Here is a 53,540-nt window from a genome sequence, read left to right as displayed (position 1 = left end):
CTAGATGCACATAGAGTGAGCGGCCTTCATTGTTGGCGACGTCGCCAACGACCCAGTAATTGCCGGCTCTGCGGCCGGCGGAAAGATAATGCCGACAGACAGCCTCGGCATCGCGCGCAAGACGGTCCGCCAGATCCGTGGCGGTAAGCATGAAACATCTCCTTCGCGATCAGCTAAAGATGTCGAGCAGGCGATGACGCTGAATCAGGCTGCAAAGGATCGCCGGCCACTCCTTCCTCGACACAAGGAAGCGCCACGCCAGGGCAATCATCCTGGATGAACAGGCCGATTACCCACGACGGGCTGCCGAAAGCCGCATCTCCAGCTTCCATCCCACCTCTTCCCGTCCCCCGCTCTCTCACATTCACGTCCGTGTCAGACCGTACCACCCGTCCTTACGTCCATCATCATTTATACTAGTAAATTTCTGATAGTCTAATCGATACCGTCCGTGTTACATCTATCCCAGCATGATCGATGCTGCCTCTTGCCCGACGTGAGGAGGAAAGAGATGCGAAAGTTCACGATCGGCGACAGGACGCTGGATGAAAACTCCCGGGAGCTTGAGGAGCTTCTTCCCTATGCCTATGAGCAGCGGCTACGGCCGCTGTGTATGTGCATGGAGCCGCCCGTTCCGATGTATATCGCGCGGCTGGACGGGCAGCATCTCGTCAAGCGCATGCCTTTAACCGGGCGCGACCATGATCCTTCATGCCCATCCTGTGATCCGCCGTACGAGCTATCCGGCCTGGGACCGCTGATTGGCAATGCGATCCAGGTCGATGCAAGCGGGAAGGCCGACCTGAAGCTGGACTTTTCCCTGACGAAGAGAGGGCCTCGGTCGTCACCGGTTGCCTCTTCGGAACCATCGGAAACGGGCATCCGCGGTGAAGCGAAGAAGCTCTCGTTGCGGGCGATGCTGCACTATCTGTGGGAAGCTGGAGAACTGACTGAATGGCGCTCCACCTGGGCCGGCAAACGCGGTTGGGGCCGGGTACGCAACAGCCTTCTTCACGCGGCCTCGCTGATGACAGCGAGAGGCGAGCCCCTGAACAACATGCTCTTCGTTCCTGAGCCTTTTCATTCCGAAGACAGGGACGCTATCAGCGCCCGCCGGGCGGCTGCGCTCAAGGACATACAGACAACTGGCCCGGGCCCGCGTAAGCTGATGCTGATCGTGGCTGAGGTGAAGGAGTTCGCCGCCGCGCGGGAGGGACACAGGATCGTTGTTCGGCATCTGCCATTCGCCCTGATGATCGACGATGGCGCATGGGGACGATTGACCGCACGTTACGAGGCCGAACTGGAGCTCTGGCGCTCGAATGAAGGTTTTCATCTGATCATTATCGCGACGTTCGGGATTTCGGCCTCCGGCATCGCTTCGGTCGAGGAGATCGCGCTGATGGTGGTCAACGAGCATTGGCTGCCTTTCGAGAATATCAACGAGCTGCGACTGCTTGAGAAGCTGAGCTTTCTCAAGCGCAAGAGCATCAAGGGGTTGCGCTTCAACCTGTCGCGCGATCAGCCGATCGTGTCGGTGACGCTGCCGGAGCACAAGCCTGCTCCGGTCGCGATGTTCATCGTGCCTGCGGCAGCCGGAGACGATTACGAGCATGCGCTTGCGGATATGATTGAAGCGAGACCGGAGATTACGCCCTGGGTCTGGAAGGTGGCGGACGGGGAGATGCCACGGCTTCCTTGATACAGAAGTCAGTTGAATGCCTGATTTGGCGTCGTAGGAGCTTGGTGGGGGTAAACCAACGACAATGTCAGGTTTCCAGCGCCCCGTTCAGATCACGCAGCCCGACCATCAGCATCATGGGGTCCGATGGCGAAGGCAGGAACCCGACCGCTTCATGGAAGGCTCGCGCATCCTGGGAAATCGCGTGCACCAGCAGACCGCGGATGCCGAGAATTTCAGCGGCATTCATTAGTCGCAGGCCCGCATCACGCACCAGGGCTCGCAGCCTTCCTTGCCAGACAGAGCACTCAGGCCGCACTCTCGAGCAGCTTTTTAGCCTTGCCTTCGAGTTCCAGCCGCGTGTCCTGATGAACCTTGCCACGTGCCAGCGCGGTGATGCCCTGCACGAAGTCGAACACGCTCTCCGGCGGCCTTCCTTCTTCGGAAAGCACTGTCTCGATGATTTTGCCGGTTTCGTCCCTGGAGAAACCACGATGGCGCAGGAAAGTCTGGCGGTCCTCGTCGTTGCGCGCAACGATGCGTTGGCGCGCGGCATGGATGCCGGCGATAAAGGATGACGGCGAGGAACTGGCAAAGTTCGCAAGCGCTGGGGCCGCTTCGTGGGCGAAGCGTTGCGCGGCAAATTTCGAGTGCCGGATGGTGATTTTCTCGAAATTTTCAGTGCCCCACAGATTCCTGTTGGCACAAACGGCGCGCAGGTAAAAGCTTGCAATTCCGAGCGTTTTCGAGCCGACTTCGCTGTTCCAGGCATAGAAGCCGCGAAAGTACAGATCCGGTTCGCCATTCGGAAGACGACCAGCCTCGATCGGGTGCGTGTCGTCAACCAGAAATACGAACACATCCCTGTCCGAGGCGTAAAGCGTCGTCGTGTCCTTCGTGATGTCCACAAAGGGGTTGTGGGTCATTGTCGACCAGTCGAGCACGCCCGGCACTTTCCAGATCGTGTCGCCGGTGCCGTTGCCCGCGATGTTCATCACGGCCGAGATCAGTTCGTGGTCCCATATGCGCCCGTACCCGGAACCCGTCACCGCCCTCAGCTCGACACGCCCGTCGTCCATCTCCAGCGTCTTCACCAGTTCGGAGCGGTTATTGAGGAGACCGTGCTGGAGATTGATCGCGGCGAGCGGCGCGGGCAATTGGCGCATATAGGTCGACGGAGCACCGACCAGGCTGCAAAGCTGCCCGTAGCTCCAATGCGTCGGCGTGAGTGGCTGGTGTTCGCCGGGGACGACGAAGGAGATGCGCTCGGCATTGTCGCGGGTTGCTTCCACGCGGATCGCCGCGCTTTCCACGGTCCGGGCGTGGGCGCGGTCGGCACGGAACTTGACGGCATGATGAAGCTCGGGGAGCGACAGATACCCGCACGTCGTTTTATCGCAAAACACCACGATTTGCCGATTACATGCTCGTGAGCGCCAATATCGACGTGCAGCATTTCGACGTCGTCCACGAGCCGGAAGTCTCGGATCATCGGGCGCTTGTCCTCGACTTCGCATGATGGTGCTTCAAAGAAATTGCCTCACCGCAGATTGAACAGTTCCTGATGGAAACGCTCCGTCACCGGTAGCCCCTTTGCCGCGAAATCTTGTCGCAGAGCCCCGCCAAAGCCGGCGGGCCCGCAGAACCAGATGCTCGCATCGCGCCATTCCGGCACCTCCTTGCGAATCCGTTCACCGGACAAGAAGCCGTCGCGGGCGTCGACAAGCACATGCAGGCGGATGTCCGCTGCCTTGGCGTCAGCCCTCAGTTTCGCAATGGCCGTCCCGTCATATTCGGCAGTCGTATGGAAGAGATCAATCACCGGATGCGCCCGGTCAGGATGTAGTCCTTGCTGCGCGATATGCTTCATGGCCGCGATGAAAGGCGTGATGCCGATGCCGCCGCCGATCCAGATCTGCCGAGGCTGGCCGTTGTCGAACGTGAAGCAGCCATAGGGCCCTTCAATCTTGACGTCCTGTCCAACGCGCAGCTTTTCGCGCAGTCGGCTGGTATGGTCGCCAAGCTCCTTGGTGACAAAGGTGATAAGCGGCTTTTCGTCATTCCATCCTGACGCGATGGTGTAGGGATGCGCGCCTTCCGATCTGTCGGAAGTGGCGAAGGCGAACTGGCCAGGCTTGTGACCGGGCCAGCCATGCGGCACCTCGATCTCCGTTTCGAACGCCCAGATAATACTGCATGGACGTGATCCTGCCCTGGACCTGCCGGGAAACGCCGACACGACGCAGGAGTACAATGAATGCCGCATAGGTGCCGGCCGCCAGGAGCGGTGCCATGACGATGCCGACCGGCGCCGTCCAATAGCTGAATTTCACCAGCACGATGGCGTGGAACACAAGCACCAGATAGGCGAGCGCCAGCAGGCGGTGGGTCTTGTAGAACAGCCGGTACGGAAAGCGCTTGATCAGCGCCAGCGCGATCAGCAGCACGGCGGCATAAAAGGCCCATTCGCCGATCCCCTCGGCAGAACCGCGCAACGTCATGAAGAATTGCTCGATCGGATTTTCCAGGACCGGTGCCGTCCCGCGTGCCCGCCGTTCGATCAGGCCCCAGCCCACCGCCCATTTCGGTCCCTTGGCCCATAGCCAATGAAGGACGGCGACGACGAGCACCCCAATGCCCAGCCATTTGTGCAGGCGATACATCTTGTCCAGCCCGCCGAGCCAGCCCTCTGGCCAACGAGGCCGAAGCGCCAGAACCATCGCCATGCTCATCCCAGCCATGGCGATGATGCCGCTGTATTGAACCACGATCTCGCGAAAGGCGAGGAACCCGGCGGATTGGAACAGTTGGGGTTCGGAGAAAATCCACAGAACGCTCAACAAACCCAATATGCCCCAGAAGGTTCGTTTGATATTCGCCATGGATCGCATTCCGTCGTGAACAATCAAGAACCCGCCTAGCAGGCAGCCGGAAACGCGTCGTTGATATTTATCAAGCGGTACCGCACCGTCGTGATTTCAAAGTTTGCAGAGCCACCACTTCAAACGCTTGTCACGAACCTGCTCTAAGCATGCAGAAGTTGCAGGAAAGGGCGAGAACCGAACCTTACCGCGCTCCCGAACCAGTCGAAATATTTGTCCCCAATGACTTAAGGAGAGTTCTGCGATGTCCAAGATCAGCGCGACACAACCCAACTCGACAGGCGGTCCGGTAGACATCAGCGCATCCCAGGCGAACTGGGAATTTATCGTCGCAAAAGCGAAGCAGCAGGACGGCAACAATGTCAATCCAGACGCTGAACGGCTGGGAATCGTCTGGGAACTGCCGAAAGGCGACAACCGCTCCGCGCAGGACATCATCGATGATACACCACTTCTTCGCGATCTCGGCAACCAGAGCGGCGTCAAGGACATGCTGAGGAACAGGGTCGGCGATTTCGAGCATGATGCCGACGCCGCATTCAAGGCCAAGCAGGTGCTTGAACATATCGAGACCTTCGACGAGGAAGGAAACAGGATAGCCGGAAAGGATGTCGGCAATGGCCGCATAGACGGCTTCACCAGCAGTGGCGAAGCCAGGCATGGCACGGAGGCCGGCCGCTTGCAGGATTTCGGCAAGTACGGCCTTTCCAATCTTAAGGGTGAACTCCAGAATCCAGCATCGGTCGGCGATGATCAGGAAGCCCGCGAACAAGCCGAAGCGTTGGGAATCGAGTGGACCCGCCCGGAAGGCGATGACCGCTCCGCGCGGGACATCATCGATGATACACCGCTTCTGCGCGATCTCGGCAACCAGAGCGGCGTCAAGGACATGCTGAAGGACAGGGTCGGCGATTTCGAGCACGACGCCGACGCCGCCTACAGGGCCAAGCAGGTCCTCGAACATATCGAAACCTTCGATGAGGAAGGAAACAAGATAGCCGGGAAGGACGTCGACAATGGTCGGATCGACGGCTTCACCAACAGCGGCGAAGCCCGGCACGGCACGGAGGCGGGCCGGCTGCAGGATTTCGGCAAGTATGGGTTCTCCAACCTCAAGGGTAAACGCACCGATTGGGGATCGGTCGGCAAGGATCAGGAAGCCCGCGAACAAGCCGAGGCCCTTGGAATTGAGTGGACGCGCCCGAAGGGTGATGACCGCTCCGCGCAGGATATCATCGATGATACGCCGCTTCTGCGTGATCTCGGCAATCAGAGCGGTGTCAGGGACATGCTGAAGGACAGGGTGGGCGATTTCGAACACGATGCCGACGCCGCCTACAGGGCCAAGCAGGTGCTTGAACGCATCGAGGGATATAATGAGGAAGGAAAGATACTGACCGGCGACGATGTCGGCAATGGGCGCATCGACGGTTTCACCAAGAGCGGCGAAGCCAAGCATGGCACGGAGGCAGGCCGGCTGCAGGATTTCGGCAAGTATGGCTTTTCCAGCCTCGATGGAGAGAGCGGCAAATACAGGGACTTCGTGAAAAACAATCCCGATGCGGATGAAACCTCGAAGAAGATTTTCAAATACGCTTCCATCCTCGAACAGAATTATGACGCCATCAAAGATGCGACCGATTCAGGAGACCATCTGACGGCCGATGCCCTGAAAAAATACAGGGAAGACAATCCTGATATCAGCGACGAATTCAAGGAAGCGCTGGATTTCTGGTCCAATCCGGGAGCATTCAGCATCCTCGAGACGGCTCAGGACAATCTGAAATTCGCTCCCGACGGCAAGTTGAGCGACAAGGACATATCGGGCTGGCTGACGAACCAGGCGCCGAAGGATGCGGGATCGGCGGTCGCTCTCCTGTCGAGCATTGCTGACAGGAGCATCGTGTCTGGCGTTGATACGAAGAACCTCGACAAGGATGTCTTCGAACATCCGGAAAATTATTCGCCCGAGCAGAAAGCAGCCGTATTGCAGGAATTGCTGCAGGCCCGGCAATTGGTCATCCAGGGTGCTGGTGCGGGCATGTGGAAGGACGATTACGGCAAGGTCGCCATCGCCAACGATGCAGGCGTCTATTGGGAGCCCGAAAAGCTTCTCGAGGATATCAACAACCACATCGAAATCCTGCAAAACGATCCCGAAACCGTCAAATACATGAGTGAAAACGGGGCCGGTGCGCTGGAGAAGCTGGTCGGAGATAATGAAGGTCTCAAGGAAGCGCTGACCAAAACCTATGAAGACGAAATCAAGTCGGGCAAGGCGCTTGACGATCTCTGGAAGACACGGTCGGAAGGCGAGAACGGGGCGGATCAGCAGGCAATCCTTGCCGAATTCTTTGGAAATGCGCAGGTATTCCAGTCCGCCCTGGGTATCGAAGACATTTCAGAACTCCAGAGGGCCGTCCAGAATTCCTCCCACAATGGCGAATTCGAGGAATTCTACGAAAATTCCCTCGTTTCGGGCGATCGCCTGAAGGAACTCCTGAAAGACCATTCCTTCGAGGAGGCAACCAGCGCGTTCAGCATGGAGGTCGCGCTCTATAATGCCGCGCTCAATCCCGAATTCACCGGTCAGTTCGATACGCAACTGAACGACAATTTCACCGACATCGTTCAGGAGAATGCTTTCAAGGACGCCTCTTTCGAGGACCTCAAGGAAGTTTTCGGCGTCAATGGCGGCGATGAGCTCGATGAGGAAAAGGTGAAGAAACTCATCGAGCAGATCAGCAAGGACAGCCCCGAGCTCCTGCTGAACCAGGATGGAACACTGGCGACGCCGGATTCGATCCTGGCGACCTTCAGGGGCGACTGGGATCTGCTGCGCCAGGGAACAAAGACCTTCGACCAGTTGGGGCTTCTGGACAAGGATTCATCAGCTAGGGGAGCCGCGAACGCGGGTGTCCTGCACGGCGTCAGCGGTCTCTTCCTGGTCGGTGTCACGATCGCCAAGGGCGCCGGCGGCGCGGGCAATTTGACCGACAGGCAGATCGTCGACATCACCACCGGCTCGGTCATGACGGCCACGATCCTGACCGAGGGCGGGATAAAGGGGTACCGGGATTATCTCAATGGCCTGAAAGACAAGGTCAGCGACGATCTTCTCAACAACATAGGCTCGCTTCTCGATGACGTTTCGCCGGAAAGCCAAGTCGCGCAGGACAAGAACAAGTTCTACGAAAAACTGGGATCGAATCTGAGGAAATTCGAAGAAGCGGCCAAGGGTCTCGGCGGGATCGCCGGCATAGCCGCCGGCGCCTATGCCATCTTCGATGGCGTGAAGGCGATCCGAAACGGCGACAAGGTTGGCGGTGGGTTCAGCATCGCGGCCGGCGCGGCGGGTGCGATGGCCGGATTGGCATCCGCCGTCGAAGGCGGATTGGGCGTGTTGGGCGCCACCGTGCCGCGCCTGATTCCGATCCTGGCGGGCGGCCTCGGGATGCTTGCCGCAGGCGTCGGCGCAGTGGCGCTGCTCATCCCGGGACTTATCGCCGAGGGCAAGCACCAGAGCAAGGTCGACTCTTTCGGGCCGCTGCTCGGCAGCTATCTTGAAAAATACGAGATCGACGGCGTCGAGAACGGTGATCTCAGCGATATACCGGATGAGGACTGGCCGGGCGGAGACCAGACCGGCCTCTCTTGATCTCAAAACAGCCTTGGATCGAGGGCAAATTCCTCGTGGTCGACAATCTTCACTTCAGCCGAGTCAGGATGATTGTGGTTGATAAGGACGTTCAGGTCCGGAGAACCCGTGACGATACGATCACCGAAGGAACCCGCAGCAATGGCGTGGCCTGGCTTTTATGCCAGGCGTCCCCGCGCTGTTGGCTCCACGCTTCATTGCGCCGCCAATCGGGCGGCGCCCCGTCAAATGTTAAGCCAGAAGGGAAGCGACAATTTCGACCGGGTCGGCGGAATGATCATCCGATGATCCGTCGGCTATCTCATAAGGAAATCCTATCAATAATAACGGAAAACGTAATTGGCGATTATCGTCTGGTTTCCTTATTCTGGAATCATTCCAGGCAATGAGCGGCAAGACCGATTGGAGGAAATCATGGACGCAAAGACTGACGACAATGCGGGCAAATGCCCGTTCACAGGCGGCACCCGCGGACGCAGGAATCGTGACTGGTGGCCAGAGCTGCTGGATATCGATGTCCTCCATCGGAACTCTGATTTATCCGATCCGATGGGTGAAGCATTCGATTACGCCGAAGAATTCAAGAGCCTCGACCTCAATGCCGTGATCGAGGATCTGCGCGCCCTGATGACGGATTCACAGGACTGGTGGCCGGCCGATTTCGGTCACTATGGCGGATTGTTCATTCGCATGGCGTGGCACAGCGCGGGTACATACCGCATCACCGACGGTCGCGGCGGGGCAGGCGCCGGGCAGCAGCGCTTCGCGCCTCTCAGCTCCTGGCCTGACAACGCCAACCTCGACAAGGCGCGCCGGCTTCTGTGGCCGATCAAGCAGAAATATGGCCGCAAGATCTCCTGGGCCGACCTGATGATCCTTACCGGCAATGTCGCCCTGGAATCGATGGGTTTCAAGACCTTCGGTTTCGCGGGCGGCCGCAAGGATGTCTGGGAACCGGAAGAGCTTTACTGGGGTCCCGAAGGAACTTGGCTCGGCGACGAACGCTACAGCGGAGAGCGTGAGCTTCAGAACCCGCTCGCCGCGGTGCAGATGGGCCTGATCTACGTCAATCCGGAAGGGCCGAACGGCAATCCGGATCCGGTTGCGGCGGCAAAGGACATTCGCGAAACCTTCTTCCGAATGGCGATGAACGACGAGGAGACCGTAGCGCTGATCGCCGGCGGTCACACCTTCGGCAAGACCCATGGCGCCGGTGACCCGTCATTGGTCGGTTCGGATCCGGAAGGCGCCGCGATCGAGGACCAGGGACTCGGCTGGAAAAGCGGGCATGGCACCGGCTTCGGCGCCGACGCGATCACCGGTGGCCCGGAAGTCACCTGGTCGCAGACGCCGACCAGGTGGAGTAACTACTTCTTCGACAATCTGTTCAACTATGAATGGGAGCTGACGAAGAGTCCGGCCGGCGCCTGGCAGTGGAAGGCGAAGAACGCGGAAGCCACTGTTCCCGATGCGTACGACCCATCGAAGAAGCATGTGCCGACCATGCTGACCACGGATTTGTCGTTGCGGTTCGACCCAGCCTACGAAAAGATCTCGCGCCGCTTCCACGAAAATCCGGATCAGTTCGCCGACGCGTTCGCCCGCGCCTGGTACAAGCTTACGCATCGCGACATGGGTCCTAAAGTGCGCTATCTCGGCCCGCTGGTGCCGGAAGAAATGCTGATCTGGCAGGACCCGGTCCCGGCGGTCGACCATGAGCTGGTGAGCCATGGGGACGTCACCGATTTGAAGGCGAAGATCCTCGCCTCTGGACTGTCGGTGTCGGAATTGGTCGCGACGGCCTGGGCATCGGCCTCGACCTTCCGCGGCTCCGACAAGCGGGGCGGCGCCAATGGCGCGCGCATCCGCCTTGAGCCCCAGAAGAACTGGGAGGTAAACGAGCCGGCCAAGCTCGCGAAAGTGCTCGGAACGCTTGAGGCAATCCAGAAGGAGTTCAACACGGCGCAGACCGGGGACAAGAAGGTGTCTCTTGCCGACCTGATCGTTCTCGGCGGTACAGCGGCGGTCGAGAAGGCCGCCAAGGATGCTGGGGTCAACGTCAATGTGCCCTTCACGCCGGGGCGGATGGACGCCTCCCAGGAGCAAACGGACGTGGAGTCCTTCGCCCCGCTAGAACCGCGGGCCGACGGTTTCCGCAACTATCTCAGCGGCAGGCAATTCATGATGCCGGAGGAAGAGCTGGTTGACCGGGCGCAATTGCTGACCTTGACGGCGCCGGAAATGACGGTCCTGCTCGGCGGGCTGCGCGTGCTGGGTGCCAATACCGGCAGCGCCGAGCATGGCGTCTTCACCAAAGAGGTAGGCAAGCTGACGAACGACTTCTTCGTCAATCTTCTGACCATGAACACGCAGTGGCAGCCCGTCGCTGACGGCACCTATGAGGGCCGCGACCGCAAGACGAACGAACTGAAGTGGCGAGCGACGCGTGTCGACCTGATCTTCGGCTCGCACTCGCAGCTCAGGGCACTGGCGGAGGTCTATGCCTGCGCCGACGCACAAGAGAAGTTCGTAAAGGACTTCGTGGAAGCGTGGACCAAGGTAATGAACGCCGACCGCTTCGATCTCGCCTGATCCGGACGGATCGACACCAATGAAGACGGGCGCGGGGCAATCCGCGCCGGTCGCTTCCTGATCTTTGGCGCATCTCAACTTCCCTTGTCTTGTTCGGCACGGCCAATCAGCTTCTCGATTTGGAAAGGAAGTTTGATTGGCCGTGCCGGTACGACCGGCAATGGCGGCAGGTCAGCCCTTCCGCCGGCCCCTCCGCACCTGTCATACATCCCCCTAGAGCAGGTCTTCCCATTGTCGTGCATCGTGCACGACACGGACGATCTCTGTCCCCTCGTCGATTTGGCGGTGCAAAATCAGGTAGTTTCCAACAGCGAAGCTTCTCAGTTCGGGGCGCACCTCTGGCCTAGCTATTCCGATACCTGGCATCTCCTCAATCCGCTGACAACGATGATGAATATCGTCGTACCAGCGTTTCGCCGCCGAAGGATTATCCTCGGCGATATAAAGGGCAATGGCTTCGATGTCCGCCTCGGCCTGTGGTCGAAGCCGATAGCTCATTCAGCCCCACGCTCGGCAATCCTGGCATCAAGCTTCTGCCCAATCCGAGCGACGGCTTCCTCACCATTGATGGCCGGACCGCTGTTCATGCCGGCATCCCACAACCGTCCCAATTCTTCGATGGCCTTGGTGCGCTGTGTCCGTCGATGCTTCCAGTCACGCAGAGCCTCCCGCATGACTTCACTCGCCGACGCATACTCGCCAGCCTCGACCACCTCTCGCATCATTGCCGTCATTTCCGGAGTGAGGGCGACGGTCACCTTTTCAACATTGGCCATAGGATCGTTCTCCTTTTGTCCGACGGTAGGCAAGTTACCACCGAAAGCAAGCGAAGAGTTTTCCGCTGGACAGACGGGATGACTCCGCCTCCTAACACTGGCGGCATCATCACAATCTCTCGTACGGCTGGCAGCAAACCGCCGAATGCCACTCGAAAATCCGGCTTTAGCGATTTTATTGGGTTAGCGGCTCTCTATAGAATAGATTTCGTGCCCATCGGGTTGCGTGCCCTCCGATGTGGTGGTGCGCGGGCCGTATCGTCCTCCAGCCCGCCGACATGGCGGCTGGCGGTGGCAATCAGGAACGCGAGGCCGATTGCGTTGCCGCCGCTGAGTGGTGTGAAGACGATCATCGACCCAGCGCTAACTTCTGCTCCGCTTGAGCAATATGAGCGCCAGAATTACGCCTGCGACAGTCACGGCGGCCCCGACGAGAGGAAGGGCACCAAGCCCCAGGCTACCGTCGATGATTTCGCCGCCAGCCAATGCTGCGAGAGCGGCGGCGATCTGAAATCCGGAGGCATTCAACGCGATCCCAAGCGTCGGTGCCTCCTGAGCGGCAATCAGAACTTTGGTCTGCATTCCGGGGATAACAGAGAAGGCAAGCGCGCCGATTACGAATATCATCAATGGTGCGGCGGGCTGGATGGCACCGATCAGCCAGAACAACGCAAGCGCAATGGCGAGACTCAAAAGCAGACCTATCATGGACGGAATCAACGCCCGATCCGACAGCCATCCACCGACGAGGTTTCCCAGCGTAGCGCCCACGCCGTAAAGCAGAAGCAGCGCCGGCACACTATCGGGAACGAACCCGCTGACATTGGTTAGAAGCGGGACGAGGTAAATAAAGAACATCAAGACCCCCGCATTCCCTACGGCGGTCGTGGCAAGCGCAAGTTGGAGATCGCGATTCTTCAAAACGCGAAGCTCGCCGACAACTGACCCGGTGGTAGGAATACCGTGAACAGGGACCAGCCTGACCAGAAGCGCCGCAGCGATACTCGCAAGGACCGCGATAGTGATGAAGGTCGAGCGCCATCCGAACTGCTGACCGATGAGTGTTCCAAGCGGGGCGCCCAGGATCATCGCCAGATTGAAGCCGAACGCGACCTTCGCGATGGCCGATGCCTGTTTGCCGGGCGCGGCAAGCGACGCCGCCACGACAACCGCCAGCGCAAAGAAGGTGCCCACAACCGATCCGCTCAGGAGTCTTGCCGCAAGCAGGGCGACGTAGCTCGGGGCCATCGCCGCAAACACATTTCCAGCGACGAACACGAGAAGGAGTGTCACCATCAACGGCTTGCGATGGGCGGAGACCGTCAGCAGCGTTACCAAGGGGCCGCCAACGATCATTCCGATTGCATAAGCGGTTACAAGGTGGCCCGCCGCAGGAATGGAAACCGCCAGGCCGGCTGCAACCTGAGGCAGGATGCCGGCGATGACGAACTCCGCCGTAGTGACTGAAAAAGCGCAAAGCGTGAGTGTCAGGATCGACAACAGCCCAGATGACTGTCGCTGATCCCTGGCGGCGCTGACCGTATGTGTGTCCATCCTGGCGTCATCCTTGGGTTATTTCCAAGGAGGCTACCCAAACGGCGCATTGTCATATATGACATCAACCCCTCGTTTCCTGCCAAAAGGAGGTGCGTATGGGCCGCCGCCGCACAATCGGTTTTGTCCTGTTCGATCAGGCATTGGCGTTGAACCTTAACGGTCCAGCGGAAGCATTCAGCGTTGCCAATCATGTGCTTTCGCAGGTTGACGGGGGATACGATCTCGTTTTTCTCTCGGAAGCGGGAGGGCTGGTGCGGACGAGTTGCGGCTTGTCAGTCGATACGCAGAGCCTGGAATCGATCGACCCGAGCGCGCTCGATACCCTCATTGTTGTCGGCGGCTTGAACGCTTGGGCGTTCACCGCAGATGCGCCGCTTGTTCAATGGATCTGCAAGGTATCGAAGACCGCGCGGCGCACATGCAGCATCTGCAACGGTGCCTTTCTTCTCGCAGCGGCCGGGCTGCTCGACGGACATCGCGCCGTAACGCATTGGTGTGAAGTCGAGCGATTGAGGGCCAGGCACCCGAATGTGCTCGTTGAACTCGACCCCATCTATTTGCAGGACGGCGCGATCTGGACTTCGGCGGGAATGACGGCCGGAATCGACCTCGCGCTCGCACTTATCGAGGATGACCATGGCCGACGAGTGAGCCTGAGGGTAGCCAAGGAACTGGTGGTCTTTCTCCATAGGCCGGGCGGGCAGGCGCAGTTCAGCAGCGCGCTTGACGCGCAAACCCGCCTCGGCACGGCGCCTCCGGTTGCCAGGCTTGCTGACCTTCCGACATGGATCATGAACAACCTGAACTCCGATCTCAGTGTTGATGGGCTGGCGAAGGTGGTGGGAATGAGTCCGAGGACTTTTGCTCGCAACTTCGCCCGATGGCATGGGGGCACACCTGCGAGTCTCGTCCAGGAGCTTCGTGTCGAAGCTGCCTGCCGTCATCTCGAGAACGGCGACACCGACATCAAGCGCATAGCCGACATATGCGGATTTGGTGATGAAGAGCGTATGCGGCGTGCATTTATGCGCCGCCTATCCATTCCACCGAGCGCCTATAGGGAACGGTTCGGTCACCCCATACCCGCCGCGCAGCGGAAGGTCCCACGAGCGGCTATAGACGGCTTTCGCGAGGCGGCGGTCGGACCAGCCTGAATGCAAGGAGTATGCCCGCATGACATACAATTAGACTTATCCTCCTTTGCCTTCCCAACTGCCGTGACACCGATCCGCCCTGCGCGATACCCATAAACCTCGCGGCCGAGCTGACGATCGATGACCGGCCGCCACCGGACAAGGGTGAACTCATGGCTCTTTTCGACCACGGCGAACTTGCCGCTCGATAGCTCAACAGTGCCGGTGAATTTGCCGCTGACGTTCTCGCCATCCTTGGCGGCGCGGAACGGTAGCCCCTTGTTCTCGGCCATCTCCGCGCAAACACGGGCAACCTCCCGCCGGCGCAGGGTGGCCAACCGATACGTCGATGAGCCCTCTTGAAGCCGCCTTCGCCAACCCCGACCCATCGCTGTGTCTTACGCGGTCCTCCGAGCGGGATGGTCCCTTCGTTGCCGGACTCGAGATATTGCTGCGCCAATGTGAAGTTCCTTGGCAAGGGTCGCAAACGTGGGAAACTCATATGCGTGACAGCCCGCTCACCAATCCTGAAGGAAGTACAATATCTTGAAGCCCACACCCGCCCAAGCTCAGGAGGCTGCGGTCACCGCCGTTTTCATCGATCCACCGGACATGCTCAAACGGAGGGGCCGGCAAGGCTACAATTCCCGGTTCCATGAGTTTCTCCCGCGGCTCGCGGCGCTATGCCGCGAGCCGCTTGTTTCTAGGCGGCAGTGCCGGTCCTTCGCGGCAACAGCCAGTTGGGACGTGGAAAATGGCAGGTATATCCCTGCGGATACCGTTCGAGATAGTCCTGGTGCTCGGGCTCGGCCTCCCAGAAATCACCGATCGGCTCGACTTCGGTAACGACCTTGCCTGGCCATAATCCCGACGCATCAACGTCTGCGATCGTATCGAGCGCAACGGCCTTCTGCTGATCGCTGGTGAAATAAATCGCCGAGCGGTAGCTTGTGCCACGGTCATTCCCCTGACGGTTGAGCGTCGTCGGATCATGGATCTGGAAAAAGAACTCGAGCACTTGGCGATAGGTGGTCTGCGAGGGATCGAAAATGACCTCGATCGCCTCGGCATGGGTACCGTGATCGCGATATGTCGCATTCGGCACATCGCCACCTGTATACCCGACCCGGGTCGAGATCACACCGGGCAGCTTACGGATGAGGTCCTGCATGCCCCAGAAGCAGCCACCGGCGAGAACGGCGCGTTCGGTCGTCATCAGATGTCCTCCACCTGGTTGAGATATTCACTGTAACCCTGCTCGGCCATCTCGTCGCGCGGCACGAAGCGCAGCGAAGCCGAATTGATGCAGTAACGCAGGCCGCCACGATCGGTCGGTCCGTCCGGGAAAACGTGGCCGAGATGACTGTCGCCATGCGTCGAACGCACTTCCGTCCGGATCATGCCGTGGCTGGTGTCGCGCAGCTCGTTCACGTTCGCCGGTTCGATCGGCTTGGTGAAGCTCGGCCACCCGCAACCCGACTCGTATTTGTCCGACGACGCGAACAGCGGTTCACCCGAGACGATATCGACATAGATGCCGGGTTCCTTGTTATGGAGAAGCGCACCGGTTCCCGGACGCTCGGTCGCACTCTGCTGCGTCACCCGATATTCCTCGGGCGACAGCCTGGCGATCGCAGTTTCTGTTTTCTTGTAGGCAGCCATGAATTCCTCCTTCGAATTCCTGTCCCAAAGATGGATACTCGATCCGAAGGTGTCCAATACGCCGCAACTATAATTTCAATGTGCCACTGACATGCGATGGGAAGCCTGTGCGGCAATCGCATCCATCAGGTCGGCACTTTTCACAGAATTCACGACCATGCAAACCGCTCTATCAGGACGCGGAGCTGCCGTAGCGCCGCGGCCGTCCCCGATCCGGAAATAGATTGGAATGCGACCGTGCGCGACAGGTCCAGCGTATCGACCGGGAGCAACGTGAGGCCGCCGACGATTGCCGAGCGCTCGGGTAGCATGCAAACACCGGCGCCTTCCGCCACGGCTTGTTGAATCAAATCCTCCCGTTCGGATCTAAGCCGCGGGATCATGATGATTGCGCGCTCATGCAGATGGTTTTGCACGCGCGTGCGGAATTCGCACTGGAGCCGATCGAGGTAAGGTTGCTCCGACAGGTCTGAAAGCGAAACCGAGGCCTGACTTGCCAAAGTGTGGTCTTGCGCCATCGCCAGTAACAGTCGCTCATGGAACATCTGGACGGTGGCGATCTTGGTGTTTCTGGCTGTTGGATCCGTGCAAAAGCACCCATCGATCTGGCCGAGGAGGAGACGCTCCATTCCTTCGTCGCGCGCAACTGGTTGCAAAACCAGTTCCAGCATCGGCATCTGCCGAAGGGCGTGGGAAACGAACCCGGTAATCAGCGCCGGCGCGATGGTGTTCACGATGCCCAGCGTCAAAGTCTCACGGCGACCATGAACTCGATTGAGGGATATAGCCCGGACCCGCTGCTCGCGGTCCGCAATCGCGGCGAATTCAGATCGTATTTCGCGGCCGAGCGCCGTCAGTCGACTATCTTTCCCATCGCGATAGACCAACGTTCCACCCAACTCCTGCTCGAGCCGCTGTATCGCTCTGGTGAGCGTGGGCTGGGACACTCCGCTCCGGATAGCTGCTTCGGTGAAATTGAGGGTATCCGCCAGGTTCAGGAAATATCGAATCTGGTTGAGTTCCATTGTTCTTCCTTCACCGCTCGTCCAACGCCGTCCAGGCCGGGCACACGCTGTCGAGCGCCGCAATTACCGACCCGCATGGAAACTATACATGCCAGCTATTGGCAATTTTCATTCCGCGCTGCCAGACTTGCAATCGTCGATGAAAGCTACGGTTCGCTACCCATACCGGCCGGCAAGCAGCATTTCCATCAAAGAAACAAACGACCGAGGAGGCGTTCCGATGAAAGCAATCATTGTGACGGACAAGGCTGCAGGAACGGCCGGGATGAAGCTGGTGGAGCGGCCGGAGCCGCAGGCAGCGATAAACGACGTCGTCGTTCAGGTTCATGCGTCGGGATTCGTCCCGACTGAGTTGGAGTGGCCCTCGACCTGGAGCGATCGCCGTGACCATGACCGCACACCGTCGATCCCCGGGCACGAACTGGCCGGAGTGGTCACCGCCATCGGCTATGGCACAACGGGTCTGTCGGTGGGACAGCGGGTGTTCGGCCTCGCAGACTGGCATCGCGACGGCACGCTCGCGGAGTATGTAGCCATGGAGGCGCGCAACCTAGCGCCGCTACCGGGCGATGTCGATTTCACGGTGGGCGCGAGCCTGCCGATCTCGGGTCTGACCGCGTGGCAGGGACTGTTTCAGCACGGCCGCCTTCAGGCAGGGCAGAGTGTTCTTGCGCACGGCGCAGCCGGTGCCGTCGGTTCGATGGTGACGCAGCTCGCACGAGAGGCCGGTGCGTACGTCATCAGCACCGGGCGCGCCGCCGACCGTCAGACGGCGCTCGATTTCGGCGCAAATGAATTCGTCGATCTCGAGAACGATACCCTGGAGGACCTCGGAGGAGTCGATCTAGTATTCGATGTCATCGGTGGGGACATTCAGAAGCGATCCGCGGCCTTGATTCGGGCCGGCGGAACGCTGGTGACCGTCGTTGGGCCGGTCGAGGCTCGGCCCACCTATGGGCTGGCGGTCGACTTCGTTGTCGAGGCTGACCGTGCCCAACTGAGTGCGATCGTCCAGCGGGTGCGGGACGGCCGACTGCGGACGAACATCGGCACAGTTTCGGGCCTCGAGGATGCTATCACGGTTTTCAACGCTCCCAAGCGACGCGCGGGGAAGACGGTCATCCGCGTCCACCCGTGAGGACCCGACTAGAATGAGGGCATTCGCGGTCCTGGCATCCGCAACATATCTTCGTGGCAGATTGATCCCCGTGGACCATCCGGTTATGTCGAACGGTGCGCGGACCCCTCCAATCGGCGCAAGGTGCTAGTCCGCATCCGGCAGGATGCGGTCGAGCCGATCAAGTTGATTTATACGGGCATTGAGAAGAAGATGAACGAGCTGTGGTCGACATACGACGCGCACGAACTTGAAATCATTGCCGATTTTCTGTCGCGGAGCACTGAACTCGCCATCGCATCTTGCAAGGAAATCCAGCGGAACGCTCCCTCTCCACTTCCGCACCGGCGTCCACCGACCCGCAACACGCGAGCTTGGAAGTCATCATAACCATGGAATGCCCGCTCAGGGGTCGGCAGCCTAACGGCGGCTTATTTGGTTTTCCGCCAGAACCGCACAGACTGCTGTCGGGCCCCAATGCGAAAGTAATTGCTGTTCCCCCTCCAGGCCACTGCGGGCCCACACCGGATTCCATCTGACTATGCTCGTTCGCCGCAACTCCTTTTGGAAATCCGGGCCTTTACCTCATAGCATCGATATGCCCGTAGGGAAGCTTCCCGATCGGGGTGATTTTCTTTTGTTCGCGTCGACGCTTCCCGAGCGGTAAGTTATTTGTTGATTTTCGCGAAATCTTCCTGTACGGTAAGCCACAAATGGAGGTCCTCGATGTTCAGGTCCGCACGCGATTTTGGTGCCGTCGTCCGGGAAAAACGAAAAGGCCTGGGCTGGACCCAGACTGAGCTTGCCGCGCGCTCCGGCACGGGCGAGCGCTTCATCGTCGAACTCGAATCCGGCAAGCCGAGCTGTCAGCTCGAAAAAGCACTGATCGTCGCCCGCACCGTAGGCATGGAAATCGGGGACCTCAAGACCGCACCCGTCACTCCAACCGCGTTGGACGACGATCTCGGCTTCCTGCCGATCTTCGGTGACGGTCGATGACGACAGTCTTCTATGAAACCTTCCCCGTCGCGCATATGACATTCGAAGATGCGTGGTGGCTTACCTACGATCCATCCTGGGAAGCGCGGCGCTTGGCTTTCCCGGTCTCACTGACCATGCCGATGCGCTCAGGGGCGGTCGGCGCCGATGTACTGCTGCCATGGCTCGCCAACCTGCTTCCGGAAACGCATCTCGCCGAGATCGGCCAACGGCTGAAGGTTTCTCCCCAGGACATCGTGGGCTTGCTCGGCCACATCGGACGGGACACGGCCGGCGCGCTGTCGATCGGGAAGCCGCGGAAGGCGGGAGTCAACCTGCGGTTCATTCCGAATGAGAAAACATTGGAACGGATACTCAATGAGCTTCCGGCCAAACCTTTCCTGGTGGGCGAGCGGGGTGTCTCGATGTCACTTGCAGGCGTGCAGGAGAAGCTGCCTGTCTTTGTCGATGGGGGCGGGGCCATCTCGATCCCTGTCGATGGAACGCCATCGACCCACATTATCAAACCGGACACCAGGCGGCTTGCGGGAAGCGTTGAGAACGAGGCCTTCTGCCTAGCGCTGGCGCGGGAGTGTGGATTGGAAACCGCCGAGGCGACGATCGGCGTTGCAGGCCAACGGCGCTATCTGCTGGTGAAGCGCTATGACCGCTTCACCGACCCCCAAGGCGAGATCCGCCGCCTGCACCAGGAGGATCTCTGCCAGCTCACAGGTCATTTCCCGTTACAGAAATATGAGCGATCGAAGACAGGTGGCGGCGTGACGCTCAAGATGATGTTTCATGCCATCAGCGACCTCGTGTCGCCTGCCGAGCGCCTGAAGCTTCTCGACACGGTGATCTTCAACGTGTTGATCTGCAATTCGGATTCACACGCAAAGAACCACTCGATCCTGATCGGCGCTGGCGGCTCGGCCAAAATGGCGCCGCTATACGATTTGATGTGTGCCGCGGTATACCGTCGGGTTGACCAAAGCCTGCCTCAAGGCATTGCCGGACGGTTCACAGCGCCTACCTTGAGACGTGCTGATTGGTTGGCCCTGGCCGAGGAGGTCGGGCTTAGCGGCGCGTCGACCGTCAGACGTGTCGAGGAACTGGCAGGACTGGTCAGCGACGCCTCAGAGACCGTAGCGCGGCAGATTACTGCCATGGCGGGTGACCCGACAAGAGTTCTCGAACGCATAACTCACAGCGTTCAGAAGAGAAGCAGGCGGATTCAGGCGCAAGCGCGCGATTGATGAGGAGATGCGATGTCACCCCCACATTGAGACAGGAGACGCGGCGAAGGCGTGCGGGAAAGGCCGAGAACGGACTTGGGCATGCGCCGGCCGCACGCACTATCGTCCGCCTGATGACGCTTGAACACAACAACTTGACCAAGGCTCAAAAGATGACAGTCGCTGCCATTGAAGAGAGGCTACCGGATCTTGTCGAGGCCGGGGATGTCATCGAGAGCTTCCACAAAATGCTGCGCAGCAAGTCTAAAGATGATCTGGAAGCTCGCGCTGCAAGAAGCTTTGTCGCGTCATTCGCCAACGGCATCATCCGCGACTGGGGCAGCGGTCCAGAACGCGATAACTTCAATCTGGTCGAACGGCCAGACCGAGGGCCAGATCACCAAGCTTAAACTCATCAAGCGGCAAATGTACGGTCGCGGGAAGCTGGATCTGCTAGAGGCACGTATTGTCGGAGCGCCCTGATGTCTTCGAGATTGCGTCAGACCCAACATTCCGCGCCGATTGACAGGCAGTGCTGGAAGCGGATCTTCACTGTCCGAGACAACGAAGCAGACGCGCTGGTCTGCGTCGCGTTACGGTGTCACATCAGCCCATTGTCCTTCAGCAGTTGGATTTCATCGCCAGTGATCCAACCAAAAAGCCTTCAGTTTTCCGTCGTTCTGCTCAAGGAGATAGGTATTGGTGAACGGGACCTCGACATGCCTGCCATCCTTCTCGAATTTACTATTCCAGCCCACGTGAGCGAGACAACAGTGCGTTTCGTCGATTGGATGCACCTCGACGGCGGTGACGGTCATCCTGCAACCGCCCGCACATCCGGTCATCCGCGATCTGCAGGGCGGAAATCGAAGGCGGTACGTCCGTTAACGGCCCGGGAGCCGCAACCCTGCTCCGGCATGTTTGCTTCGCGGTTAACGCGGGCGGAAGCCCGTTTGCGAGCCTTGCCCCTTGCGATTCCGGGATGGCGCCGGTTATCTTGCTGCTTCCGAACGCAAAGGACCGCGCGATGCCCCGTGATCCAAACAGATTCGCGGCTCCGGCCACTGCCGCGGCTGCGCTGCTGGCTCTTGCCGGCTGCACCGCAGAACACACCGCCCAGCCGTCTGCCTCCGGAGTATGCAATCCGGCCGCGACGCAGCGCCTCATCGGCGGGATCAAGCCGAACGATCAAGACGCCATGCGTCTGACAGGGGCGACTCTGGTGCGCCAGATCGCCCCTGGCGATCCTGTCACACACGATCTGCGCGATAATCGTGTCACGATCGAAACGGACCCTGACTCAGGTCGCGTCGTTGCGGCGAGGTGTGGATAGAGGCAGTGCTCCGGAGGCAAGCAGTGGAGCGGGTTCCCGACCTTGTCACTACCGTTCCGCTCAAAACCGAGCAACTATGCGGACGGACTACCTCAGGCGTGTGCTGGACAGGAGGAAGTCACCACATTTTCCAAATCATTATGTAACCCGAGGCGGGCCCTTGCGGAAAGCCGGGAATCTTGCGTCAAGGAAACCGCCCTCGATGCACGTCAAAGGAGCGGCGAGCGAATGTCAGCGAATGCCACCAGGTTTTCACGATCGTTTTTCCACGGAACCAAGGCCGATCTGAAGCCCGGCGACCTGATAGCCGTTGGCCACCAGTCCAACTTCGCCGAGACCAAAGCGCTATCCTGGGTATATTTTGCGGGTACGCTGGATGCGGCGATCTGGGGTACCGAGTTGGCCTCAGGCAGCGGAAAGGAAAGGATTTATGTCGTTGAACCGACCGGGCCGTTCGAGGACGATCCAAACCTGACGGACAAGCGGTTCCCTGGCACCAGCGGACAGTCCCCATCCCACCCCGCTCGAGTCATGTAGGGAACCGGGCGCAACAAGATGACAGGAATAGACCCGTTCCGGTCGTTAAACATTACTCGAGGCACCCCCGGAAGTAGTCATCCGTTATGTCGCACGTTGTGTCCGTCCAATCGGCTGATGCCGGGCAAGATATCGTCGCTCACGCATGTTGACGGCTACGATACGCCGCAACATTGGCAAATGGAACCAGGTTGTTTCGTGGAACCGCAGCGCGGCTTCCGGCCGAATGATGGCAAGGTAGCCTGTAACCTGTCGGCCGTCAGTCGGACGACACAGACAGCCCAGCGAGAAGCGGAGCGTAGGCGGCTAGTCTGCGGGATACATACTCGGTGAAGAGCCGCACACGCTTCGTCTTGCGTGTCTCGCCTTGAGTGAGAAGCCATACCGGACCGTACAGGTGCAGGCCGGTGCTAGGCACCCTTTCTAGTCGGGGATCGGCGTCTCCTACGAAGCACGGTAGCGCTGTAATGCCGATACCTTGCCGAACCGCCGCGACCTGCGTTTCGAAATCCATGGTCCTAAAATGAGTCCCGGCTGTCCGAGCCTCTCCCTCGCGGGTCCAGTCAGGTACTCCATGACCACTTACGGCGATCCACTTGGGATCCGGCCCGCCCGCCCGCCACTCGGCTAGCCGATTGCCGGAGATGTAGAAGCCGCCAAACAGGTCCGGCCCTTTCAAGCCATAAAGATTGAGCGGCAGGGTCTCGCGATTGTAGACGACGCGGATGGCCACGTCGGCCTCTCGGTTGGTCAGGTTTGCCAGCTCGCCGGACGATAAGATTTCCAATTCGATGTCCGGATGCAGGCGCACGAAATCGGCCAAGTCCGGGATCAGTAGATGTGCTGCGAGGGGAGGCGGTAACGTCACACGCAGTAGCCCGCGCACGCTCTGATCGCGCCCGAAGACACGCGTTTCGAGCTGGTGCGACGACGCTTCCATCTGCTCCGCTAAATCGAGGACCTCCTCACCTGCAGGCGTCAGGCGGTAGCCCGCAGGGAGCTTTTCAAACATCTGGGCGCCAAGGCGCTCCTCGAGTTGCGCGATACGTCGCAGCACGGTTGCGTGGTTCACTCCGAGACGTTTGGCGGCGGCCCGCACTGAGCCTCCGCGCGCCGCGGCGAGAAAGTAGCGAACGTCATCCCAGTCAATCATGGTGCATTCCTGCGCCGTAATGCACGGCGCTTCCGAGTGTATTGTAACACGCTAGGCCGCACTGTGCGCGGATGTCACGATGTTCAATCACATGACCGGATCGTTTTTGCACCAGAGATGTGCGCAACTCCACACTCACCAGCCGACTTCGTCGAGCCCATCTTGGGAGCCACGGGGAGATTTCCTCGAATAGCAAAAGCCTGCGATGGCAAACGAAGGATACGCGACATGACCAGATTGAATGGAAAGACGGCTGTGATTACCGGCGGCGCGACCGGCATTGGCCTCGCCTCGGCAAAGCGCTTCATCAAAGAGGGCGCTTTCGTCTTCATCTTTGGCCGACGGCAGGAAGCGCTCGACGCCGCCGTGGCGGACCTCGGTTCCAATGCCCGCGCAATACAGGGCTCGGTTTCCAATGAGGCCGATCTCGACCGGCTCTACGCGGCCGTGAAGTCCGAGCGCGGAACCCTCGACATCGTCTTCGCCAATGCCGGGGCGGGAAGCCCGCTTCCGCTCGGCCAGATCACTCCCGAGCACATCGACGATACTTTCGACACCAACGTTAAGGGTACGATCTTCACGGTCCAGAAGGCGCTGCCGCTGATGGGCCCGGGCGGTTCGATCATCCTGACCGGATCGAGCGCCGGCACTACGGGCGCTCCAGGTTTCACCGCCTACAGCGCAAGCAAGGCGGCCGTGCGTAATCTCGCGCGGACCTGGGCGGAGGACCTGAAGGGCACCGGCATCCGGGTCAACGTGCTGTCGCCCGGGGCGACGGCCACTGAACTCGCTAAAGAGGCTCTGGGCGAGGAGGGCCAGAAGGCCTACGGCGCGATGACTCCGCTCCAGCGCATGGCCGATCCGGCGGAGATCGGAGCGGTGGCTGCTTTTCTCGCCTCGTCTGACAGCAGCTTCATGACCGCCAGCGAAGTCGCCGTCGATGGCGGCCTGGCCCAACTCTGATGCACGACGCCCACCGCTCGCTCCGTGCGATCGTTTGGAGCCGTCCGATAGGCGTGGTAGACACGAGGAGAATAAATATGAGCTGCGCAATCATTGGCTTCGGCAATATCGGCAAGGCCGTGGCGAAGGCGTTTGCCCGCGAGGGCATCGAAGTATCCGTGGCAACCACGCGTGACCCGGAGAGCTTTGCATCCGAAGCGGCCGCGATCGGGCCTACGATCATCCCCAGAAAGCTCGCGGAAGCGGTCGAGGCGGACATCATCTTCCTGGCCGTCCGTTTCGAGGCGCACCCGGATGTCGCGAAGACGCTCCCCTCCTGGCAGGGGAAGATCATCGTTGACGTGACCAATGCCTACGGCGTGCCAGATGAGGATCTGGGCGGACAGCCGTCCGCAAGGGTTGTCGCGCGGGCCTTCACCGGCGCAAGAGTGGTCAAGGGGTTCAACCATTTGGTCGCTGCCGTCCTTGACCAAGACCCGGCCGCACATGGGGGCCGGAGAGTGGTGTTCCTGGCGAGCGACGATGACGGCGCGGCAGCGGAGATTGGTAAGCTCACGGAAAATCTCGGTTTCGCGCCAATCAAACTTGGCGGGCTGTCGGAAGGTGGGCTGCTGGTCCAAGCGCGCGGCAATAGCTGGGGCCACCTGATCTTCAAGGACCTGGTCAAGTTCGACTGATGTGGCTCTAGCCATGACGGGCATAGGAACTCCCACAAGGTTCCGAACCAGAGCTGACCGCGTGTCAGAGCGTACGCGGTCAGCCTTGTGTTGTGGGCACCAAGAATCTTTCTGAATGTCGGCTTATCGCGGCTTCATGCCAAGAGCGGTCAGTCCGTTTCCCACCCCATGGCAGCCGATTAGGCGACTTCGGGGCCCAAGCTGAAGTTCCGCTGCCAGGGCACCACCACAAAAAGCGGACATCATCGTTCTTACCGCCAGGGTCTGGGTTCGGCCCGAAGCGGTCAACGGCCGCGGTGAAACTCCGACTTTTGCGAGGAGTTTTGCGGCGAAACCGTTCGAGGGTCAGGACGTCACAAGACTGATACCAGTTTTCAGACTGCCACGAAGCCGCCATCGACAAATAGCTCCTCGCCGCCAACGAAGCTGCTTTCGTCCGATGCGAGATACAGCACCGCCTTGGCGATCTCTTCGGTCTGACCGAGCCTCCCGAAAGGAATAGTTTGCTGCATCCATTCCTCGGCGCCGACATTGTTCTGCAGATAGGTCTGCATTGCCGGTGTCATGACCATGCCGGGTGAAACGACGTTCACACGAATGCCCCGGCTTTTCAGATCGGTCGTCCATGTTCGTGCGAACGAGCGGACCGCTGCCTTTGTAGCACTGTAGATGGACAGGTTGGCAAAGCCCTTGCTACCCGCCCCCGATCCAGTCAAAACAACAGCGCCGCCGGCAGACATCAGCGGTAGAGCCTTTTGCACGGTGAAGACCATGCCCTTCACGTTGATGCCAAAGACACGGTCAAAATGATCTTCTTCAATGGCGCCGATCGGGGCGGACTCGGACACGCCGGCATTTGCGAACACCACGTCCACGCGGCCGCGATCACGCTTTACTTCTGCAAAGAGCCTGTCGAGGTCTGCATGATCGGCGACATCGCCTTGAACGCCAACGGCGCCGTTGCCGATTTCTTCTAACGCCTCATCCAGGCGTTCCTGCCGGCGTCCCGTGACATACACATGGGCGCCTTCTGCTGCAAACAACCTGGCTGTTGCCAAGCCTATGCCATCCGTAGCGCCCGTGATCACCACGACCTTGTCCTCAAATCGTTTCGTCATGTCATTCGCTCGCTTTCGCAGTAAGTGGAGGGTTGCTCCACTTACTATATGGAGATATCCTCCACTTACAAGGTATAGCGAGGCAGATTTTTTGGCTGACGAAACCCCATTGCGAGCCGATGCGCAGCTAAACAAGGAGCGGATCCTTGCCGCAGCCGAGGAAGTCTTTATGCAGCGAGGCGCTGGTGTTTCATTGGACGACGTCGCAAAGCGCGCCGGGGTTGGGATCGGGACGCTTTATCGCCGCTTCCCAACGCGAGAAGACCTCCTAGCCGCGACGTATAGCTCCCGATTCTTGGCTCTCGCTGAGACGAGCCGTGCCAGAGCAGTCAATCTTGACCCTTCAGACGCCTTACGCGCCTACCTTGAAGAACTCGTCCAATATACGAATGTTTATCGAGGTTTCGCGGCGTCTCTCGGGACGGTTCTACAGATTGGAACGCCCGGATGTCTCGCAACCGGTGAGGAAGGTGCCCGACTTTTGCATACTGCACAGGAGGCGGGAGCTATTCGACCCGAGATCAGCTTCAACGACATAGTCTGCGTAGCGACCGCAATATCACTCGCTACCGAGCAAGACAGCTCACCACGAGAGCACATCACTCATTTGGTGGGTATCTTTATGAACGGGCTCGTTGAGCGCTGAAACTCCCACGATAACCGTTGTTGGGGCATGATGCCGTCAAAGTATGGTATGGTGGACGTCTACTTTCGGGAAAGACGCCAACGCGGGTTTTACGTTCATGTTTTAGCGTACAGGTACCGGCTCGGTCCCGCACCATTCGGCGATGAACAAGGCCATGGCTGTCGTAATGCGCTTGAGTGATTCAAGGCTGACACACTCGTCAAAGCCGTGGATGCCCCGCGACGCCGGTCCATAGCATAGGGCGGGAATCCGGTCGTAAAGCGCGTAGACCCGTGTATCGAGATAGCTCGGCGTTACCAGCGTCTCAAGCGGCGCGCCGAATGCGGCCTCATGGGCGCGACCCAGCACCGCCTCAGCCTCGGAGCCCGGCTCCAGAACGTAGCCTTCCGCATGGAAACCGTTGAAGGTGACGGTCGGCCGTCTGTTGGACAGGAACGGATCCCGATGGGCGAAGCTTTCGATCCGCATGCGGATCTCGTCGGCGGCGGCGGCAGCGCTCACGCCCGGATAAATCGCGATGCGACAGTCGATCCGGCACCAGCACGGCACCGAAGACGCCCAGTCACCGCCTTCTATCTTTCCAACATTCAGGTTTATCGGATGCGGATAGTCGCGGAAATAGGTGTGCTCAGCCTGGCGAGCATTCCAATCCTCCTCGAGGCGGCGCAGTTCTCCAATCAGTCGGTACGCGGCCTCGATCGCATTGGCGCCCGCGCCCATCTCGCGGACATGCACCGGCAAACCCTGTACCTCGACCTGGAACCATAGGACGCCGGTATTGGCGCGAACCAGCTTCTCGTCCTCGGGCTCGGGGATCAGTACGGCATCGGCCTTGTAGCCCCGAAGGTGAGTCATCATGGCACCATTGCCGGTTGACTCCTCCTCGACCACGGATTGGAGAAAGACGGTCGCAGCGGGTTGCAACCCCACGCGCCGCAGCGCGTCCATCGCGAAAACGTTTGCCGACGCCCCTGCTTTCATGTCGGCGGCGCCACGCCCGTATATCCACCCGTCTTCGACCTCGCCCGCATATGGATCGTGTCGCCACATGGCAAGCGGACCCGTCGGCACGACATCGAGATGAGCCTGCAGGATAAGTGAGCGGCCGATCTCACGCCGGGGATGGTGGATGCCCACCACGATCGGCGCGGTCGAGTGTTCCTCCGACCACGGCGACCCGCCTGGATGGCGTTCGATGGCATTCCGGTCCATTGCAAAGCGATCCAGGGTGTAGCCACGCTGGCGGAGAGCCCGGAACATGAAATCCTGTATCGCGTGTTCGGCGCCGCGCACGGATTGGAAGGCGACGAGCTTCCGCAGAAACTCGGTCTGCCCGGTAAAGCCCTGGTCGACGGAGGCGACAATCGCATTGCGGATATCGGGAGTAAGCGTCATGCAGAATTCCAACCAAATAGAGTGTCACACCGGGGTCCCTCAGGCTAATGCAGCGTCGGAAAAATCTTCCCCGCCTTCTTCCCGAATTCATTCCAGCCGTATCAGAAGCCCGGCTATCAGCTGCGCGCGCTCCACGAGGCTATCGACTTCGATATATTCGCCGAGTGTGTGCAGGCCGGCGCCGCGCACGCCGATGGAATCGAGTGTCGCGATACCGAGCGCACCGGTGAAGTTGCCGTCAGAGCCGCCGCCGGCGCTGGCATGAGACAATTCGAAGCCGATCTCCCCGGCGATTCCGCGCGCCAGTTCGTAGACGGCCATGGTGCCTTCGTCCGGCTCCCAGACAGGCCGCGTGACGCCGCGCGTGACCTCGATCATCACTTCGTTCTCCTCGCCGGCAAGAGCCAGCATGCGCTTGATCCCGTCGTCCAGATCGGCCTGGCGCTTGGCCATGCTGAGCACCTCCGCATCGCAGGAGGAGGAGACGCAGTTCACCCACTGGCCGGCATGGATGACGCCGACCGAGAAGGTGCAGTCCTCGCCCGTCATCGCCTCGATCTCCAGCACCTTGCGCGCCATGGCGGCGATCGCCGAGCGGCCGTCCTTGAGCGCCCAGCCGGCGTGGCTCGGTCGGCCTGAGGTTTTCACGTTGAAGCGGGCGATGGCATAGCGTCCAGTCACCGCTCCGCCATCGGGCCGCGCCGGCTCGGGCACGAGCACCACCTTGTTCTTGCGCGCCTCCATTTCGATCAGTTCGCGCGTCGAGGGCGTGCCGACCTCTTCGTCGGGCGTAAACAGAACGGTGATCGGCAGCGGCGTTTCCATCCCGGCCAGCGCAAGCTGGCGTATCGCCTCTATGCTCACATAGTTGCCGCCCTTCATGTCCTGGATGCCGGGTCCGTAGCAACGGCCGTTCTCGATCCGCCACGGGTTCTTTTCCAGTGTGCCGATCGGATGCACGGTATCGAGATGGCCGGAGATCAGGATACCGGGTTTGCCGAAATCCTTGTGCGGAAAACGCGCCCGGACGGAGCCGCCGAACCCCATGCGGCCCGGAATGCGCTCGATCGCCGCGCCGGCGGCCGCCAGATCATAGGCGGCAAGATCCATCATCCGGTCGACAGCGGCGGCATCGAAGGTGGGGCTCTCGCATTCGATCCAGGGCTTCAGGCCGGCCAGCATTGTTTCCGTGTCAAACGGCAGATTCTTGAAATGCATTATTTTTGTCCTGAAAGGTGGCTTGAATTCAAAGGGGCAGGCGCTTCTCGACGATGCGCGCCATGATGCTGGCTCCCACCGGCAGAATGTCGTCATCGAGAACGAAGCCTGGATTGTGCACGGGCAGAGTGCCCTTGTGGCCGAGCGTGCAGTAGGCGCCCGGCACGACCTTCAGCATATCGGCGAAATCCTCGCTGCCGGTCACCAGCTCCTCGGTGATGGTCGCGTTCTCCACACCGACAATCTCGGAAGCCGCCTCGCGATAGGCTTCCGCAAGACCAGCGTCGTTCATCAGCACGTCGAATATGGGGCGAAGATCCGGCACGATCTCCACCTCGTAGCTCTCGGAGAAGCCAGCGCAGAGCCTGATCAGGCGATTATGCACGAGGTCGCGCACCTCGTCCTCGAAATAGCGGATCGTGCCGGAGATCACGGCTTTATCCGGCACGACATTATAGGCGGAGCCGGAATGGATCTGCGTCACCGACAGCACCGCGGGCTGCGTCGGCTTTACGTTGCGGCTGACAATGGATTGCAGATTCTGCACCAGCGCGGTGGCGATGACGATCGGGTCCTTCGCGTGATGCGGCATCGCCCCGTGGCTGCCTACGCCGTTGACGGTGATGTCGAAAAAGGTCGCCCCCGCCATGGCCGGACCTGGCTTTACGCCGAACTTGCCGGGCTCGGCCAGCGGATTGTTGTGCATGCCGTAGATCTCGTCGCAGGGAAACTTCTCGAAAAGTCCTTCGGCCAACATGGCGCGGGCGCCGCCAAGCCCCTCTTCCGCCGGCTGGAAAATCATCACGGCGCGGCCTGCGAAGCCGCGCGTCTCGGCGAGATAGCGCGCCGCTCCCAGAAGCATCGTCGTATGGCCGTCATGCCCGCATCCATGGAAGGCGCCGGGTGTCTTCGAGGCATAAGGCAGGTTGGTCAGCTCATCCATGGGCAGCGCGTCCATGTCCGCGCGCAGACCCACCATGCGGGCGCCTTCCTTCCTACCCTTGATGACGCCGATGACACCAGTCTTTCCAAGGCCGGTATGCACCTCATCGATACCCCATTTCCTCAGGAGCTCGGTCACGATGCCGGAGGTGCGCACCTCCTCGAAACCGATCTCGGGGTGCTCATGGAAATCGCGACGGATCGCCGTCAACTCCTCGGCATACTCGGCGATCTTCGGCAGAATGGGCATGGGTCGTCTTCTCCGCTTCGACAGGACCGCTTCACGCGGTCCGCAGTTCATGGAAATTGGCGAAGTCCCAGGCACGGCCGGGCGCTGCCTCGATGAGCGTGCGCGTATAGGCGTGCCGGGGATTGGAAAGCACGTTGGCGGCGCTGTCGTGCTCGACGATCAGGCCGTGCTGCATCACGACCACCTCGTCACAGATCTGGGCGGCAACGCGCAGATCGTGCGTGATGAAGAGAATGGCGATGCCCAGTTTCTTCTGCAGCGTGTCGAGCAGTTCCAGAACCTGTGCCTGGACGGAAACGTCCAGCGCGGATACGGCCTCATCGGCCACCAGCACATCCGGCTCCATGGCGACGGCGCGGGCAATCGCCACGCGCTGCCGCTGGCCGCCGGAAAACTGATGCGGATACCGGTCCACCGCATCTGCCGGCAGGCCGACGAGTGCGAGAAGCTCGGCCGCCCGTTTCAGCGCGGTTTTCTTGTTCGTGCCGATATTGAGCGGTCCCTCGATCAAGCTTCGGCCGATGGTCCAGCGCGGATTGAGCGAACGGAACGGATCCTGGAACACGATCTGGATATGCTGGCGGTGGGGCCGCAATTCGCGCCGGGACAGCCGGGCGATCTCACGACCGGAGACCCGGATGTCGCCGCCGGTCGGATCGATCAGCCGCATGATGCAGCGCGCCACGGTGGACTTGCCGGAGCCGCTCTCGCCAACGATGCCGAGCGTGCGCCCGCGCGGAATGGAAAAGCTTACATCGCTGGCCGCCCTCGTGGCCTCGCGTCGGCTGAAGACGCTGTGCGCGCCATAGATCTTTTGCAGACCATCGACAGAGAGGACGGCCGGGCCCTCGGGTTGCGGGCGCGCGGGGCGCGGCGTCAGGCTCGGCACGGCTTTCAGCAGTTCGCGCGTGTATTCATGCTTCGGGTGGCGCAGAAGTTCTTCCACCGGCGCCCGCTCGGCAATCTGTCCATGGCGCATCACCTGCACCGTATCGGCGATCTCCGCCACCACGCCCATGTCATGGGTAATGAAAAGGACAGCGGTACCGTGCTTTTCCTGGAGCTCGGCGATCAGGCTCAGGATCTGCTGTTGCGTCGTGACGTCGAGCGCGGTGGTCGGTTCGTCGGCGATCAGCAGCTGCGGCTCCAGGATCAACGCCATGGCGATCATGATGCGCTGACGCTGCCCGCCCGAAAGCTGGTGTGGATAGGAGCGATAGATGCGCTCCACATCGGGCAGATGCACCTGATTCATGATGTCGAGCACGCGTGCCTTCTTCTCCCTGGCCGGGAGCTTGACGTGGGTGTCGAGCACCTCTTCGATCTGCGCACCCACGCGGATGACCGGGTTCAGCGCCGTCATCGGCTCCTGGAAGATCATCGAGATCTTGCGCGCACGTATCTCGCGCATCGCCTGGGGGCTGAGCTCGAGCAGGTTTCGTCCTTCCAGCTCGATGCGACCGCCGGTGGCGACGAGCGCCCCCTTCGGCAGAAGCCCCATCACCGAAAGCGAGGTGACGGACTTGCCGGAGCCGGATTCACCGACCAGACACACCGTTTCCCCTTGCCGGATCGTGACCGACACCCGGTCGAGCACAGGTGTGGCCTGCCGATTGCCGACGAGCCGCACCGTCAGGTCCTTGATCTCCAGAACGCTCGGTACACCATCGAAATTGCGGGTCTTGAAGCGCATGGTCAGCCCTCCCGCTTCTTCAGGCGCGGGTCCAGCAGATCGCGGACCGTATCGCCGAGCAGATTGATGGACAGGATGCAGAGCGAGAGCATCAGGCCGGGCCAGAAGATGAGGGATGGCTTGAGCTGAAAATAGATCCGTCCTTCGGCCATGATGTTGCCCCAGGTCGGTATCTCCGTCGAAACACCCGCTCCCAAAAAGGACAGGATCGCCTCCGTCAGGATGGCTGACGCACAGATATAGGTGCCCTGCACGATGAGCGGCGCGAGGGTGTTGGGCATGAGGTGCCGCCAGAGGATCTTCGGCATGGAGGAGCCCAGCGCGATGGCCGCTTCGACATAGGGCTCCTCGCGCGCCGACAGCACCACCGAGCGCACGAGGCGCACCACTCGCGGTATCTCGGGAATTGTAATCGCGCCCATCACCGACCAGATGCTTGGCCCGTTGAGCGCCACCAGCGCGATCGCCAGGAGGATGGATGGAATGGCCATCAGGCTGTCCATTATGCGCATGATGACGGCGTCCGCCGTACGGAAGAAGCCTGAGACGAGGCCGATCATGAGGCCGATCGCCACGCTGACCCCCGCCGCGCCAATGCCGATGAAGAGCGAGATGCGCCCGCCCGTCACCACGCGTGACAGGAGGTCGCGTCCGTAGGCGTCGGTGCCCAGCGGATAGGTCTCGCTCGGCCCTTTGAGCCGTTGCAGCGCGTTCATGGACATGGGATCATGCGGCACGATGAGGGGCGCGAGAAACGCTGAAAGCACGATCAGGAAGAGCACGGCGGCGGCGATCATCGGTCCGATACCGGCGCGCCAGCCGCGCGGCAGAGCGATTGCGCCGAAGAGCCATTGCAGTCTCGCTGCGGGTTGTGGAGAGGCGACCATCAGTAGCGAATCCTCGGATCGAAAAAGGTGTAGGACAGGTCAACCAGCAGGTTGATGAAGACGTAGATGCCGCTGGTCAGGAGGATCATGCCCTGGATCACCGGATAATCGCGCGCCAGAATGGCGTCGACAGTGAGCCGGCCGATGCCGGGAATGTTGAATACGCTTTCCGTCACCACCACGCCGCCGATCAAAAGTGCGAATCCCGTACCTATGATCGTCAGGATGGGTACGGCTGCATTGCGCAGCGCGTGGCGGAACAGAACGATGGTCTCCTTCACCCCCTTGGCCCGTGCGGTGCGGATATAGTCCTCACCGAGCACTTCCAACATGGAAGCGCGGGTCATGCGGGCGATCAGCGCAACATAGATCGTCGCGAGCGTCAGGCAAGGCAGGATGGCGCGGGACAGGAACTTGCCGAAGCCCATCGAGGGCGCGGAGTAGCCCTGCACCGGAAACCAGCGCAACTCTATCGAGAAGGCCTGGATGAAGAGATAGCCGATGACGAATACCGGGATCGAGAAGCCGAGCACGGAAAAAGCCATCACCACATAGTCCACCCAGGTGCGGTGCCGCCAGGCGGCGACCACCCCCATCGGTACCGCTATGAGAACGGACAGGATGATGGTGAGCACGGCGATGTTGATCGTCGGCCAGATGCGCTGGCCGATCATCTGTGTCACCGGCGTGCTGGAGATGAGCGAGGTGCCGAGATCACCTTGAAACAGGAGCTTGATCCAGGTCAGGAACTGCACATGCAACGGATCCGAAAGGCCGAGCGAGGAGCGAATGCGTTCGAGCTGCTCCGGTGTCGCCGCATCGCCGGCAATAATGGCAGCGGGATCTCCCGGCGTCAGCCGCAAGAGCAGGAAGACGAAGATGGCGACGATCGCCATGACCGGTATGACGGCCAGGATGCGCCTGATGATGTAGCCTAGCATGGTGGTGTGCCTTGTTGTCGATTGTCAGCCGCCCCTCCCCTCCTCCCTTTCGTGGGAGCGGCGGCGTTCAGGTTACCGCCGTTCTCCCGTTCCCAGTGGTGCGGGAGGGAGAACGGCAGGCAGATGAAGCGGTGCTACGCTCGCGCCTCAGTCCGCCTTCTCGACGTTCCAAAACACCGGAACAGGCGATGGAATTATGCCGGTCAGCTTATTGCTACGCGCCTGCGGGGATGCGTACTGGCCGAGCGGAATAAAGAGCACTTCATCCATGCTGTGCTTCTGAAGCTTGACAGCCACCTCTTTCTGCTTCTCCGGCGTATCGGCGGTGATGAACTCGGCGCGCAACGCCTCGACCGCATCGTCCTTCGGCCAGCCGAACCATGCCTTGTCACCACGACCGTTCAACATCGCGCTGATCAGCGGTGAACTGATCTCCGGCACCATCCAATTGGTGAAGAACATGTTCCAGCCGCCTTCGGATGGCTTTGCCTGGCTGGCACGCCGCGTGACCAGGGTCTGCCAGTCCATGGGCTGCATATCGACATTGAAGCCGGCCTCTCGCAGAGCCTGGGCGGCCACAACAGGTTGAGCGGCGAGGCTCACCACGTCGGTCGGCTGCAAGAGCACGACCGGTGTCCCGTCATAGCCTGCCTCCTCCAACAGCTTCTTGGCGCCTTCGATGTCGCCACCCGAGGTCAGGGTCTTGGAACCGGACGCGTCAGCAAGCGGCGTGCCGCAGCCGAAGATTGCACCACAGACGGTATAGTAGTCAGGATTGCCGATCAGCGTGCCCAGCACGTTTTCCTGGCTGAGCGCCATCATCGCCGCCTGGCGGATTTTCTTGTTGTCGAAAGGCGGATATTTGAAGTTCGTGCGGCCCATGGTCTGATAGCCGAGGTTGTCGCGTGTCTCGACCGTCACGTCTTCGCTGGTCTGCAGCAGGGGAAGAAGGTCTATCTGCGGTTGTTCGATATAATCGATCTCACCCGACAAAAGCGCATTGATGGCGGTCTGGGCGTCCGGCATCGTCACCCATTTCACTTCGTCGACCTTGACCTCCTTGCCGCCGGCCATCCAGCTCACCGGCTCACTGCGCGGCACGTAGTCCTCGAACTTCCGATAGGTGACGGAGACGCCCGGCTGATACTCTTCCTGGACAAAGACGAAGGGGCCGGAACCGGTGTAATCGGTTATCGCTTCTTCCGGCGACGTGGAGGCCACGCGCTCGGGCATGATGAAGGGCGGCAGGGCCGATTGCTTGCCGACCGTCTCAAGCAGCGGCGGGAAAGGGGTCTTCAGTTTCCAGACGATGGTCTTGTCGTCAGCGGGCTCCAGGCTCTCCGTTACGTCGAAGATGAGCTGGCCGCCCGAATCGCGCTTGCCCCAGCGCTCCAGGGAAGCAACCGCGTCGGCCGCCGTCACCGGATTGCCGTCGTGGAACTTGAGTCCGTCCCGCAGCGTGAAGGTGTAGGTAAGGTTGTCGTTGGAGATGGACCAATCGGCCATCTGCGGCTGCGGCTTGAAATTCTCGTCGACCGCAACCAGCACGTCGTAGATCATGTAGCCGTGGTTGCGAGTGATATGGGCCGTAGTGATGATCGGATCGAGCACGCGCAGACCCGAATGCATGACAGCGGTGATCGTCTTGCCATCTGCCATCGCTGGCGTGGCGAAGCCGCTGCCGGCCATGAGGGCTGCGCTCGCCATGAGGACGAGCGCGGTCTTTTGACCGTAACTCTTGAAATGGGAAAGTCTCTCCTGAATACGCAACATTGTGTTCCCCTTGTTGGACTGGATTTGCGTTCGGTGACTTGATGGTCGGCGCGGTTCTGCCGCCGCGCTCGCCTTCGTTCAGGCCTCCCTTTTCTCGCGTAGCATTGGGCGGTGGAACACCGGCCCTTTGGGCGAAAGGCGCATGCCGTCGGCGAGCCTGGTCCATGGGAGATCGGCCGGATCGAGCGGCATTGGGCCCGGCGCGGTGCAGACCAGCACCACCTCGGCGATGGGCTCGAAATCGGCGCGGAAGTGGACCGAGCTCTTGTTGACGAGGATGGCCATATCCGTCGGCTCGATACCGACGAAACGATACATGGCGAGATCCGCCATCTGCGCTTTGTGCGAGGCGACGACAACCTTCACGCCGCCGATGGAGAGGCAGGCGGACGGGCCAACATTCATATGCGTGCCGCCGTAATACGGCCCGGTGGCGTGCAGGTCGCCATTCGACAGTTTCTCCACGCGAAACGCCGCTTCCAGTGGCGCATCGCCGGGAATACCCGACCGGCCGCCGAGCGCGATGGTAATCTCGGCGCCCTCACCCGCCGCATGCGCCGCGCTCGCCGCCTCGGGATCCACCATCATGCCAAGCGCCGCCTTCCTGGCCCCGTTCTTCAGCAGCGCACGGAGCATACCCGTGGTATTGGAATCGCCGCCCGCGCCCGGATTGTCCTGGGTATCGGCGATCACGACCGGGCGGTTGGCGCTTCCAGCGATGCGCATTGCTTCGCGCACGCCCTCATCCGGCTCATAGGCTCGGCCGGCGAAGGCCGCCTCGCTTGCCAGGATACGCTCGTAGAGATGGTCGGCAGCCTGGTCGGCGGCAGCTTGCGTCTCGCCATAGGCCAGGACGGTCTGGCCACACTCCTCGATATCGGCGGCAGGAAATCCCATCCAGTAGGAAACGCTCGCGACATCGCGCTGCTCTAACGCCGCCACCTCCGCATAGAGGCTCCTTGCGGGCTCGATAGACGTGCACTGCCAAGGGATGGAGGTCAGGAAAGGCAGTCGGCGGAACGCCTTGGCGTAAGGTCGGGCGCGCGCCATCAGCTTCCCCAGTCCCTCCGCTGCACGGCGGCCGGTCTTGGCCATATCTACATGCGGGTAGGTGCGGAAGGCAACCAGGAGATCGGCCTCGTTGACCATCCGCCTCGTGGTATTGCCATGCAGATCAAGGCTCACCGCGATCGGCACATGAGGGCCCACGACCCGGCGCACGCGGGCGATCAGCTCACCTTCTCCGTCATCGAGATGCTCAGCCACCATGGCCCCGTGGAGATCGAGGCATATGCCGTCAAGCGGACCGGCCTTTGCAATACCATCGACGATCTCGGCAGTAATCCTTTCATAGGCGTCTCGTGTCACGTGGGCGGACGGGATAGCGCCCGTCCACAGGATCGGGACGATGTCCCAGCCCGCTGCCTGAGCATGCGCCAGCGAGCCGGAAATGCCCAGGTTCACGCCGGGGCAGCGATCGAGTATCTCCCTGCCGCGCGAGATCGGCAGATAGCCCCCGCCCTGCTCGAACTGTGCATAAGTCGCCCTGGAGGGGGCAAAAGTGTTCGTCTCATGCAGGAAGCCGGCCAGCGCCACTCGCTTGCTCATGATGCTCCTCCAGCCGGCCGATCATTGACTGACATATCCAGTCGCACTCCAACGCTTCCGTTCATGACTGCCTTTCGGGTCGACGCCTCGAAATTTGCATGATAGATAGCTGTCTGTATCGCTGTGCAATACCTTCGTATTGGAATACGATAATTGGGCTGCGCACGGGAAGTCAAACGAATTTTGGAGTCACTGCTTGCGTTATATTCAAAGGTCCGAATACGGAGTGCGCCCGACGACGCGCGTCGATGAGGGCGACCCGCTTTTCGTGCAGGCTATCGCCCGTGCCATGCAGGTGCTTTCGGCATTTCATGACACGGGAAAGCCACTGACGCTGAACGAGATCGCCGCCGCCGGTGGAATGGGCAAGAGCGCGGCGCAGCGCGTCGTCCACACGCTGAAGCAGCTTGGCTATATCGAGCGGGACGCCGACGATCGGGGTTATGTGCCTGGCATCCGCATTCTCGACCATGCACGCGACTACCTGCGCCTCAATTCGCTGGTTGTGCGGGCGTCCCCCGTTCTGATTGAATTGAGGCGCAACACGCGCGAACGCGTGGACCTTAGCCTGCGCGACGATCTGCGCCTCGTCTATGCAGCTCGCCTGCAGAGCAAACGCGAGACCTTATTCGCGACTCTGGTTGGGCAGAGTGTCCCAATCTATTGTACGTCCGGCGGCCGGGCGGTGATGGCGCATATGAGCGACGCCGAGGTGGACGATATCATCAAGCGTTCGGATCGTCGCGAGATCACGCCGAAAACAATCACGGACCCCGAGCAAATTCGCGTTAAGGTACGCGAGGCACGAGAAAAGGGCTATGCGTTGGCGCTCGAGGAGATCCTGCTCGGGGAGATCGCCATCGCCGCGGCAATCCTGGCGCCCGACGGTACACCGCTCGGCGCGATCCATATCGCCGGCTCGCTCAGCGAGTGGGATGAAGAGACCTTCTGCCAGCGCTTCGCGCCGCTCGCGGGAGAAGCGGTCGGCGCCATTAACCGGTTTTAGGCCGTACGAGCAACGAGGCGCGCGTGAACGTCGGGCATTCAAGATATGCCAAAACGACTACGACTGATCGCATTGCACTCATTCGGTGAACGATCAGCGCAATGACATTCCAGTTCCAATCCGCGTCCTCCCTCACAGGGAACGTTATTGGCACGAAACGAGGGAACTAAGTCATTTAGGTCAGGCCGGGAATGAGCATACTTGGACTATCCCAAGTCGGCATGAAGCATCGCCATGATTTTCTTGCGGACCCGTTTGCCGAACACGACCGCACTGGAGGATCCCGCAGAACCAACGCCGCACATGCGACTTGATCCTCGATCGACTGTGGCAGACTTGATCCGATCCGAGTGTATCGCTGATGGAATGACGCAACCATTCAGCAGACAAGCCGTTGCTAAATTCGATCAGATATCAGGAAGTTCAGAATGTCTCACTTTGCCATAATCGAGGCGCCTTCGATCCTCGGCCTGTTCCCCAAAGGCGTGGAAACGCTGCCGGACGCGCTATTGACAGCTGGCTTGGCCGACCGGCTCGATGCCCATCATTCCGGACGAGTGACGCCGCTCCCATATGATGGCCACCGGGACCCTGAGACCATGCTCCTTAACCCCCAGGGGTTAGCGCAGTACGCGGTGGTACTCGCTGACGCCATCGAACCGGTGCTCGATCATGGCGAGTTTCCGGTGGTGCTAGGCGGTGATTGCTCGATTCTGCTCGGCTGCACGCTCGCAACCCGACGTCGCGGGCGTGCTGGCCTGCTGTTCGTCGACGGCCACGCTGATTTCTATCAACCCGAGGCCGAACCGTTCGGTGAGGCGGCGTCGATGGACCTTGCACTGGTGACCGGACGTGGTCCTGCCATTGTGACTGATCTGGAAGGTTTCCGGCCTCTGGTACGCGATGAAGACGTCGCGGCGCTAGCACGCCGCGACGCGGAGGAAACCGAAGAACGTGGTAGCCAGAGGATCGAAGATACCGCAATTGAGGTGATCGACCTGGCATCGTTGCGGGAAGCCGGCGTCGAAGCAAGCATGGAGCAGGCGCTCGGCCGTCTGATGTCGCCCGATATCGACGGTTTCTGGATTCACCTCGATGCAGATGCTCTCGACGATGCCATCATGCCGGCTGTCGATTATCGCATGCCTGACGGGTTGCGCTGGGATGAACTCGTGGCGATTCTCCGCATAGCGGTCGCTTCGGGCAGAGCGCTCGGGATCGATATCACCATTTTCAACCCGAAACTAGATGAAAACGGCGCCATCGCCCGCCGCTTCGTCAAAGCGCTCTGTGATGGGCTGGTCGCACACAAATGGTGAGGTGTCACGTGTAGCTAGGGTCCTGACCTTACGGAAGCGCTGCGTCATCGTCCGGAATGTTAGCCGGGTTCCACACGATTTCCCAGAGATGGCCATTCGGGTCGCGGAAGTAACCGGCATAACCGCCATAGAAGGTGCCCTCCGGCGCCTTGACGATATCGGCGCCAGCTTGACGTGCCTGCTCGATCACCTCATCAACTTCCCCACGGTGAGCTACATTGTGCCCAATCGTGAATGATGTCGGACTGATTGCCGTCTTGGGCAGGTTGGTATCGTGGGCAATGTCATCCTGTGCCCATATTCCAAGCTTCAGCCCTCCGGCGAGTTCGAAGAAGGCAACGGCGCCGTGTTCGAATTCGCGGCCGACGATCCCCTCCGTGGGCAGACCGAGACCATCGCGATAAAAGGCAAGCGATTCCTCAAGATTCGCGACGCCAATGGTGAGAACGGATATGCGTGGTTTCACTTCTCATCTCCTTTGATGCGCCGTCGACGCCTAGCCCCATATTTCTCTTCTAATTGTCTAATTGGCGGCTCAGGCGGATGTCCCCGGTAGAGCGCCAAGCCTCATTTCCTCATCGCATATCTTTTGGTCGGTAAACTTTGGCAGGAAGCTCTGCGACCTCAATCCAGCCCCCCGCCGTGAGGTGTGGGCAGGATCGGGCAAGGTCTATAGCGACGTCCATATCGTCGGCCGTAATGAAGCTTAGGCCAAGAACTGGATTGGGCCCGCCGTCGGCACTGACCGAGCCATCGGCGCTTATCGTTCTGGCTATGGTCATGGGATTGTTGCTTCCCTCAAGGGCATCGCCGAGTTGGTCCATCCACGCCTTCCAGTCATCTGATACTTCGGATTGTTCGGTTGCGGGATTCGGTACTCGACTGCCGTGATAGGCCAGAAGATATTTAGGCATTTCTCACTCTCCTCATCTCAACTCAAATGCGAGGCTGCGGCGCTCCCGATAATGACGGCGTGTCACCTCGTTTTCGACTTCTTGTCTGCGGTAGCAACGGCTGCGATTGCTTCGATCTCGATCATCACGGCCATCCAGTCAGCGCTTTCAACAAAGAATGCCGTACTGGACGAATGGCATAAATGCTATAATCCCCTCGTTTCATGCCATAGGCGGTTCCGCTGCGGGCTCTGCCGGTCCGGCGAGTTAGTATGAGAGGGATCGTCGAGCAGCATCAGTGACGTGCTGAATCTGCGCCCCGCGCCGCTCGCCTGAGCGATTGAGGCGGCTGTCCGAAGGCTCGGACGAATGCACGGCGCATGCGCTCAGGATCGGTGAATCCGACAGCGATGCCAATATGGTCAATGGGGTCACTGGAGCTTTCAACGCGCACCCGCGCAGCCTCTACGCGCAGCCGCTCCACGGCTTTGGCGGGCGTTAGGCCGGTCTCCGCCGCAAAGGCTCGAGAGAAATGGCGAGGACTCATTGCAGCCTGGTCGGCCAAGTGGTTGATCGTGAGCGGCTCGCTCAGGTGCGAACGCATCCAATCGAGCAGCTTTGCGAAGCGACCGTCCTGACGATCCATCTCGATGAGCGCAGAGAGCTGCGACTGTCCGCCTGGCCGGCGGTGGTAGACAACAAGTTCCTGTGCCGTGCGCCGTGCGACATCTTCACCAAGATCTTCACCGATCAGAGCGAGCGCAAGGTCGATGCCCGCAGTCACTCCCGCCGACGTCCACACCTTATCTCGATTGATAAAGATCCGGTCCGGTTCCACGCGCACCTGCGGGAAACACCGCGCGAGTTCGGCGCAGTAGTTCCAGTGCGTTGTCGCTCGATGACCGTTAAGCAATCCTGCCTCGGCCAGGACAAACGCACCTGTACAGACGCTCGTGACGCGTCGCGCACGACGAGCCGCCGTCTTGAACCACGCCATGGTTTGAGCGCAGTGCGCGGGCACTCGCCAATCCATTCCGCCAACCACGATCAACGTATCCAGCGAGGCCATAGGCAATGGTGGCGCGTACATCGCGGCACCCGAGTCGCTCACGACCGGACCTGGCTTCAGCGCGAACACTGATATTGAGTAGGCTTCGGGTGCGAACAGGTTGGCGTTGCCGAATGCGGATATCGGACCTGCAGCATCCAGAAGCTCAAAACCCGGATAGATCAACACGCCGATGGATCGTGACATGGCAGGAACCTCGGATGACTCCGCGTAACCTGAAACGGGGGAATAATGACATTTCGGACTGCGGCTGCATAGATCATTTCCGTGGTCAATGCAGACGGGAGAATCCCATGAACACAAATGTGTACCTGTGTTCAGACGGACTGATCTCAGCAATTCACCTGGTTATTTTAGCAGGATTTTCTCCATCTCTTTCCCCTTGGCGAGTTCGTCGATCAGTTTGTCCAGGTAGCGAATTTCCCGCATAATGGATTCCTGAATGTCCTCCACGCGGACGCCGCAGATCACTCCTGTAATCAGCGAACGTGAGGGATTCATCCGAGGCGCTTGCGCAAAGAAATCCTCAAAGCTTGTGTTCTTCGCCAGCTGATCGTCAAGCGTCTGTTGGCTGTACCCCGTCAGCCAACAGATGATTTCATCGACCTCTGCTTTCGTGCGTCCCTTTTTTTCGGCTTTCGCGACATAGTGGGGATAGACGCTCGCCACGCTGACAGAATAGATGCGATGCTTCACCATGCGTCCTCCTAACCTCCGGCGGTCATCCGATCAAACGTAAGCTGCCTCCTCCCAAACGCAAGGGGATGGCTCCCAATGGACAAAATCCATCGGGGCATCACTTCCCTTAGCCGAGGGCGGCCGTCAGAGGATCATAGGCATAGACCCAGGCCGGATCCTCCTGCTCCTTCAGCCAGGTGTTGGCATTGGAAATGGTCTGGACCTTGGTGGCCCGCTCGCGACGGGTTGCTTCGTAGAGACGGAACGCAACCCGGTATCCCTCGGTGCCGGTTTCCTCAAGGCAGCGGGTCAGGACCGCCGCGTCCTCGATGGCCATGCAAGCGCCCTGCGCCATGTGCGGCCGCATGGGATGGCACGCATCGCCCAGCATGACGAGACGTCCCCGGCTCCAGAGGTTCAGCGGATCGCGGTTCCAGAACGGCCATTTGGTCACCGTTTCGGTGGCGTCGATCAATGCCTGCACCACGGGATGGGACCCGCCGAAAATGGCTTCCATCTCCTCGCGGGAACTGTCGACGAAGCTTGCTTCATGTTCCCATCCGGTCACCGGAACGCCGGTGACGTAGTAATACTCGCTGCCGTCGCCCTTGGTGGCATAGGCCATGATATGGCGCGAGGCTTCCCACCACCACTTCACGCATGCCTCGAACTCCAGGCCGGAGGCCCGCAGCTTGTCCATGTTGACCAGTGCGCGGTGGCCGACCCAGCCGGAGAAGCGCGGCTTTTCGGGGCCGAGCAGGATTTCGCGGATCATCGAGTTGATGCCGTCGGCGCCGACGACCAGTCCGGCTTCTACCCGACGGCCATTGTCGAACGTGAGCAACACGTCCTTCTCGCGCTCCTCGATGGCATTCAGCCTGTGTCCGAAATGCAATCGATCCTCAGGCAGAGCGGCAATCTGTTCGGCGTGCATGTCGCCGCGATGGATGGTGATGTAGGAGGCGCCGTATTCCTTGCGACCATAATCGCCGAGGGGAATGCGGGAAAGATAGTCGCCCGTCCTGCCGTCGCGGGAGAACCAGAATTCCGGATGCGAACCGATCTCCCCGAGCCGTTTTTCGAGGCCGATGCGGCGGAATATCTTCATGACGTTCGGGCCGATGTGAATGCCGGCGCCAAGCCGGGTGAAGGCGGGGGCCTGCTCGAACGTGTGGACGGAGAAGCCCGCATTGGCCAGAAGGGCCGCGGCGGCCGCCCCACCAAGCCCGGCGCCAATCACCGCGATATCCACCTTTTCGCTGCTGTCTTTCATGGAGCTCTCCTGTTTGCTGGATATTTCATTTGTATACGAATGATATATTTGGATTTCGACCTTGAGCGGCTTGGCGGACCGCCCGGGGGCGGCCGGCAGATCTCACCAGGGAGGAAGGTCGGGCGCGAAACGCCGCCGGAGATAGGAGGCCAGTGCTTCCCGGTCGGCGGGTGTGAGTTCGTTGCGGAATGAGGGCATGTCGTTGAGGTGGAGCCCGTCGGGCGCCGTCAGCCCCTCGTCCAGCACGGTATGGAGCGCGTCCGGCACGGGTGCGCGCAGGGCGGCGGATTGGCTAAGCCCCGCACGCGCCGCGGTGATCGTCCCGGCGATTGCCGGTTCGTGGCAGACCGCACATGCGCTTTCATAGATCTGGCTTGCCCTGGATGGGGCCACGCGTGGTTCGGCAAGCGGCGGGTTCGCGATACCCGCGAGCGGCACTTCCACCAGCGACGCCAGGTAGACGGACATGGCCTTGATGTCCTCGTCCGGAAGCGCTTGCAGGCTGGCGGCGACTTCCGCCATCGGGCCGGAAGCGGTGGCGACCTGCGAGTGACCGTGACGCAGATAGGAGAAGAAGGTGGCTTCGTTCCAGCCGCGGGCGCCGGCCTCCGGCCCCTCCAGCGCAGGGGCGTACCAGCCCTTGATCATGGTGCCCGTGAGATGAGGCATTTCGGCGCCGGCCGCGTTGCGGGGCGCGTGGCAGGCGGAACAGTGACCGGCGGCATCGACCAGATATCTGCCGCGATTCCACATCACGTTCCTGGCCGGATCGGGCGCGAAGGGCGCGGCGTCGTGATAAAGCGTATTCCAGACCATAAGCCCCGGCCGAATGTTTGCAGGCGCGATCATCCGGGCCGGCGGGGTTTCGAGATACACTGGGGTGAGCGTCTGCAAGTAGGCGTAGAGCGCCAGCATGTCGTCGCTGTTGATCCTGGCGAACGAGGTATAAGGGAACGCGGGATAGAGATTGTGCCCGTCCCTGCTGATCCCGTGACGCATCGCGCGTTCGAAGGCCTCGTAGCTCCAGCGGCCAAGCCCGGTTTCTGGATCAGGGGTAATATTGGTGGACCAGACGGTGCCAAAGGGCGTGGACACCGGACGGCCGCCAGCATTGGGCTTGCCACCTTCCGCCGTATGGCATGTGGCGCAGTTGCCAAGCGCGAAAACCTGACGCCCCCGCTCCAGCGTGGCCTGGGAAAAGGTCTCGGGTGACGGCGGGCTTGAGGGCGGGATGGGCCGGTTGAACGGCATGGCTACGGCACCGAGCGTCAGCAGGCCGCCGAGCGCGGTGCCAAGCCCCAGAAGCTTCCTAAGCCGTGGGCTGCGGGAACCGGCGGATGATTTCGCAAGCGCGCCCACAGTGGGAGACGAGCCGGACGCAGCGAGAGCGGCGCGCATCTTTTCCGGGGTGAACGGAGCCTCGCGCATGCGTACACCCGTGGCATCGAAGATGGCGTTGGCGATCGCCGCGGCACTCGGCACAGCGGCACTTTCGCCGACGCCAAGGGGCGGATCCCCTGGCCGAGCGATAAGCATGGTGTCGATTTCCGGCACGGCGGGAAAGGTCTGGATCGGATAAGCGGCCCAGCTTTGCGGCGTGGGCGAGATTTCGTCAAAGGTGACCTGTTCGACGAGCACACGGCTGGCCGTCTGTATGGCATTCCCGTGAATCTGTTGGCGAACCCCGTCCGGATTGACGATCAGGCCCTGATCCTGACCGATGAAGACGCGGTCGAGGGTCACCTCGCCCGTCTCGGTGTCAATGGTCACGTCCACGACCCAGGCCGCGGAGGCGGCAGCGGTGCCGGGAAATGTGCCGTGCACATAGGTTGCGAAGGCGAAGCCCTGCCCAAAGGCCATGCGACCCTCGCGGCGGAAACGCGGGCCCGTGCGTTCGCTCCAGCCGGCCGTTTCGGCCGTGCGACGGACCAGTTCGACCTGACGTGGATCGTCCAGATGCCGAAGCCGGAAAGCGACGGGATCTTCTCCGGCTTCGAAGGCCATTTCGTCGACGAAGCTTTCGTGGGCAAAAGTGTTCGGCAGGGCCGATACGCCACGCATCCACGCCGCCCGGACGATAGGCGCCATGTCATGAACCGTAATGCGCTTGTTCGGCACCCGGTACGGCGGAATGATCGTCCGGTCGCCCATGTCGGAGGGGCGTGGCTCCGGGCTGATACGGCCGGTCAGGAGCAGCGACAGATTCGGGCCGCGATTGGACGGATACCAGGTGTCGATGGCATAGGCATGAAGCGAGCCGGAGCGAAGACCTCCCTCTACTTCCATGAGCTGGGCAGCACCCTTCGGTTCCCATAGATGCTCCTGGGCGCGCGTAAGCTGAACGCGAACCGGGCGCCCAATAGCCCGTGCCAAAAGCAGCGCGTCGCCGCAGACGTCGTCGGCGCAGTTGCGACCGTAGCAACCGGCGGCCTGATAGCGCCGGATCTCGATCCGATCGGCCGGCAGATCCACCAGCACCGCGAGATCGCCGCGCAGCATGTGTGGATTTTGTGTTCCCGACCAGATGATGGGTGAACCGTCGTTCCAGTCGGCGATGGCACAGGAAGGACCGATGGAACCGTGCTCGTGATAGGGCCAGACATAGGTGCGCTGGCGTGTGATCTCGCATTCGCCAAGGCCGCGGTCAAAATCACCGGACCGGTCCAGACCGCGCGGGACAGAGGGGTGCTCCTTCAGCGTCCGCCGAAGATCGTTCATGTCAGGAATTTCGGGCGGCATGCACCACTGCACCGGCAGTGCCTCCGCGATTTGCCGGGCTTGATCGGCGCGATCCGCGACCACCGCGAGGAAATCCCCGTGCCGGACGACGGCAATGAAGCCAGGCATGGACGAGACGGCCGCCTCGTCATATCCGATCAGGCTCTGGCCCACGAAATCGCCGCAATCGCGTCCCGCATAGGGCGGACGAACGACATGACCGTGCACCATGTCCGGCACGTTCACGTCCTGTATGTAGGGATGCGCCCCGCGCAATTTGTCCGGCAGGTCACGGCGGCCAGCCCTTTGGCCGACGATGCGGTATCCGGCGGGGTCCTTGACGCGCGCGTTCTGGTCAAGACGCAGTGAAATCTGCTGTCCGGCCACGAGGTCACGATAGGTACATGACTTTTCGAGCCAGGTGAGCGTGCCGTCCTCCACCCTTATGCCTTCGGCCGGGGCGTTGAAACGGCGAGCCGCTTCGGCGACGAGGAAGCTGCGAGCTTGCGCAGCGGCAAGACGTAACGGAACGGCGGCGACCTGGATTGTTTCCGATGCGATCGTGGGGCCCTGATCCGGCGTCAGCGCGGTATCCCCCAGCACCATGCGAACCGCCGATAGAGGCAGGTCCAGTTCTTCAGCCACGATCTGCGCCAGCGCCGTCTCGATTCCGGTTCCAAGGTCCACATGACCGTTATAGCCGGTGGCGATGCCCTCCGCGTCGAGGGTGAGAAACACGGCCCGTCCCGAGGAGCGGTCGTCGTAAATGGAGAGCACGCCTTCGCGGTACCGGTCAGTCATCACGCGCCGCCCGCATCAGCTCGGCCGCCCGCTCGACGGAGGCGATGATTTCGAGATGTGTGCCACACCGACAAAGGTTATGACGAAAAGCGGACCTGATCTCCTCTCGCGAGGGGGTGGGGTTGCTCGCCAGAAGCGCGGTCGCCGTCATGACCATACCGTTGAGGCAATAACCGCACTGGGCGCCTTCGCATTCGAGAAAGCCCTGCTGGACGTGCGAGAGGGCGCCGGTTACCGGATCGGCGAGCCCCTCCAGCGTTGTGATGTCATGTCCCGCTGCCCGCGATGCCCGCAGCACACAGGTCCGGGCCGGCGCTCCGTCCATAAGCACGGTACAGGCGCCACACTGGGCCAGGCCACAGCCATATTTGGCGCCGGTCAACCCGAGGTCGCTGCGCAGCAGATCTAGAAGTGTGCGGTTTCCCGGGTATGGCAGCGCATATTGCGTGCCGTTCACGGTCAAACGGAGCTGGTCGGTCATATTTACCCTCTGGATCGCCCTCTGAACGGAGCGTTGACGTCATGTGAGCAGAAAAATTGTATGTATGCAAATGAATTTTATGGCCCTTGCCTCGATTTGTGCTCGCCACACCATGGTTGGATTGCGAAAAGCCGTTTTGCCAAGGGGATTTGGTGGAGTGCCGGAAGTTGTGGCAAAAACGGTTGGGCCAATCCGGCGGGAGGCCTGCAGGTTGCACTCGACAGCCTTGACGCGATGGCAGCAGATAGGGCAGTTCGGGATGACTGGGGTCAGGCCCCCGAAGGAAGGCGCTTGCCAGATGACGATGCCCAGAGACGATGAAAACTACGTCCTTGATGACCAGGTCGGGTTTCTTCTTCGGCTTGCCTATCAGAGGCACATGGCCATTTTCATGGGACGGATTTCGGGCGGACTGACGCCAACGCAGTTCTCCACCCTCTATCGACTGCGAGAAGCCAAAGGGCCTATCTCCCAGAATGCCCTTGGAAGGCTCGTCGGCATGGACGCGGCAACGACCAAGGGAGTGGTAGCGAGACTGATCGCGCGCGGCCTCATTCGCATGGAAAAGGACGAAGAGGATCGGCGACGGCACATCCTCTCCACGACCGAGGAGGGCCGCAGGCTGCTCGACGAGGTCATGCCCCAGGTGCGCGGCATCACGGAGGCGACGCTCGCGCCGCTTTCCCCCATCGAGCGGGACACGCTGGTACAGCTCCTCAAAAGACTAAATTAATTGTGCAGCTGCACAATTAACGCTTCGAAAATGTGCTAGAGCGTCCAGAAACGGCAACCGATACAAGGAAAATTGCGTGGCTGAAGCTCGTTCGAAACCGAAATCCAGGATACGTGGACCAGGGCGCCCATCCAGATCTGGGCCGGGACAGCACGACTCGGATTTGCGCAATCAGGTTCTCGATCATGCCGAACTCGCCTTCGCCGAACTCGGTTTCGAGGGTGCCAATCTCCGTGACATCGCTGCGCGGGCAGGCGTCAGTCAGGCCCTGATTCGCTACTATTTCGGTTCCAAAGGCGATCTGTTCGAGGAATGCTTTCGCCGACGAGGCAGCGTACTGGCCGGAAATCGGCATGTGATCCTCGACCGATTGCTGGAGTTCAATGATACACCGACTGTGGAGGATGTGGTCTACGCATATCTGAAGCCCCAGTGGGACATGAAATATTCGGGGCCGAACGGCGCCGCCTTCGTCGCGATGCAAGCGCGGCTTCACGCCGAGCCGGAGGAACACGCGCTGCGGCTGCGCCGGGAGGTCTATGATGCATCGGTGAAACGCTACATCGCGGTTCTGGCCAAAATCCTTCCCGACATCCCAAAGGACATCATCAGCGTGCGCATGGCCTTTCTCGTCGGCACCTATCTGTTCATGCTCAATGATCTGGGTCGCATCGGCGACCTGACGGAAGGGCATCTGACGTCCTTTGGCAAGGACGAAATGCTGGACCATCTCGTACGATTTCTTGCCGCCGGAATGAGGGCTCCGGTCTAAGCAGCAGCCCTTTGCGGCGGCAGGATGAAAATTTGGGCTTGTTATTATTCAAATGAACAATTATCGTGGCTTCACTCTATCGACGGAGCCACTCGCATGAAGACTTATCGCATCGGGCAAATCGTCCCCAGTTCCAACATCACGATGGAGACCGAGATCCCCGCTCTCCTCAGGGCGCGTGAAAGCATCGCCCCGGAACGGTTCACATTCCACTCCTCACGCATGCGCATGAAGCACGTGACGAAGGAGGAACTGGCGGCCATGGATGCCGATTCCGACCGGTGTGCGCTCGAACTCTCGGATGCCAAGGTGGATGTGCTGGGCTACGCCTGTCTGGTCGCGATCATGTCGATGGGACATGGCTATCATTGTGTCTCGGCCGACCGCCTGCACGGCGTGACACGCGACAACGGCGCATCCGCGCCTGTCGTCACCTCGGCGGGAGCTTTGATCCAGGGCATCAAGGCGATCGGCGCGAAACGTGTCGCCGTCGTCGCGCCCTATATGAAACCGCTGACAGAAATGGTCGTCGACTACATCCGCAACGAAGGCATCGAGGTTGCGACCTGGCGCGCGCTGGAGATCCAGGACAACCTGGCCGTCGCGGCTCACGACCCGATGAAGCTACCGGGCATCGTGCGCGAAATGGATACCTCGGACGTCGATGCAATAGTCCTGTCGGCCTGCGTGCAGATGCCGTCGCTGCCGGCGGTGCCGATGGCCGAGGCCGTGACGGGAAAGCCGGTCCTGACGGCCGCCATCGCCACCACCTGGCAGATGCTGAACGCCCTCAAGCTCGATACGCGCGTACCCGGCGGCGGCACGCTGCTGTCCGGCGCATACTAAGGAGCGCCGAATATGGCCAAGGGTTACAACGTCCACGCAAACGGCATCCGGCAACATCTGCTGCACTACGCGGGCAAGGGTCCGACGATGCTTCTCATACCCGGCATAACGTCTCCGGCCATCACCTGGGGCTTTGTTGCCGAAAGACTTGCCGCGGCATTCGATGTGCATGTGCTTGACGTGCGTGGCCGGGGCCTGAGCGAGTCCGGTGACCTCGACTACTCGCTGGAGGCCATGGCCGCCGATGCGGTGGCCGTGGCGGAGGCAGCCAACCTGGATAGGCCGATTATCCTTGGTCATTCCATGGGCGCGCGCGTTGCAATCCGCGCGGCCCGCCGTGCGCAGGCGACGTTCTCCGGTCTCGTGCTTGTGGATCCGCCGGTTTCCGGGCCCGGCCGCCGGCCCTATCCGGCCGCCTGGGCCTGGTATGAGGACTCCATCCTCATGGCCCGAAAGGGATGTTCGAAGGAGGAAATGCGGCGCTTTTGCCCGACCTGGACGGACGAGCAGAACGCCCTGCGCGCCGAGTGGCTCCACACCTGCCAGCTCGACGCCATTCGCACGGCCTTCGATGGCTTCCAAACCGACGACATTCATGCGGACCTGCCGCATATCCCGTTGCCCATGCGCCTCGTCGTGGCGGGCGGCGCGCCGGTTGTCGCAAACGAGGACATCGAGGAAATCAGGACGCTCGTACCGGCGATTGAAACCCGGATCGTGGAAAAGGCGGGGCATATGATCCCCTGGGACGATCTTGAGGGTTTCCTCGCCGCTGTCATGGATTTCCGCACTCCGACAGACAAGAACTGAAAGGAACGCCAGATGGACCATACCAGCTTCACCGAAATCTGCCTGCACCAGCTCAAGATGTCGGGCGTACGGGAAGGCGAGAAGCTTATCGTTCTCACCCAGGGCAACGAGCGCCTCGACTATGCCGATGCCTTCATGGCCGCCGGGCTGCGCCTGGGCGCCCTGATGTACCACATGCGCCTGCCGGCCCCCCTACCCACAAGCGGCTGGAACGTGGGCCTGACTGGTCTGGCGGCCATGCCTGATGCCGTCGAGGCGCTCAAATCATGCGACATGCTGATCGACTGCATATTCCTTCTCTTCTCGCCGGAGCAGATGGCAATCCAGGCTGCCGGCACACGTATCCTCACCGCGGTCGAGCCGCCGGAACTTCTTGCTCGCATGCTGCCGACAAAGGAATTGCGGGAAAAGGTGGAGATCGCCGGCGAGCTGCTGTCGAAGGCAAAGGTCATGCGGATCACCTCTCCGCATGGTACCGACGTGACCTACAAGCTCAACGTCTATCCGACGATGACCGAATATGCCTGCACGGACGAGCCGGGCCGTTGGGATCATTGGCCGTCGGGCTTCGTCTTCACGGGCGGTGACGACGACGGTGTCGACGGCCAGATCGTGGTTGCTCCGGGCGACATTCTCCTGCCGCAGAACATCTATGTACGCGAGCCGATCATCTATACCATCGAGAAGGGCTGGATCACCGATATCCGGGGGGGTCTGGATGCCGAACTGGTCAAGTCCTACATGACGTCCTTCAACGACCAGCGCGGCCTAGGCATGAGCCATGTCGGATGGGGCATGAATCCGAACGCGAAGTGGCATAATCTGGTGCCGGGCGCCTTTCCGGGCGGCATGGGCATGGAGCCGCGCAGCTTCTATGGCAATGTCATGTTCTCCACCGGTCCCAACAACGAGCTGGGCGGCCCCAACGACACGGCCTGCCACCTCGACATTCCGATGCGGGGATGCTCGCTCTTCCTTGACGACGAGCCGATCGTTATCGATGGCGACATTGTCGTGAAGGACATCCAGATGGAGCGCGCCTGATCACGGCGCTCCTTGGGAGAAGGAACGATATGTCACAGGAACAGGTCTATAAGGCCGCGGGATTTGGTCAGTTGGTACCGCGCGGCAAGAGGCCGGCGATCGTCGTCGTCGACTTCACCTACGGCTTCACCGACACTGTCTATCCGACCGCCTCGGACATGTCCCAACAGATCGCCGCGACACGCCGGCTGACCGATATCGCGCGGGAGCGGGGCTTTCCGGTCATCTTCACCACGATCGCCTACCATCCGGGCGAGATCGCCCTTTTGCCGTGGCTGCGCAAGGCCACGGGGATGGCGGCGCTGGTGGAAGGCAGCCGGCTTGTCGAAATTGACCAGGCCACGGGCATCCAGTCCGGCGATCCGGTCATCACCAAGAAGGGCGCTTCGGCTTTTCATGGTACGGCGCTGGCGGCGCTGCTTACCGGCGCCGGCGTCGATACATTGGTGGTCGCGGGGGCAACGACCTCGGGATGCGTACGCGCAACCGTCGTGGATGCGGTACAGTCCGGCTTCAATGTGCTCGTACCTGCGGATTGCTGCGGTGACCGGGCCCAGGTCCCGCACGACGCCAACCTGTACGACATGGCCCAGAAATATGCCGACGTGACCGACGCGTCGGATATCGAGCACTGGTTCGCCTCGCTCTGATCCATTCGGCCGGCAGGTCGCTCACACCATTCCGGCCCGCAGGTCACAAGGCGGGCGGAAGCCCCGTCAATCTCTAGAGGGACATAAGAAATGTCAAAAACAGCGATAGTGCTCATAGGCGTGGTCGTTCTCGCCTGTTACGTCGTGCCCTATACCCTGCTGTCCACCGTGGCGGCATGGTATGGCGCCTTTCTGTTCTGGTGCGCGGCCGGCGTCGCGATCATCATTCTCAATATCCTCGCCACCAGCGATTTCGAGGGAGACGAGGCATGAGCGTCACACTCGTCGTCTGGGGCCTCGTCCTCTATGTCATCGCTTCCTTCGTGGTCGCCTACATCTCGCGAACCGGCAAATCCGCCACGATGTCCGACTACTTCCTCGGCGATCGCTCCATGGGCGGCATCCTGTCCGCCCTGAGCTATTCGGCGACAACCTACTCCGCCTTCATGATGATCGGTCTCGCCGGCCTCACCTTCAAGGGCGGCGTCGGCGCGCTCGGCTTCGAGATAATCTATTTCGCGGGCGTCTCGCTGGTCGCCATATTCGGCCCCCGTTTCTGGGCCGTAGGCAAAAAATATGGCTTCGTCACGCCATATGAAATGCTGGGCACCCGCTATGGTAGCCGATGGGTTGCGGTTGCCGCGGGGCTCGTGAGCCTCGTTTTCCTGATCCCTTATTCAGCCGTGCAACTCTCCGGCGTCGGTTATCTCCTGTCAGGCATGACCGGCGGCGGCATTCCATTTCTCTGGGGCGTCGTCATCGCCGCTGTTCTGGCTATCATCTTCTCCTATGTGGCCGGCATCCGCTCAGTCATGTGGACGGACAGCCTGCAGGCCCTGATGATGATCATCGCTTCCGTTCTGGTCTGCGGCCTTGTCATCATCGAGCTCGGCGGCTTCTCCGGCCTGTTTGGCGCGATCAGTCAGACCAAGCCGGAACTGCTGCAGGTACCGGGTCCCGGTCTGTTCAGCTTCACCACCTTCCTGGGCCTGACCATTCCGTGGTTCTTCTTCGCCA

Annotated in this window: 50 protein-coding genes and 3 pseudogenes (1 of these 53 only partly in view); 23 read left to right on the top strand and 30 right to left on the bottom strand. The window is 60.7% G+C overall.

What is annotated here, in order from left to right; genetic code table 11:
* Positions 1–151, bottom strand: a pseudogene (locus tag ATN84_RS27985) (DNA primase); the annotation flags it as partial.
* Positions 152–511: 360 nt separating this feature from the next.
* On the opposite strand from ATN84_RS27985, the gene ATN84_RS25745 reads away from it, so the two are divergent.
* A complete protein-coding gene (locus ATN84_RS25745) occupies positions 512–1,702 on the top strand; it encodes a DUF1173 domain-containing protein (RefSeq protein WP_068885361.1) in 1,191 nt (396 codons plus the stop codon).
* Positions 1,703–1,769: 67 nt separating this feature from the next.
* On the opposite strand, the gene ATN84_RS25740 is transcribed toward ATN84_RS25745, so the two are convergent.
* Genes ATN84_RS25740 through ATN84_RS28210 form a run of 4 tightly spaced genes read right to left on the bottom strand, consistent with a single transcriptional unit; the run spans position 1,770 to position 4,563 of the window.
* Complete coding sequence (locus tag ATN84_RS25740) at positions 1,770–1,955, bottom strand: acetyltransferase (protein ID WP_244491226.1); 186 nt, start codon at positions 1,953–1,955, stop codon at positions 1,770–1,772.
* Positions 1,956–1,989: 34 nt separating this feature from the next.
* Complete coding sequence (locus ATN84_RS25735; protein ID WP_425287452.1) at positions 1,990–3,198, bottom strand: DUF932 domain-containing protein; 1,209 nt, start codon at positions 3,196–3,198, stop codon at positions 1,990–1,992.
* A 23-nt stretch (positions 3,199–3,221) separates the two neighbouring features.
* Positions 3,222–3,842: a ferric reductase-like transmembrane domain-containing protein gene (locus ATN84_RS28215; RefSeq protein WP_425287451.1), complete on the bottom strand. Its 621-nt coding sequence runs from the start codon at positions 3,840–3,842 to the stop codon at positions 3,222–3,224.
* Positions 3,739–4,563, bottom strand: coding sequence for a ferric reductase-like transmembrane domain-containing protein (locus ATN84_RS28210; RefSeq protein WP_425287450.1), 825 nt, complete (start codon positions 4,561–4,563; stop codon positions 3,739–3,741). The genes ATN84_RS28215 and ATN84_RS28210 overlap by 104 nt, the downstream gene beginning before the upstream one ends.
* 244 nt (positions 4,564–4,807) lie before the next feature.
* On the opposite strand from ATN84_RS28210, the gene ATN84_RS25725 reads away from it, so the two are divergent.
* Together ATN84_RS25725 and katG are read left to right on the top strand one after the other, a co-directional pair.
* Positions 4,808–8,221, top strand: coding sequence for a type III effector HrpK domain-containing protein (locus ATN84_RS25725; RefSeq protein ID WP_068885359.1), 3,414 nt, complete (start codon positions 4,808–4,810; stop codon positions 8,219–8,221).
* A gap of 414 nt (positions 8,222–8,635) precedes the next feature.
* Complete coding sequence (gene katG, locus ATN84_RS25720) at positions 8,636–10,813, top strand: catalase/peroxidase HPI (RefSeq protein ID WP_068885375.1); 2,178 nt, start codon at positions 8,636–8,638, stop codon at positions 10,811–10,813.
* 213 nt (positions 10,814–11,026) lie between these two features.
* On the opposite strand, the gene ATN84_RS25715 is transcribed toward katG, so the two are convergent.
* From ATN84_RS25715 to ATN84_RS25705, 3 genes are all read right to left on the bottom strand, one after another.
* Positions 11,027–11,311 carry a type II toxin-antitoxin system RelE/ParE family toxin gene (locus ATN84_RS25715; protein WP_068885358.1) on the bottom strand — a complete coding sequence of 95 codons (285 nt, stop codon included), beginning with the start codon at positions 11,309–11,311 and terminating at the stop codon, positions 11,027–11,029.
* On the bottom strand, positions 11,308–11,589 hold the full coding sequence (locus ATN84_RS25710; protein WP_068885357.1) for a type II toxin-antitoxin system ParD family antitoxin: 282 nt from the start codon (positions 11,587–11,589) through the stop codon (positions 11,308–11,310). The genes ATN84_RS25715 and ATN84_RS25710 overlap by 4 nt, the downstream gene beginning before the upstream one ends.
* Positions 11,590–11,952: 363 nt before the next feature.
* On the bottom strand, positions 11,953–13,089 hold the full coding sequence (locus tag ATN84_RS25705) for an MFS transporter (RefSeq protein WP_201026448.1): 1,137 nt from the start codon (positions 13,087–13,089) through the stop codon (positions 11,953–11,955).
* 152 nt (positions 13,090–13,241) lie between these two features.
* Between ATN84_RS25705 and ATN84_RS25700 the strand changes: the two genes are divergently transcribed.
* Positions 13,242–14,300, top strand: a complete 1,059-nt coding sequence (locus ATN84_RS25700; RefSeq protein WP_082766512.1) for a GlxA family transcriptional regulator — start codon at positions 13,242–13,244, stop codon at positions 14,298–14,300.
* 43 nt (positions 14,301–14,343) lie between these two features.
* On the opposite strand, the pseudogene ATN84_RS26540 reads toward ATN84_RS25700, so the two are convergent.
* From ATN84_RS26540 to ATN84_RS25685, 4 genes and pseudogenes are all read right to left on the bottom strand, one after another.
* Positions 14,344–14,623 (bottom strand): annotated as a pseudogene (locus ATN84_RS26540) (DUF3363 domain-containing protein); the annotation flags it as partial.
* 359 nt (positions 14,624–14,982) lie between these two features.
* Entirely contained in the window at positions 14,983–15,495 is a 513-nt protein-coding gene (gene msrA / locus ATN84_RS25695) for a peptide-methionine (S)-S-oxide reductase MsrA (RefSeq protein ID WP_068885355.1), read from the bottom strand.
* Entirely contained in the window at positions 15,495–15,941 is a 447-nt protein-coding gene (msrB, locus tag ATN84_RS25690) for a peptide-methionine (R)-S-oxide reductase MsrB (protein WP_068885374.1), read from the bottom strand. The genes msrA and msrB overlap by 1 nt, the downstream gene beginning before the upstream one ends.
* A gap of 149 nt (positions 15,942–16,090) precedes the next feature.
* Entirely contained in the window at positions 16,091–16,966 is an 876-nt protein-coding gene (locus tag ATN84_RS25685) for a LysR family transcriptional regulator (RefSeq protein ID WP_068885354.1), read from the bottom strand.
* Positions 16,967–17,186: 220 nt separating this feature from the next.
* On the opposite strand from ATN84_RS25685, the gene ATN84_RS25680 reads away from it, so the two are divergent.
* The 4 genes from ATN84_RS25680 (at position 17,187) to ATN84_RS25665 (ending at position 20,706) form a co-directional block, all read left to right on the top strand.
* Positions 17,187–18,104 (top strand): NADP-dependent oxidoreductase, encoded by a 918-nt coding sequence (locus tag ATN84_RS25680; RefSeq protein ID WP_068885353.1) that lies wholly within the window; start codon positions 17,187–17,189, stop codon positions 18,102–18,104.
* Positions 18,105–18,809: 705 nt separating this feature from the next.
* A complete protein-coding gene (locus ATN84_RS25675; RefSeq protein WP_068885352.1) occupies positions 18,810–19,082 on the top strand; it encodes a helix-turn-helix domain-containing protein in 273 nt (90 codons plus the stop codon).
* On the top strand, positions 19,079–20,317 hold the full coding sequence (locus tag ATN84_RS25670; protein ID WP_068885351.1) for a type II toxin-antitoxin system HipA family toxin: 1,239 nt from the start codon (positions 19,079–19,081) through the stop codon (positions 20,315–20,317). Before ATN84_RS25675 ends, ATN84_RS25670 begins: the two co-directional genes overlap by 4 nt.
* 113 nt (positions 20,318–20,430) lie before the next feature.
* On the top strand, positions 20,431–20,706 hold the full coding sequence (locus ATN84_RS25665) for a hypothetical protein (protein WP_153020395.1): 276 nt from the start codon (positions 20,431–20,433) through the stop codon (positions 20,704–20,706).
* Between the two features lie 225 nt (positions 20,707–20,931).
* Here the strand turns inward: ATN84_RS25665 and ATN84_RS25660 are convergent, their stop codons facing one another.
* Positions 20,932–21,114 (bottom strand): hypothetical protein, encoded by a 183-nt coding sequence (locus tag ATN84_RS25660; RefSeq protein WP_068885349.1) that lies wholly within the window; start codon positions 21,112–21,114, stop codon positions 20,932–20,934.
* Between the two features lie 209 nt (positions 21,115–21,323).
* Between ATN84_RS25660 and ATN84_RS25655 the strand changes: the two genes are divergently transcribed.
* Together ATN84_RS25655 and arr are read left to right on the top strand one after the other, a co-directional pair.
* Entirely contained in the window at positions 21,324–21,629 is a 306-nt protein-coding gene (locus ATN84_RS25655) for an I78 family peptidase inhibitor (RefSeq protein ID WP_068885373.1), read from the top strand.
* 228 nt (positions 21,630–21,857) lie between these two features.
* Positions 21,858–22,163 (top strand): annotated as a pseudogene (gene arr, locus ATN84_RS25650) (NAD(+)--rifampin ADP-ribosyltransferase); the annotation flags it as partial.
* Between the two features lie 262 nt (positions 22,164–22,425).
* On the opposite strand, the gene ATN84_RS25645 reads toward arr, so the two are convergent.
* Complete coding sequence (locus tag ATN84_RS25645) at positions 22,426–23,319, bottom strand: LysR family transcriptional regulator (RefSeq protein ID WP_068885348.1); 894 nt, start codon at positions 23,317–23,319, stop codon at positions 22,426–22,428.
* 228 nt (positions 23,320–23,547) lie between these two features.
* Between ATN84_RS25645 and ATN84_RS25640 the strand changes: the two genes are divergently transcribed.
* Both ATN84_RS25640 and ATN84_RS25635 read left to right on the top strand, forming a co-directional pair.
* On the top strand, positions 23,548–24,282 hold the full coding sequence (locus ATN84_RS25640) for an SDR family NAD(P)-dependent oxidoreductase (protein ID WP_068885347.1): 735 nt from the start codon (positions 23,548–23,550) through the stop codon (positions 24,280–24,282).
* The gene (locus ATN84_RS25635; protein ID WP_153020394.1) at positions 24,282–24,959 is read left to right on the top strand and encodes an NADPH-dependent F420 reductase; all 678 of its coding nucleotides are present in this window, start codon (positions 24,282–24,284) and stop codon (positions 24,957–24,959) included. The genes ATN84_RS25640 and ATN84_RS25635 overlap by 1 nt, the downstream gene beginning before the upstream one ends.
* A gap of 374 nt (positions 24,960–25,333) precedes the next feature.
* Here the strand turns inward: ATN84_RS25635 and ATN84_RS25630 are convergent, their stop codons facing one another.
* Positions 25,334–26,077 (bottom strand): SDR family NAD(P)-dependent oxidoreductase, encoded by a 744-nt coding sequence (locus ATN84_RS25630; protein WP_068885345.1) that lies wholly within the window; start codon positions 26,075–26,077, stop codon positions 25,334–25,336.
* On the opposite strand from ATN84_RS25630, the gene ATN84_RS25625 reads away from it, so the two are divergent.
* Positions 26,022–26,723, top strand: a complete 702-nt coding sequence (locus ATN84_RS25625) for a TetR/AcrR family transcriptional regulator (protein WP_342027703.1) — start codon at positions 26,022–26,024, stop codon at positions 26,721–26,723. The genes ATN84_RS25630 and ATN84_RS25625 overlap by 56 nt on opposite strands.
* Before the next feature lie 102 nt (positions 26,724–26,825).
* On the opposite strand, the gene ATN84_RS25620 is transcribed toward ATN84_RS25625, so the two are convergent.
* From ATN84_RS25620 to ATN84_RS25585, 8 genes are all read right to left on the bottom strand, one after another.
* Positions 26,826–28,118 carry an ArgE/DapE family deacylase gene (locus ATN84_RS25620; protein WP_068885343.1) on the bottom strand — a complete coding sequence of 431 codons (1,293 nt, stop codon included), beginning with the start codon at positions 28,116–28,118 and terminating at the stop codon, positions 26,826–26,828.
* An 87-nt stretch (positions 28,119–28,205) separates the two neighbouring features.
* Entirely contained in the window at positions 28,206–29,336 is a 1,131-nt protein-coding gene (locus ATN84_RS25615) for a M20/M25/M40 family metallo-hydrolase (RefSeq protein WP_068885342.1), read from the bottom strand.
* A 28-nt stretch (positions 29,337–29,364) separates the two neighbouring features.
* Positions 29,365–30,528, bottom strand: a complete 1,164-nt coding sequence (locus tag ATN84_RS25610; RefSeq protein WP_068885341.1) for a M20 aminoacylase family protein — start codon at positions 30,526–30,528, stop codon at positions 29,365–29,367.
* Between the two features lie 31 nt (positions 30,529–30,559).
* Positions 30,560–32,221, bottom strand: a complete 1,662-nt coding sequence (locus ATN84_RS25605) for an ABC transporter ATP-binding protein (RefSeq protein ID WP_068885340.1) — start codon at positions 32,219–32,221, stop codon at positions 30,560–30,562.
* 2 nt (positions 32,222–32,223) lie between these two features.
* Positions 32,224–33,018 carry an ABC transporter permease gene (locus ATN84_RS25600; RefSeq protein ID WP_244491229.1) on the bottom strand — a complete coding sequence of 265 codons (795 nt, stop codon included), beginning with the start codon at positions 33,016–33,018 and terminating at the stop codon, positions 32,224–32,226.
* Positions 33,019–33,107: 89 nt separating this feature from the next.
* Positions 33,108–34,049, bottom strand: a complete 942-nt coding sequence (locus tag ATN84_RS25595) for an ABC transporter permease (protein ID WP_068885338.1) — start codon at positions 34,047–34,049, stop codon at positions 33,108–33,110.
* 147 nt (positions 34,050–34,196) lie between these two features.
* The gene (locus ATN84_RS25590; RefSeq protein ID WP_082766509.1) at positions 34,197–35,822 is read right to left on the bottom strand and encodes an ABC transporter substrate-binding protein; all 1,626 of its coding nucleotides are present in this window, start codon (positions 35,820–35,822) and stop codon (positions 34,197–34,199) included.
* 78 nt (positions 35,823–35,900) lie between these two features.
* Positions 35,901–37,430, bottom strand: a complete 1,530-nt coding sequence (locus ATN84_RS25585; protein WP_068885337.1) for a M81 family metallopeptidase — start codon at positions 37,428–37,430, stop codon at positions 35,901–35,903.
* A 196-nt stretch (positions 37,431–37,626) separates the two neighbouring features.
* Between ATN84_RS25585 and ATN84_RS25580 the strand changes: the two genes are divergently transcribed.
* Positions 37,627–38,436 carry an IclR family transcriptional regulator gene (locus tag ATN84_RS25580; RefSeq protein WP_068885336.1) on the top strand — a complete coding sequence of 270 codons (810 nt, stop codon included), beginning with the start codon at positions 37,627–37,629 and terminating at the stop codon, positions 38,434–38,436.
* A gap of 428 nt (positions 38,437–38,864) precedes the next feature.
* Positions 38,865–39,755, top strand: coding sequence for an arginase family protein (locus tag ATN84_RS25575; RefSeq protein ID WP_068885335.1), 891 nt, complete (start codon positions 38,865–38,867; stop codon positions 39,753–39,755).
* 28 nt (positions 39,756–39,783) lie between these two features.
* Here the strand turns inward: ATN84_RS25575 and ATN84_RS25570 are convergent, their stop codons facing one another.
* From ATN84_RS25570 to ATN84_RS25540, 7 genes are all read right to left on the bottom strand, one after another.
* Positions 39,784–40,221 carry a VOC family protein gene (locus tag ATN84_RS25570; RefSeq protein WP_068885334.1) on the bottom strand — a complete coding sequence of 146 codons (438 nt, stop codon included), beginning with the start codon at positions 40,219–40,221 and terminating at the stop codon, positions 39,784–39,786.
* Positions 40,222–40,330: 109 nt separating this feature from the next.
* Entirely contained in the window at positions 40,331–40,669 is a 339-nt protein-coding gene (locus ATN84_RS25565; RefSeq protein ID WP_153020393.1) for a YciI family protein, read from the bottom strand.
* 274 nt (positions 40,670–40,943) lie between these two features.
* Positions 40,944–41,903 (bottom strand): GlxA family transcriptional regulator, encoded by a 960-nt coding sequence (locus ATN84_RS25560; protein ID WP_068885332.1) that lies wholly within the window; start codon positions 41,901–41,903, stop codon positions 40,944–40,946.
* 162 nt (positions 41,904–42,065) lie between these two features.
* Entirely contained in the window at positions 42,066–42,416 is a 351-nt protein-coding gene (locus ATN84_RS25555) for a DUF2200 domain-containing protein (RefSeq protein WP_068885331.1), read from the bottom strand.
* Between the two features lie 106 nt (positions 42,417–42,522).
* Positions 42,523–43,668, bottom strand: coding sequence for an FAD-dependent monooxygenase (locus tag ATN84_RS25550; RefSeq protein ID WP_068885330.1), 1,146 nt, complete (start codon positions 43,666–43,668; stop codon positions 42,523–42,525).
* A 102-nt stretch (positions 43,669–43,770) separates the two neighbouring features.
* A complete protein-coding gene (locus ATN84_RS25545; protein WP_068885329.1) occupies positions 43,771–47,187 on the bottom strand; it encodes a molybdopterin cofactor-binding domain-containing protein in 3,417 nt (1,138 codons plus the stop codon).
* Complete coding sequence (locus ATN84_RS25540; protein ID WP_068885328.1) at positions 47,180–47,668, bottom strand: (2Fe-2S)-binding protein; 489 nt, start codon at positions 47,666–47,668, stop codon at positions 47,180–47,182. The genes ATN84_RS25545 and ATN84_RS25540 overlap by 8 nt, the downstream gene beginning before the upstream one ends.
* Positions 47,669–47,966: 298 nt before the next feature.
* Between ATN84_RS25540 and ATN84_RS25535 the strand changes: the two genes are divergently transcribed.
* From ATN84_RS25535 to ATN84_RS25500, 8 genes are all read left to right on the top strand, one after another.
* A complete protein-coding gene (locus ATN84_RS25535) occupies positions 47,967–48,401 on the top strand; it encodes a MarR family winged helix-turn-helix transcriptional regulator (RefSeq protein ID WP_068885371.1) in 435 nt (144 codons plus the stop codon).
* 163 nt (positions 48,402–48,564) lie between these two features.
* Positions 48,565–49,173 (top strand): TetR/AcrR family transcriptional regulator, encoded by a 609-nt coding sequence (locus ATN84_RS25530; RefSeq protein ID WP_244491225.1) that lies wholly within the window; start codon positions 48,565–48,567, stop codon positions 49,171–49,173.
* A 96-nt stretch (positions 49,174–49,269) separates the two neighbouring features.
* On the top strand, positions 49,270–50,019 hold the full coding sequence (locus ATN84_RS25525) for a maleate cis-trans isomerase family protein (protein WP_068885326.1): 750 nt from the start codon (positions 49,270–49,272) through the stop codon (positions 50,017–50,019).
* A gap of 12 nt (positions 50,020–50,031) precedes the next feature.
* The gene (locus tag ATN84_RS25520) at positions 50,032–50,829 is read left to right on the top strand and encodes an alpha/beta fold hydrolase (RefSeq protein WP_068885325.1); all 798 of its coding nucleotides are present in this window, start codon (positions 50,032–50,034) and stop codon (positions 50,827–50,829) included.
* Between the two features lie 12 nt (positions 50,830–50,841).
* Positions 50,842–51,873 carry a 2,5-dihydroxypyridine 5,6-dioxygenase NicX family protein gene (locus ATN84_RS25515; RefSeq protein ID WP_068885324.1) on the top strand — a complete coding sequence of 344 codons (1,032 nt, stop codon included), beginning with the start codon at positions 50,842–50,844 and terminating at the stop codon, positions 51,871–51,873.
* 29 nt (positions 51,874–51,902) lie between these two features.
* Positions 51,903–52,523, top strand: a complete 621-nt coding sequence (locus ATN84_RS25510) for an isochorismatase family protein (protein ID WP_068885323.1) — start codon at positions 51,903–51,905, stop codon at positions 52,521–52,523.
* A 90-nt stretch (positions 52,524–52,613) separates the two neighbouring features.
* Positions 52,614–52,796 carry a hypothetical protein gene (locus tag ATN84_RS27625; RefSeq protein WP_068885322.1) on the top strand — a complete coding sequence of 61 codons (183 nt, stop codon included), beginning with the start codon at positions 52,614–52,616 and terminating at the stop codon, positions 52,794–52,796.
* Positions 52,793–53,540 carry the 5' portion of a sodium:solute symporter family protein gene (locus ATN84_RS25500; RefSeq protein WP_068885321.1) on the top strand. 749 nt of this gene lie beyond the right edge of the window, so 748 of the gene's 1,497 nt are visible here — the first part of the coding sequence; the start codon lies at positions 52,793–52,795; the stop codon falls past the right edge of the window. Before ATN84_RS27625 ends, ATN84_RS25500 begins: the two co-directional genes overlap by 4 nt.

Source organism: Paramesorhizobium deserti (assembly GCF_001558695.1).
Classification (GTDB): Bacteria; Pseudomonadota; Alphaproteobacteria; order Rhizobiales; family Rhizobiaceae; genus Paramesorhizobium; species Paramesorhizobium deserti.
The sequence above is the reverse complement of the archived record's forward strand: the minus strand, read 5'-3'. Positions and strand labels throughout refer to the sequence as shown.

What these genes read in the sequence shown, in the direction of transcription:
- ATN84_RS25725 (WP_068885359.1), top strand. Translation starts at nt 4,808, where the DNA reads ATGTCCAAGATCAGCGCGACACAACCCAACTCGACAGGCGGTCCGGTA.
- ATN84_RS25585 (WP_068885337.1), bottom strand. Translation starts at nt 37,430, where the DNA reads ATGAGCAAGCGAGTGGCGCTGGCCGGCTTCCTGCATGAGACGAACACT.
- ATN84_RS25670 (WP_068885351.1), top strand. Translation starts at nt 19,079, where the DNA reads ATGACGACAGTCTTCTATGAAACCTTCCCCGTCGCGCATATGACATTC.
- msrA (WP_068885355.1), bottom strand. Translation starts at nt 15,495, where the DNA reads ATGACGACCGAACGCGCCGTTCTCGCCGGTGGCTGCTTCTGGGGCATG.
- ATN84_RS25640 (WP_068885347.1), top strand. Translation starts at nt 23,548, where the DNA reads ATGACCAGATTGAATGGAAAGACGGCTGTGATTACCGGCGGCGCGACC.
- ATN84_RS25545 (WP_068885329.1), bottom strand. Translation starts at nt 47,187, where the DNA reads ATGACTGACCGGTACCGCGAAGGCGTGCTCTCCATTTACGACGACCGC.
- ATN84_RS25625 (WP_342027703.1), top strand. Translation starts at nt 26,022, where the DNA reads ATGCCATCCGTAGCGCCCGTGATCACCACGACCTTGTCCTCAAATCGT.
- ATN84_RS25700 (WP_082766512.1), top strand. Translation starts at nt 13,242, where the DNA reads ATGGGCCGCCGCCGCACAATCGGTTTTGTCCTGTTCGATCAGGCATTG.
- ATN84_RS25745 (WP_068885361.1), top strand. Translation starts at nt 512, where the DNA reads ATGCGAAAGTTCACGATCGGCGACAGGACGCTGGATGAAAACTCCCGG.
- ATN84_RS25540 (WP_068885328.1), bottom strand. Translation starts at nt 47,668, where the DNA reads ATGACCGACCAGCTCCGTTTGACCGTGAACGGCACGCAATATGCGCTG.
- ATN84_RS25715 (WP_068885358.1), bottom strand. Translation starts at nt 11,311, where the DNA reads ATGAGCTATCGGCTTCGACCACAGGCCGAGGCGGACATCGAAGCCATT.
- ATN84_RS25615 (WP_068885342.1), bottom strand. Translation starts at nt 29,336, where the DNA reads ATGCATTTCAAGAATCTGCCGTTTGACACGGAAACAATGCTGGCCGGC.
- msrB (WP_068885374.1), bottom strand. Translation starts at nt 15,941, where the DNA reads ATGGCTGCCTACAAGAAAACAGAAACTGCGATCGCCAGGCTGTCGCCC.
- ATN84_RS25660 (WP_068885349.1), bottom strand. Translation starts at nt 21,114, where the DNA reads ATGACCGTCACCGCCGTCGAGGTGCATCCAATCGACGAAACGCACTGT.
- ATN84_RS25600 (WP_244491229.1), bottom strand. Translation starts at nt 33,018, where the DNA reads ATGATCGCCGCCGCCGTGCTCTTCCTGATCGTGCTTTCAGCGTTTCTC.
- ATN84_RS25595 (WP_068885338.1), bottom strand. Translation starts at nt 34,049, where the DNA reads ATGCTAGGCTACATCATCAGGCGCATCCTGGCCGTCATACCGGTCATG.
- katG (WP_068885375.1), top strand. Translation starts at nt 8,636, where the DNA reads ATGGACGCAAAGACTGACGACAATGCGGGCAAATGCCCGTTCACAGGC.
- ATN84_RS25680 (WP_068885353.1), top strand. Translation starts at nt 17,187, where the DNA reads ATGAAAGCAATCATTGTGACGGACAAGGCTGCAGGAACGGCCGGGATG.
- ATN84_RS25710 (WP_068885357.1), bottom strand. Translation starts at nt 11,589, where the DNA reads ATGGCCAATGTTGAAAAGGTGACCGTCGCCCTCACTCCGGAAATGACG.
- ATN84_RS25560 (WP_068885332.1), bottom strand. Translation starts at nt 41,903, where the DNA reads ATGTCACGATCCATCGGCGTGTTGATCTATCCGGGTTTTGAGCTTCTG.
- ATN84_RS25610 (WP_068885341.1), bottom strand. Translation starts at nt 30,528, where the DNA reads ATGCCCATTCTGCCGAAGATCGCCGAGTATGCCGAGGAGTTGACGGCG.
- ATN84_RS25590 (WP_082766509.1), bottom strand. Translation starts at nt 35,822, where the DNA reads ATGTTGCGTATTCAGGAGAGACTTTCCCATTTCAAGAGTTACGGTCAA.
- ATN84_RS25635 (WP_153020394.1), top strand. Translation starts at nt 24,282, where the DNA reads ATGCACGACGCCCACCGCTCGCTCCGTGCGATCGTTTGGAGCCGTCCG.
- ATN84_RS25565 (WP_153020393.1), bottom strand. Translation starts at nt 40,669, where the DNA reads ATGCCTAAATATCTTCTGGCCTATCACGGCAGTCGAGTACCGAATCCC.
- ATN84_RS25685 (WP_068885354.1), bottom strand. Translation starts at nt 16,966, where the DNA reads ATGGAACTCAACCAGATTCGATATTTCCTGAACCTGGCGGATACCCTC.
- ATN84_RS25655 (WP_068885373.1), top strand. Translation starts at nt 21,324, where the DNA reads ATGCCCCGTGATCCAAACAGATTCGCGGCTCCGGCCACTGCCGCGGCT.
- ATN84_RS25550 (WP_068885330.1), bottom strand. Translation starts at nt 43,668, where the DNA reads ATGAAAGACAGCAGCGAAAAGGTGGATATCGCGGTGATTGGCGCCGGG.
- ATN84_RS25525 (WP_068885326.1), top strand. Translation starts at nt 49,270, where the DNA reads ATGAAGACTTATCGCATCGGGCAAATCGTCCCCAGTTCCAACATCACG.
- ATN84_RS25575 (WP_068885335.1), top strand. Translation starts at nt 38,865, where the DNA reads ATGTCTCACTTTGCCATAATCGAGGCGCCTTCGATCCTCGGCCTGTTC.
- ATN84_RS25515 (WP_068885324.1), top strand. Translation starts at nt 50,842, where the DNA reads ATGGACCATACCAGCTTCACCGAAATCTGCCTGCACCAGCTCAAGATG.
- ATN84_RS25535 (WP_068885371.1), top strand. Translation starts at nt 47,967, where the DNA reads ATGACGATGCCCAGAGACGATGAAAACTACGTCCTTGATGACCAGGTC.
- ATN84_RS25510 (WP_068885323.1), top strand. Translation starts at nt 51,903, where the DNA reads ATGTCACAGGAACAGGTCTATAAGGCCGCGGGATTTGGTCAGTTGGTA.
- ATN84_RS25630 (WP_068885345.1), bottom strand. Translation starts at nt 26,077, where the DNA reads ATGACGAAACGATTTGAGGACAAGGTCGTGGTGATCACGGGCGCTACG.
- ATN84_RS25675 (WP_068885352.1), top strand. Translation starts at nt 18,810, where the DNA reads ATGTTCAGGTCCGCACGCGATTTTGGTGCCGTCGTCCGGGAAAAACGA.
- ATN84_RS25520 (WP_068885325.1), top strand. Translation starts at nt 50,032, where the DNA reads ATGGCCAAGGGTTACAACGTCCACGCAAACGGCATCCGGCAACATCTG.
- ATN84_RS25620 (WP_068885343.1), bottom strand. Translation starts at nt 28,118, where the DNA reads ATGACGCTTACTCCCGATATCCGCAATGCGATTGTCGCCTCCGTCGAC.
- ATN84_RS25555 (WP_068885331.1), bottom strand. Translation starts at nt 42,416, where the DNA reads ATGGTGAAGCATCGCATCTATTCTGTCAGCGTGGCGAGCGTCTATCCC.
- ATN84_RS27625 (WP_068885322.1), top strand. Translation starts at nt 52,614, where the DNA reads ATGTCAAAAACAGCGATAGTGCTCATAGGCGTGGTCGTTCTCGCCTGT.
- ATN84_RS25735 (WP_425287452.1), bottom strand. Translation starts at nt 3,198, where the DNA reads ATGCGAAGTCGAGGACAAGCGCCCGATGATCCGAGACTTCCGGCTCGT.
- ATN84_RS25645 (WP_068885348.1), bottom strand. Translation starts at nt 23,319, where the DNA reads ATGATTGACTGGGATGACGTTCGCTACTTTCTCGCCGCGGCGCGCGGA.
- ATN84_RS28210 (WP_425287450.1), bottom strand. Translation starts at nt 4,563, where the DNA reads ATGGCGAATATCAAACGAACCTTCTGGGGCATATTGGGTTTGTTGAGC.
- ATN84_RS25665 (WP_153020395.1), top strand. Translation starts at nt 20,431, where the DNA reads ATGACGCTTGAACACAACAACTTGACCAAGGCTCAAAAGATGACAGTC.
- ATN84_RS25605 (WP_068885340.1), bottom strand. Translation starts at nt 32,221, where the DNA reads ATGCGCTTCAAGACCCGCAATTTCGATGGTGTACCGAGCGTTCTGGAG.